The organism is Streptomyces sp. NPDC006602 (assembly GCF_042870385.1).
Taxonomy (GTDB): domain Bacteria; phylum Actinomycetota; class Actinomycetes; order Streptomycetales; family Streptomycetaceae; genus Streptomyces.
In genome coordinates, this window is sequence record NZ_JBIAHG010000043.1 from 1 (window position 1) to 52,914 (window position 52,914).

General features: G+C 68.4%; 39 protein-coding genes and 10 pseudogenes. 34 read left to right on the forward strand and 15 right to left on the reverse strand.

Annotation, left to right across the window (positions count from 1 at the left end; genetic code table 11):
- A pseudogene (locus ACFYO2_RS44150) lies at positions 1-938 on the forward strand (IS200/IS605 family accessory protein TnpB-related protein); the annotation flags it as partial.
- Positions 939-1,258: 320 nt separating this feature from the next.
- Here the strand turns inward: ACFYO2_RS44150 and ACFYO2_RS44155 are convergent.
- Both ACFYO2_RS44155 and ACFYO2_RS44160 read right to left on the reverse strand, forming a co-directional pair.
- Positions 1,259-1,483, reverse strand: a pseudogene (locus ACFYO2_RS44155) (hypothetical protein); the annotation flags it as partial.
- Positions 1,429-2,055 (reverse strand): class I SAM-dependent methyltransferase, encoded by a 627-nt coding sequence (locus ACFYO2_RS44160; protein ID WP_388361650.1) that lies wholly within the window; start codon positions 2,053-2,055, stop codon positions 1,429-1,431. The gene ACFYO2_RS44160 and the pseudogene ACFYO2_RS44155, both read right to left, overlap by 55 nt.
- 345 nt (positions 2,056-2,400) lie before the next feature.
- Here ACFYO2_RS44160 and ACFYO2_RS44165 point away from each other — a divergent pair, with 345 nt between their 5' ends.
- From ACFYO2_RS44165 to ACFYO2_RS44175, 3 genes and pseudogenes are all read left to right on the forward strand, one after another.
- On the forward strand, positions 2,401-2,643 hold the full coding sequence (locus ACFYO2_RS44165; RefSeq protein WP_388361653.1) for a hypothetical protein: 243 nt from the start codon (positions 2,401-2,403) through the stop codon (positions 2,641-2,643).
- A 101-nt stretch (positions 2,644-2,744) separates the two neighbouring features.
- The gene (locus tag ACFYO2_RS44170; protein WP_388361656.1) at positions 2,745-3,098 is read left to right on the forward strand and encodes a hypothetical protein; all 354 of its coding nucleotides are present in this window, start codon (positions 2,745-2,747) and stop codon (positions 3,096-3,098) included.
- Positions 3,099-3,213: 115 nt separating this feature from the next.
- Positions 3,214-4,241: pseudogene (locus tag ACFYO2_RS44175) on the forward strand (IS701 family transposase); the annotation flags it as partial.
- A 312-nt stretch (positions 4,242-4,553) separates the two neighbouring features.
- Here ACFYO2_RS44175 and ACFYO2_RS44180 read toward each other — a convergent pair.
- Entirely contained in the window at positions 4,554-5,285 is a 732-nt protein-coding gene (locus ACFYO2_RS44180) for a DUF4232 domain-containing protein (RefSeq protein ID WP_388361659.1), read from the reverse strand.
- A gap of 129 nt (positions 5,286-5,414) precedes the next feature.
- Here ACFYO2_RS44180 and ACFYO2_RS44185 point away from each other — a divergent pair, with 129 nt between their 5' ends.
- From ACFYO2_RS44185 to ACFYO2_RS44200, 4 genes and pseudogenes are all read left to right on the forward strand, one after another.
- The gene (locus ACFYO2_RS44185) at positions 5,415-7,235 is read left to right on the forward strand and encodes an alkaline phosphatase D family protein (RefSeq protein WP_388361661.1); all 1,821 of its coding nucleotides are present in this window, start codon (positions 5,415-5,417) and stop codon (positions 7,233-7,235) included.
- A gap of 16 nt (positions 7,236-7,251) precedes the next feature.
- Entirely contained in the window at positions 7,252-8,907 is a 1,656-nt protein-coding gene (locus ACFYO2_RS44190) for an FG-GAP repeat domain-containing protein (protein WP_388361663.1), read from the forward strand.
- A gap of 126 nt (positions 8,908-9,033) precedes the next feature.
- Positions 9,034-9,332 (forward strand): annotated as a pseudogene (locus ACFYO2_RS44195) (MerR family transcriptional regulator); the annotation flags it as partial.
- Between the two features lie 107 nt (positions 9,333-9,439).
- Positions 9,440-9,901: an SRPBCC family protein gene (locus ACFYO2_RS44200; protein ID WP_388361666.1), complete on the forward strand. Its 462-nt coding sequence runs from the start codon at positions 9,440-9,442 to the stop codon at positions 9,899-9,901.
- Positions 9,902-10,493: 592 nt separating this feature from the next.
- Here the strand turns inward: ACFYO2_RS44200 and ACFYO2_RS44205 are convergent.
- Complete coding sequence (locus ACFYO2_RS44205) at positions 10,494-10,994, reverse strand: flavin reductase family protein (RefSeq protein WP_388361668.1); 501 nt, start codon at positions 10,992-10,994, stop codon at positions 10,494-10,496.
- Positions 10,991-11,479 carry an NADPH-dependent FMN reductase gene (locus ACFYO2_RS44210; RefSeq protein WP_388361670.1) on the reverse strand — a complete coding sequence of 163 codons (489 nt, stop codon included), beginning with the start codon at positions 11,477-11,479 and terminating at the stop codon, positions 10,991-10,993. Before ACFYO2_RS44210 ends, ACFYO2_RS44205 begins: the two co-directional genes overlap by 4 nt.
- A 247-nt stretch (positions 11,480-11,726) precedes the next feature.
- Here ACFYO2_RS44210 and ACFYO2_RS44215 point away from each other — a divergent pair, with 247 nt between their 5' ends.
- The 11 genes from ACFYO2_RS44215 (at position 11,727) to ACFYO2_RS44265 (ending at position 29,836) form a co-directional block, all read left to right on the forward strand.
- Entirely contained in the window at positions 11,727-13,052 is a 1,326-nt protein-coding gene (locus tag ACFYO2_RS44215; protein WP_388361673.1) for an NtaA/DmoA family FMN-dependent monooxygenase, read from the forward strand.
- 73 nt (positions 13,053-13,125) lie between these two features.
- Positions 13,126-14,328 (forward strand): MFS transporter, encoded by a 1,203-nt coding sequence (locus ACFYO2_RS44220; protein ID WP_388361676.1) that lies wholly within the window; start codon positions 13,126-13,128, stop codon positions 14,326-14,328.
- A complete protein-coding gene (locus tag ACFYO2_RS44225; protein WP_388361679.1) occupies positions 14,325-15,617 on the forward strand; it encodes an MFS transporter in 1,293 nt (430 codons plus the stop codon). The genes ACFYO2_RS44220 and ACFYO2_RS44225 overlap by 4 nt, the downstream gene beginning before the upstream one ends.
- 284 nt (positions 15,618-15,901) lie before the next feature.
- Positions 15,902-17,530 carry an ABC transporter substrate-binding protein gene (locus tag ACFYO2_RS44230; protein ID WP_388361682.1) on the forward strand — a complete coding sequence of 543 codons (1,629 nt, stop codon included), beginning with the start codon at positions 15,902-15,904 and terminating at the stop codon, positions 17,528-17,530.
- A 257-nt stretch (positions 17,531-17,787) separates the two neighbouring features.
- The gene (locus ACFYO2_RS44235; protein ID WP_388361685.1) at positions 17,788-19,770 is read left to right on the forward strand and encodes a dipeptide ABC transporter ATP-binding protein; all 1,983 of its coding nucleotides are present in this window, start codon (positions 17,788-17,790) and stop codon (positions 19,768-19,770) included.
- Positions 19,771-19,974: 204 nt separating this feature from the next.
- Positions 19,975-21,288, forward strand: coding sequence for an NtaA/DmoA family FMN-dependent monooxygenase (locus ACFYO2_RS44240; RefSeq protein ID WP_388361688.1), 1,314 nt, complete (start codon positions 19,975-19,977; stop codon positions 21,286-21,288).
- A gap of 63 nt (positions 21,289-21,351) precedes the next feature.
- Complete coding sequence (locus ACFYO2_RS44245) at positions 21,352-22,668, forward strand: NtaA/DmoA family FMN-dependent monooxygenase (RefSeq protein WP_388361691.1); 1,317 nt, start codon at positions 21,352-21,354, stop codon at positions 22,666-22,668.
- Between the two features lie 12 nt (positions 22,669-22,680).
- On the forward strand, positions 22,681-23,883 hold the full coding sequence (locus ACFYO2_RS44250; RefSeq protein ID WP_388361694.1) for an MFS transporter: 1,203 nt from the start codon (positions 22,681-22,683) through the stop codon (positions 23,881-23,883).
- Between the two features lie 124 nt (positions 23,884-24,007).
- Complete coding sequence (locus ACFYO2_RS44255; RefSeq protein WP_388361697.1) at positions 24,008-24,886, forward strand: ABC transporter permease; 879 nt, start codon at positions 24,008-24,010, stop codon at positions 24,884-24,886.
- A gap of 29 nt (positions 24,887-24,915) precedes the next feature.
- The gene (locus ACFYO2_RS44260) at positions 24,916-25,911 is read left to right on the forward strand and encodes an ABC transporter permease (RefSeq protein ID WP_388361699.1); all 996 of its coding nucleotides are present in this window, start codon (positions 24,916-24,918) and stop codon (positions 25,909-25,911) included.
- 100 nt (positions 25,912-26,011) lie between these two features.
- Complete coding sequence (locus tag ACFYO2_RS44265; RefSeq protein ID WP_388361701.1) at positions 26,012-29,836, forward strand: ABC transporter ATP-binding protein; 3,825 nt, start codon at positions 26,012-26,014, stop codon at positions 29,834-29,836.
- 71 nt (positions 29,837-29,907) lie between these two features.
- Here ACFYO2_RS44265 and ACFYO2_RS44270 read toward each other — a convergent pair whose 3' ends face one another.
- On the reverse strand, positions 29,908-30,681 hold the full coding sequence (locus tag ACFYO2_RS44270; protein WP_388361703.1) for a GntR family transcriptional regulator: 774 nt from the start codon (positions 30,679-30,681) through the stop codon (positions 29,908-29,910).
- A gap of 177 nt (positions 30,682-30,858) precedes the next feature.
- A complete protein-coding gene (locus ACFYO2_RS44275; protein ID WP_388361706.1) occupies positions 30,859-31,365 on the reverse strand; it encodes a riboflavin kinase in 507 nt (168 codons plus the stop codon).
- Between the two features lie 276 nt (positions 31,366-31,641).
- Here ACFYO2_RS44275 and ACFYO2_RS44280 point away from each other — a divergent pair, with 276 nt between their 5' ends.
- The 4 genes from ACFYO2_RS44280 to ACFYO2_RS44295 all read left to right on the forward strand — a co-directional run bounded on the left by ACFYO2_RS44280 (position 31,642) and on the right by ACFYO2_RS44295 (position 37,244).
- Positions 31,642-31,893: a hypothetical protein gene (locus tag ACFYO2_RS44280; protein ID WP_388361708.1), complete on the forward strand. Its 252-nt coding sequence runs from the start codon at positions 31,642-31,644 to the stop codon at positions 31,891-31,893.
- Between the two features lie 430 nt (positions 31,894-32,323).
- Positions 32,324-33,637 carry an NtaA/DmoA family FMN-dependent monooxygenase gene (locus ACFYO2_RS44285; protein ID WP_388361711.1) on the forward strand — a complete coding sequence of 438 codons (1,314 nt, stop codon included), beginning with the start codon at positions 32,324-32,326 and terminating at the stop codon, positions 33,635-33,637.
- A 201-nt stretch (positions 33,638-33,838) separates the two neighbouring features.
- Entirely contained in the window at positions 33,839-35,407 is a 1,569-nt protein-coding gene (locus ACFYO2_RS44290; protein ID WP_388361713.1) for an ABC transporter substrate-binding protein, read from the forward strand.
- A 595-nt stretch (positions 35,408-36,002) separates the two neighbouring features.
- Positions 36,003-37,244: an MFS transporter gene (locus ACFYO2_RS44295; RefSeq protein WP_388361742.1), complete on the forward strand. Its 1,242-nt coding sequence runs from the start codon at positions 36,003-36,005 to the stop codon at positions 37,242-37,244.
- Here ACFYO2_RS44295 and ACFYO2_RS44300 read toward each other — a convergent pair.
- Positions 37,243-37,494: pseudogene (locus tag ACFYO2_RS44300) on the reverse strand (Ku protein); the annotation flags it as partial. The gene ACFYO2_RS44295 and the pseudogene ACFYO2_RS44300 sit on opposite strands and share 2 nt — an antisense overlap.
- A gap of 453 nt (positions 37,495-37,947) precedes the next feature.
- On the opposite strand from ACFYO2_RS44300, the gene ACFYO2_RS44305 reads away from it, so the two are divergent.
- From ACFYO2_RS44305 to ACFYO2_RS44320, 4 genes are read left to right on the forward strand one after another with little or no spacing between them, the layout of a single operon-like run.
- Positions 37,948-39,246, forward strand: a complete 1,299-nt coding sequence (locus tag ACFYO2_RS44305; RefSeq protein WP_388361716.1) for an NtaA/DmoA family FMN-dependent monooxygenase — start codon at positions 37,948-37,950, stop codon at positions 39,244-39,246.
- A 1-nt stretch (position 39,247) separates the two neighbouring features.
- Positions 39,248-40,558 (forward strand): NtaA/DmoA family FMN-dependent monooxygenase, encoded by a 1,311-nt coding sequence (locus ACFYO2_RS44310; RefSeq protein ID WP_388361718.1) that lies wholly within the window; start codon positions 39,248-39,250, stop codon positions 40,556-40,558.
- Position 40,559: 1 nt separating this feature from the next.
- The gene (locus ACFYO2_RS44315; protein WP_388361720.1) at positions 40,560-41,603 is read left to right on the forward strand and encodes an MsnO8 family LLM class oxidoreductase; all 1,044 of its coding nucleotides are present in this window, start codon (positions 40,560-40,562) and stop codon (positions 41,601-41,603) included.
- A gap of 30 nt (positions 41,604-41,633) precedes the next feature.
- Complete coding sequence (locus ACFYO2_RS44320) at positions 41,634-42,962, forward strand: MFS transporter (protein WP_388361723.1); 1,329 nt, start codon at positions 41,634-41,636, stop codon at positions 42,960-42,962.
- A gap of 441 nt (positions 42,963-43,403) precedes the next feature.
- Here the strand turns inward: ACFYO2_RS44320 and ACFYO2_RS44325 are convergent.
- Positions 43,404-43,798, reverse strand: a pseudogene (locus ACFYO2_RS44325) (hypothetical protein); the annotation flags it as partial.
- A 67-nt stretch (positions 43,799-43,865) separates the two neighbouring features.
- On the opposite strand from ACFYO2_RS44325, the gene ACFYO2_RS44330 reads away from it, so the two are divergent.
- Positions 43,866-44,480 (forward strand): GNAT family N-acetyltransferase, encoded by a 615-nt coding sequence (locus tag ACFYO2_RS44330; RefSeq protein WP_388361726.1) that lies wholly within the window; start codon positions 43,866-43,868, stop codon positions 44,478-44,480.
- On the opposite strand, the pseudogene ACFYO2_RS44335 reads toward ACFYO2_RS44330, so the two are convergent.
- Together ACFYO2_RS44335 and ACFYO2_RS44340 are read right to left on the reverse strand one after the other, a co-directional pair.
- Positions 44,458-44,508: pseudogene (locus tag ACFYO2_RS44335) on the reverse strand (hypothetical protein); the annotation flags it as partial. The gene ACFYO2_RS44330 and the pseudogene ACFYO2_RS44335 sit on opposite strands and share 23 nt — an antisense overlap.
- A 92-nt stretch (positions 44,509-44,600) precedes the next feature.
- The gene (locus tag ACFYO2_RS44340) at positions 44,601-46,079 is read right to left on the reverse strand and encodes an oxidoreductase (RefSeq protein WP_388361728.1); all 1,479 of its coding nucleotides are present in this window, start codon (positions 46,077-46,079) and stop codon (positions 44,601-44,603) included.
- Positions 46,080-46,638: 559 nt separating this feature from the next.
- Between ACFYO2_RS44340 and ACFYO2_RS44345 the strand changes: the two genes are divergently transcribed.
- On the forward strand, positions 46,639-47,232 hold the full coding sequence (locus tag ACFYO2_RS44345) for a TetR/AcrR family transcriptional regulator (RefSeq protein ID WP_388361731.1): 594 nt from the start codon (positions 46,639-46,641) through the stop codon (positions 47,230-47,232).
- Between the two features lie 89 nt (positions 47,233-47,321).
- Entirely contained in the window at positions 47,322-48,002 is a 681-nt protein-coding gene (locus tag ACFYO2_RS44350; RefSeq protein ID WP_388361732.1) for a type 1 glutamine amidotransferase domain-containing protein, read from the forward strand.
- Positions 48,003-48,144: 142 nt separating this feature from the next.
- On the opposite strand, the gene ACFYO2_RS44355 is transcribed toward ACFYO2_RS44350, so the two are convergent.
- Positions 48,145-48,450 carry a YbfB/YjiJ family MFS transporter gene (locus ACFYO2_RS44355; RefSeq protein ID WP_388361735.1) on the reverse strand — a complete coding sequence of 102 codons (306 nt, stop codon included), beginning with the start codon at positions 48,448-48,450 and terminating at the stop codon, positions 48,145-48,147.
- Between the two features lie 28 nt (positions 48,451-48,478).
- Positions 48,479-48,697 (reverse strand): annotated as a pseudogene (locus ACFYO2_RS44360) (hypothetical protein); the annotation flags it as partial.
- Here ACFYO2_RS44360 and ACFYO2_RS44365 point away from each other — a divergent pair.
- Together ACFYO2_RS44365 and ACFYO2_RS44370 are read left to right on the forward strand one after the other, a co-directional pair.
- Entirely contained in the window at positions 48,653-49,150 is a 498-nt protein-coding gene (locus tag ACFYO2_RS44365; RefSeq protein ID WP_388361745.1) for a hypothetical protein, read from the forward strand. The pseudogene ACFYO2_RS44360 and the gene ACFYO2_RS44365 overlap by 45 nt on opposite strands.
- Positions 49,151-49,280: 130 nt before the next feature.
- The gene (locus ACFYO2_RS44370; protein WP_388361737.1) at positions 49,281-49,979 is read left to right on the forward strand and encodes a DUF4232 domain-containing protein; all 699 of its coding nucleotides are present in this window, start codon (positions 49,281-49,283) and stop codon (positions 49,977-49,979) included.
- A 241-nt stretch (positions 49,980-50,220) separates the two neighbouring features.
- Here ACFYO2_RS44370 and ACFYO2_RS44375 read toward each other — a convergent pair.
- Both ACFYO2_RS44375 and ACFYO2_RS44380 read right to left on the reverse strand, forming a co-directional pair.
- Positions 50,221-50,466, reverse strand: a pseudogene (locus ACFYO2_RS44375) (transposase family protein); the annotation flags it as partial.
- 172 nt (positions 50,467-50,638) lie between these two features.
- Positions 50,639-50,790: pseudogene (locus ACFYO2_RS44380) on the reverse strand (IS6 family transposase); the annotation flags it as partial.
- Positions 50,791-51,680: 890 nt separating this feature from the next.
- Between ACFYO2_RS44380 and ACFYO2_RS44385 the strand changes: the two are divergent.
- Positions 51,681-51,917: a hypothetical protein gene (locus tag ACFYO2_RS44385; RefSeq protein ID WP_388361740.1), complete on the forward strand. Its 237-nt coding sequence runs from the start codon at positions 51,681-51,683 to the stop codon at positions 51,915-51,917.
- Positions 51,918-52,099: 182 nt separating this feature from the next.
- Positions 52,100-52,687, forward strand: a complete 588-nt coding sequence (locus ACFYO2_RS44390; RefSeq protein WP_388361747.1) for a class F sortase — start codon at positions 52,100-52,102, stop codon at positions 52,685-52,687.
- The last annotated feature ends 227 nt before the right edge of the window (positions 52,688-52,914 follow it).

The window sequence follows — 52,914 nt, forward strand, 5'->3', positions numbered from 1 at the left end:
CCCCGCTGGCCCACCTGGCCAACGCCCCGCACGGCCGCTACCTCCTCGACGCGGTCGTACGGTTCCAGCACCGCGGGCAGGAGTGGCGTGACCGGATCACCGCGAACCGGGCGGTGGCCTACCGCATCCACCACGATGTGCTCCGGGGCCGCTGGTATGTGACCGCGTCCTGGCAGCGCGCCGCCACCCCCGTCCTGCCGCTTCAGGCGGCGCTGGCCCTGGGTGTGGTGGGGGTGGACATGAACGACGACCACCTCGCCGCCTGGCACCTGGACGTGCACGGCAACCCGGTCGGCGAACCCCAGCGGTTCTTCTACGACCTGACCGGCACCACGGAGCACCGGGACGCGCAGATCCGGCACACGCTGACCCGGCTGCTGCACCACACCCGCCGGTGCGGGGCCGCCGCGATCGCCATCGAAGACCTCGACTTCGCGGCGGAGAAGGGCCGCGAGAAACACGGCCGCAACAAACGCTTCCGCCGCCTCATCTCCCGCTTCCCCACCGCGAAACTCAGGGCCCGGCTGGTGTCGATGGCCGCCGAACAGAACATGGCGGTCGTCGCGGTCGACCCCGCCTACACCAGCCGCTGGGGTGCCCAGCACTGGCAAGAGCCCCTGACCACACCGACTCGCAAGATTTCCCGGCACGATGCGGCGAGCATCGCGGTCGGGCGACGCGCCCTCGGACACCCGATCCGGCGACGGACGACACCGCCCCACGACGACCAGAGCGATCGTGGTGGGCATCGGACCGCCCAGGCCCGACCGGACACCCGCAGGCGTGAGGAAACCCGCCCCCACCCGCCCGGACCGCGCACCAGATGCGCGCCGCCCGGTAGTGGAGCGAAAGCGGGCGACCAGCCTGCCCAACACCGTTCGGGACACCCGGCTGAGCAGCAGTCCTGGCAACAGCACTCACTCCCGCTCAGCCTGTAGGAACGGTCGGTGGGCCACCCGATGCTGGAAGGGATCGACTACTGGGAGGAGTTGCGTGAGTCGCCCTCCCAGATGGAGATCTGCATCGCAATCTTCGCCAACGTCCTCGAACTGGATGAGCAGGGAGACCGGTCAACGAGAAGCACGCGGAGCGCCGGGCTGCAGCCTGGCTCTATCGATACTGCACTGGGGAGCTGCCCCCGGGGGAGCCAGACATCGAGCCGTGGGAATGCCAGCTTCATTGACCGTTGACGTGCGATGTCATTCGAGTAGGGCAGGCCCTGCCCTCTACCCAACCCTCGATCCACTGCGCGGTGGGGCTATCCGGCGAGGGCGAGGGCGAGGTTGTGCATACGGGCGATGCCGAGCATGGCGTGGTGGACTCCGTCGCCCTTGAGTCGGCAGTCGCGGAGGATCTTCCAGATCTTCACGCCATGGCCCACGCGTTGGTCACCTACGTGGGGAGGACGGTCGCGGACAGGGCGCGCGCTCACATGGTGGGGCGGGAGTGCACGCTGACGGCATAGCCGCAGCCTTGGTAGTAAGGATCGCCGCTCCAGGTGGCGTAGCGCTGCCGCAGGGTCAGTCCCGCCTGGGTGCACCAGTGGTCGAACTCCGTAAGGGCCACCGTCGGTTCTGGCAGCGGCAGGTGTGCCGCGTCCAGTCCCATACCCGTGACCAGCAGTCCGGCAGGGCGCAGTACAGCGGCCAGCTGCCGGACGACGGCTGATTCGGTGCCGCGGGCCAGCAGGGGGATGACGTTCCCGGCGGCGAGCGCCAGGTCGAAGCCCGGATTCAGGCCGAGGGCATCCAGACGGGCCAGGTCGCCGAGGAGCCACTCCTGCGTGGGGGCGTCGCGGCGGGCGACGGCGAGCATCGAGGGGTCGACGTCCACGCCGGTGCAGTCGTGGCCCAGCTCGGCGAGCCGGATCGCGATCCGACCGGTGCCGCAGCCCGCGTCGAGTATCCGGGCGGCGGGCTTCAGCAGCGCGGCGCAGAAGGTGGCCTCGCCGTGGATGTCGTGACCCGATGCGGCGAGCCGCGCGAAACGCTGGGAGTATGCCTCTCCAGCATGTCCGCCTGTCAGTTCCGCCCAACGGTCGCGTTGCCCGGTCATGTTCAGCGTGCCTTCCGGTCAGCCTCGTAGGTGTAGACCTCGCGGCCTGCTACGAAGGTACACAGAGCGGCATCACACCGCTGCCGCCGGATCAGGAGGAGCCCGCGAAGCCGCCCACGGCCGCCGCCGCGGCGAGCTGTGGCAGCCGCTGGACTGGATCCCCTATGTATCCGAATCCACGTCCGAAACAAGACGTAGATCGCCCTTCTCGCCCGTTGCCCGCCATCGTGTCCGTGCTCGCCGATCTCGCTCTGATTGCGGGCGGCGTCGTCTGGCTCTTCCAAGACGACCCGTTCGTTTGGTGACGCCCGGGCCTGCGAGGGCGGCGGCGCGAAACTGCCTGCGGTGATCTCGGCCGGTGGCGCGACCCTCCCCGTCGACTCCTCGGACATCCACTACGCCGCCCGGAACGGCACCGCCCAGGTGTCCTTCCGCAGCGGCCAGGTCCCCGACTACCTCCACCGCGCCGGCCTCGACCCGGTCGGCAGGCCCTGTTCGACGAGAACGCTCCCCCAGGGCCTGTGCGGCCCTGGGCTCCGGGGCCGGCATGGACGCGCTCCAGGCGCGGCTCGACGGGCCCGGGAGTGAGCCAGGGTGGAACGCTCCCCGATCACGCCCGACCGCCTAATACTCCAGTGCCACTTCGTGATCGCGTCTGTGCCGTCAGTCGTGCCCCATACTGTGGCGGCATGGGCTATGACGTGCACATCACCAGGCGTACGCCGTGGTGGGAGGAAGAGGGCGAGCAGATCACCACGCAGGAGTGGGCGGCGGTGGTCGCTGCCGACTCCGACCTGGAGATGGTTCAGGTGGCCCGGGTTTCTCCGCGCGGCCAGGACGCGGTGTTGGAGTACCGGCACGAGTGGCTGGCACAGATGTCCACCCACCCGCAACGGGACACTCACGGTGCCTGGTTGGACTGGGAAGAGGGGCAGATCGTGGTGAAGAACCCTGATGAGATCCTGCTCAAGAAGATGCGGGAGATCGCGCGGGTACTGGGGTCGCGTGTCCAGGGCGACGACTGTGAGTACTACGACGAGTGAACACTGCCCGCCCGCAGCAGGGACGGCCACCGCGTGATCATCGGGGGTTGTGTGGACTCCTGAAGATCGTGCGGTGGCCGCAGGCCATAGCGTAGACCCTGCCCGCTGGCGGGCGATGTTCGACCAGGTTATGGCCCGGATCGCGGGCCGGTTCAGGCGGGTTGAGCCCCGGGCCGCGGCCCGCTCCTACCTGCTCGGGCTGCTGTCGGGCGTGGAACGGAAGAACTGCTGGCAGCTGGCCGAACAGGCGGGCCATACGCGGCCTGGGCCGATGCAGCGCCTGCTGCGCTGCGCCCGCTGGGACGCCGATGCCGTCCGCGACGATCTGCGTGCCTACGCCGCCGAACACCTCGGCACCGACGGCGGCGTTCTCGTCGTCGACGAGACCGGCTTCCTGAAGAAGGGCCGGTCCTCGGCAGGAGTGCAGCGGCAATACACCGGCACCGCAGGACGCATCGAGAATGCCCAGGTCGGCGTGTTCCTCGCCCTGGCCACCAGCCGGGGACGGGCCCTGATCGATCGACGGCTCTATCTTCCGGAACACTCCTGGTCCACTGATCCCGAACGCCGCAACACGGCCGGGATACCCGAGACGGCGCAGTTCGCCACCAAGCCCCGTCTGGCCGGAGAGATGATCGAGGCCGCGCTGGATGCCGGAATCGGCGCCTCCTGGGTGACCGGCGACGAAGCCTACGGACAGGACCCCCAGCTCCGCGCCGCCCTCGAGGCACGCGGCATCGGCTACGTGATGGCCGTCGCCTGCTCAATGCGGGTGAGGATCAACCACGGCCGCACTCCCGTCCGCGCGGACACCGTCGCCGGCTGCCTGCCCGCCACGGCCTGGCAGCGGCGCAGCGCCGGAAACGGCGCGAAAGGGCCGCGATACTACGACTGGGCCTGGATCCACATCGGCACCGGCAGCCACCGGCACCTGCTCATCCGACGCAACCGGCCACCGAAGTGCCCGTGTCGGAACTGGTCCGCGTCGCTGGTGTCCGCTGGAGCATCGAGGAGTGCTTCCAGGCCGCCAAGAGCCAGGTCGGACTCGACCACTACCAGGTCAGGCACTGGACTTCATGGCACCGGCACATCACGCTCGCCATGCTCGCTCTGGCCTTCCTGACCGCCCTCGCCGCCGACGCGGCCCCCGAACGGCCCGTCGACGCGCACCAGCCCGCCCGCAGCAGCGATCCGATCACGCTGACCGTCCCGGAGATCCGCCACCTACTCACCGCCGTTTTGCACCCACCGGCCGTGACTGTGACCAGGCTGCTGCACTGGTCCAACTGGCGCAGACGGCACCAGGCAACAGCCCGACGCAGCCACTACCGACGACGGACCGCCAGCGAACCCACTGGATAGATCACGAAACCGCACTGGAGTACTAAGCGCTCCGACGAGGGTGGTCGCGATCTTCGACGTGGCTGTCGGCAGAGACTGAGCCGACGGGGTACTTCACCGCTCGGGCGAGAACGCCTTCACTCGTACTCCGGTGTCGCAGATACGTACCGCCTGCTTCTTCCCGCTGGTGTTGGTGAATGCAGGTGTGAGGGGGCGGGACTCGCCGGGAGGGACGATGTCGAGTCCGGTGATCGGGTCGCACTCGTCGAGGCTGGAGAAGGTGAGCGAAGCGGAAGCGGAGTCTCCGGGAGCGAGCGTGAATTTCGCGGCGTCGGCGGCTGATCCGTCCCAGTCCACCGGCAGTTCGGTCCGGCCGGCCTCGCTGGTGAAGAGGAGGGAGGGGAAGCCGCGTACCGTGCAGGAGCCGGCCCCCTTGTTGGTGATCACGACCGAGGCCCGTCCCTGACCGGTGCTGTGTGCCACGGCCTTCAGGTTCTTCGTACGGCAGTGGTCTGCGGCGGGGCTGGGGAGGGAGTCGGCTCCGAAGAGCACCCCGGGCGGGGAGGACGCGCCGCCACTGCCGCCACTGCCGCCCGGGGTTCCGCTTCCGTCGACGCTCAGTGACCCGCCGGTCTGCGAACCGCCGGCCGGCGACCCGCCCCCGTCGGCCGTGCTCGACGAGCCCGAAACCGAACCGGAACCGGAACCGGAACCGGAACCGGAGACAGTACCGGAACCGCTTCCCGAATCGTCCGCAGCACCGGACGACGACGAGCACCCCGCCGTGCCGACGGCAAGGACGACAAACAGGACCGTGCTGCCTGCGGACATCAGTGGTCGGCGCATGTCTCCTGCCGGTTGTTTGAACGAATTGACGGACCCGGGTCCCACAGGTGTGAGGGTATTGCATAGAATCCACGCCGATCACGTTCACCGGCGCTGCGCAGGGCACCGCCTTGGGGGGAAGGCACGGCTGTGCAGCCGAGCGACAACAACATGGACCCGGGAGATATACGCCGCAGGCGATTCCTGGGCGCGGGAGCGGTCACGCTGGGAGCCGCGAGCGCGGTGGCCGCCGGCCAACTGCTGTCGGGCAGCGCCTCGGCCTCCGTGGGCGGAACCACCGCGACGGCCGGTGCCGGTACGTCGGTCAGCGGCACGGTCTTCAAGCTGGGCGTCGCCTCCGGCGACCCGCTGCCCACCGCGATCGTGCTGTGGACCAGGGTGCTGCCCGCGAATCCGGGCAGCTCCGGCATCCTGCCCCCCACCGTCGCGGTGACCTGGGAGCTCGCCTCGGACAGCGGTTTCACCAAGATCGTCAAGAGCGGTACGACGACGGCGAGCAGCAGCCTCGGTTACAGCGTCCACGTGGACGTCACGGGCCTGACCCCGGCCACCGACTACTGGTACCGGTTCAAGGCGCTGAGCCGCACCTCCCGCACCGGCCGCACCCGCACCGCCCCCGCCGCCGGAAGCACCCCCGAGAAGCTGCGGATCGCTCTCGCCTCCTGCCAGAACTGGGCGCATGGCTACTTCACCGCCTACCAGGACATGCGCGACCAGAAGCCGGACCTCGTGCTGTTCGTCGGCGACTACATCTACGAGAGCCCCGCCTACTCCTACCGCGTACGCCGCCACGAGGGCACGGGCTCGCCCGTCACGCTCACCGAGTACCGCGCCCGGCACGAGCAGTACAACACCGACCCGGACCTGCAGGCGATGCGCGCCGCCGCCCCCTTCGTGGTCGTCTTCGACGACCACGAGGTGGAGCAGGACTGGGCCGGTGACGTGGCGAACGACCCGGTGGCCTGGCCCACCGACAAGTTCCTGGCCCGCCGGGCGGCCGCCTTCCAGGCTTTCTACGAGCACATGCCGATCCGTGCCGCGCAGAAGCCCAGCGGCCCCGACGTCCTGATGTACCGCAAGCTCGACTTCGGCACCCTCGCCCGGCTGCACGTCCTGGACACGCGGCAGTACCGTGACGACCAGGCGACCACCGACGAGGGGGCCACGGAGACCGGCCGCGTCATCATGGGCGACACCCAGCGGAACTGGCTGGTGAACAGCGCACGCAGCTCCGGCAGGCAGTGGAACCTGGTCGCCTCCCAGGTGATGATGGCCGAGACCGACTTCCTCGCCGGCGTCGGCAAGGAGTGGGCGTACGACGCCTGGGACGGCTACCAGAAGGAACGGGCCTCCCTGCTCGCGGAGTTCCAAGACGTCCGCAACCCCGTGGTGCTCTCCGGCGACCGGCACCGCACCATCGTCAGCGACCTCAAGCTGGACTTCGACGACGTGAACTCGCCCGTGGTCGGCGCGGAGTTCGTCGGGACGTCCATTTCCAGTGCCGGAGACGAGGACCTGGCGGCCTTCGCCGCCGAGTGGGCGCCCAAGTTGGCGGACAACCCGCACTGGAAGATGATCGACGCCCGGCGCGGCTACCTCCTCTTCGACATCACCGCGGACCGCATCGAGGCACAACTGAGGACGATCTCCACCGTGTCGACGAGGAACGGGACGACCACCCAGGCCGCGACCTTCCGGGTGGAGGACGGTGTGCCGGGCGTGTACCAGGTTGGGGTCCAGACCGCGTCCTCGCCCTCGGCGAGCACGAGCGCGGAGGAGTCCGCGACGCCGACGGACACGGCCACGGCCACCCAGGCCGACACGGGCGAGACGACGGCCTCAGCGGATCAGACGAGTTCGGCCGCGTCGGGAGGGCCGTCGGCCACAGCGACCGAGTCCGCGAGCAACATCTCCACCGCGTCCTCGACGACCCCCTCCACCACCCCCTGACCCTCCGGGAGAGAACGTGTTCACCACCCGACCCCGGCTGCGCGACGGGGGTCACAGACACCGGCGTCCCCTCGCCATGAAGGCATCCGTGCTGGCCGGCACGGCGGCGCTGCTCGCGGTAGGCGTCTTCGCGGTGCTGCCCGGCGACGCGGACGCGAGCGCCCCGGCGCGCGGCGACTTCGACGGCGACGGCACGTCCGACCTGGTCTACCGCAACGTCGCGGGCCAGCTGTACATCAACACCGGCTCGGCCGAGACCATGGTCGTCGACACGGACGTCGCGAAGGTGAAGGACGTACTCACCCCGGGCGACCTCGACTCGGACGGCGTCCAGGACGTGCTGACCCTCAGCTCGAGCGGCGTGCTGTCCTTCCATTCCGGCATCTACGCACGCGTCTCCGGCGGCCTGGGTTCACGCCGTACGGTCGCGACCGGCTGGCAGGCGTACAACAAGATCGCCGCCCCAGGCGACATGAACGCCGACGGCAGGGCCGACCTGCTGGCCCGCACCCCCACCGGCACCCTCTACTACTACCCGGGCAAGGGCACCGGCGACTTCGGCAGCCGCGTGAAGATCGGCACTGGCTGGCAGCAGTACGACGAACTGATCGGCGCCGGCGACCTGAACGGCGACGGCGTCGGCGACCTCCTGGCCCGCACCCCGGCCGGTGCCCTCTATCGCTACCTGGGCAAGAAGGGCGGAACCTTCAGCGCCAAGGTCAAGGACTCGAAGACCGAGTGGGCGTCGTACAACCAGATCGTCGGCGGCGGCGACTGGGACGGCAACGGCAAGACCGACCTGCTGGCCAGAGACTTCTCCGGCAACCTGTGGTTCTACGCGGGCAACGGCAACGGCACCTTTGGCACCCGTTCCGCCCGCAGCAAGGGCTGGGGCAAGGCCACGCAGTTCGCGGGAGCCGGCAACAACCCGCACTTCGGCAAGTTCGGGATCATGGGCCGTACGTCGGCCGGAAACGTCTACAGCTACGAGGTCACCGGCACCGGCACGCTGACCGGCAAGCTCCTGGTCGGCGGCGCGTGGCCGTCCTCCAGCACCCGCCTCGCGTACGCCTCCGCGCTCCGCGAGAACGGCCTCGCCGACCTGGTCGTCCAGTCGGTCAGCAGCGGGAAGCTGACCAACCCTGCCTTCTACGCCCTCGCGGACCCTCTGCTGTCCGCCGGCTCCACCTCGTACAGGCGCATCGTCGGCCCCGGTGACCTGACCGGTGACGGCAAGGGCGACCTCCTCGCCGTGACCAGCACCGGCACGCTCTACCTCTACGCGGGCAACGCCTCCGGCATGTCCGTCGCCGGCCGCGTCCAGCTCGGCACCGGCTGGCAGCAGTACAACGCCCTTGTCGGCGCGGGCGACTTCACGGGCGACGGCCGCCCCGACCTCCTGGCCCGGGACACCTCCGGCACCCTGTGGCGCTACGCGGGCACCGGCTCGGCTTCCGCCCCCTTCTCGGCCCGGGTGAAGATCGGCACCGGCTGGCAGCAATACAGCAAACTCTTCTCGCCCGGCGACGCCAACGGCGACGGCAAGGCCGACCTCATGGCCACGAACTCCTCCGGCGCCCTGTACTTCTACGCGGCCACCGGCACCGGCACCTTCAAACCCCGCGCCGCGAAAGCCACCAGCGGCTGGACGGGCTGGGCAGACCTGCTGTGAGCACAGCTGTCGGCGGCCGCAAGGCCGGCCGGCGCCCTGCTGGTGTCCCCGAGCGAGCGCCGACGGCTATCCCCTGGGGGTGTCTGTGCCGGTCACAGCAATAGCAGGGAAGCTCGAGCTCCGACCGCGACGCTGTGCACATGGGAGCGCGCCGGGTTCACGCACCCACGCCGCGACCCGCAGACCGGCTACCGCATCTACGACGAGGCCGACGCGCGCGATGTCCGCTGGCCCACCAGCTCAGGCGGGGCGGCTACCTGCTGGAGCAGATCGCCCCAGTGATCGCCCAGGTGCCGGCGGCCCGGCGGACTGGAGCCGCTGGAGGCAGCCTGCGCGACTGGCACGGTGGGCTGTCCGCCCGCGGGCGGACGTTGCTGACCGGAGCCGCAGAGCTGGAGGCGTACCTCTTGAAAAACACCTGCTGAAGCAACTAGTAGACGAGTGATCCTCGGGTACTCGTCTCAGCGTGCCGAGGCCGCGCGGCCGGTCGTTGGCGCTGGCTGCGGCCAATCCAGCAGACAGGGAGGTTCAGATGAGCACGGTCAAGGAAGCGGTGGAAGTCGAGGTCCCTGTGCACACCGCCTACAACCAGTGGACCCAGTTCGAGGATTTCCCGCAGTTCATGGAAGGGGTCGAGGAAGTCAGGCAGCTCGATGAGCGCCACAACCACTGGACCACCAAATTCAGCGGGATGAAGCGCGAGTTCGACACCGAGATCGTCGACCAGCTCCCCGACGAGCGCATCACGTGGCGCACCACCACGGGTGACACCAGGCAGAAGGGCACTGTCCGCTTCCACCGCCTGGACGACACGCACACCAGGGTCGAGCTCGTCATGGACGTCGAGCCCACCGGCGTGGCGGAGAAGACCGGCGACATGCTCGGAGTGATCGACCGGCGTGTGAAGGGCGACATGCAGCGTTTCAAGGAGTACATCGAGGGCCGCGGTGGTGAGTCCGGAGCGTGGCGTGGGCGCATCAAGCCCGGCGAGTGACCCCTGTCCCTTAACTGCCACGTAGCGGGGCTGTTCCCGCCCAGGTCAGCTCGTAGAGACGGTAGACGCCGTGCCGGTCACGGTATCGGACGGCCCGAGCGCCGCGTCGGCGCTGTCGGCCGCGCCGCTGCCAGGCCCGCAGCCAACCGGCATCCTCCGCAGCACCGCGGGCCAGCGCCCGCACCCGGCACCGCCGCCGCTCCCCCGGCGTCGCGGAGTAGCGCCGCAGCGGGCTCCCACTGGCCCGTTCCGGCAGCGGCGAGCACGGCGGCCAGCTCCGCGTCGGGGCCGGGAAGCCGCAGCTCCTGCCGGTCCATGGGCACAGGGGCTGCCGCCGACGGCGCGGTTTTGGCCCCTTCCCCGTGCGGAAGTGGAGGATCGTTGCCCGCCAGCCGAGCGGGACGTGCGCCAGTCGGCGCAGCACGCTGTCGCGCTGGTGACGGAGGCGATCACCCCGCATTCCCAGCCACCTCCACGGGCCGGACGAGCGGACGAACCACTCCCAGGGACAAGTCGATGCGTCGTGCCATCCGGCGCGGACGTGAGCACGAGACCGACCGCCGACCCGAGAGTTCGAATCGGCGGCCTGCTCTCATGCGCTCGAAGCGAGCTCGTGGAAGCCGCTGCGGTGGAAGACCATCGGGGGGACGTCGGGATAGATGTCGAGCGCCTCGATCTTCAGCAGCACGATCGCGTGATCGCCTGCCACGACGACCTCGTAGATGGAGCACTCGAGCCACAGCGTGGCGCCGTGCACGAGGACCGCTCCGGTCTCGGTGGCGACCCAGTCGACGCCGGCGAAGCGTTGACCGTTCTTCGACGCGAGCGAACGCGCCACCGAACCGTGCTCGCCGGCCAGCACACTCACCCCCAGGCGACTTGCCTCAGCCAGTCGCGGCCAGGTGGAGGACGTGTTCGCCACGCAGACGGACACCAGGGCCGGATCCAGCGAGACGGAGGTGAACGAGCTGGCGGCCATCCCCTCCGGGACGCCGTCCACCATCGCGCAGAAGGCGGTCACGCCACTGGGGAAGCAGCCGAACGCCTGCCGGAGCAGGCCGTCGTCGAACCGTATGTCGGATGCCCGGATCATGGCGTCACCACCGCCGGGACGTACTTCCTGGCCGACTCGAGCCAGATGGCCAGGTCCGGCGAGGTCTCGTACTCCGAGTCGATCAGGTACAGGCTGGGCGCGGGGCAGCTGGCTCCGATCTCGACCAGCACCGGACGCAGGGTCAGTTCGGGTGCGAGCGCGTGCTGGAGGCCGGCCCCGAGCATCACGGGGAACGTCGGGGTCCCGCCCAGCTCGCCTTGTCCGAACTGGTCGAGGAACAGCTTGAGCAGACCCGTGTACGTGGCCTTGAACGTCGGTGACGCCACCACGAGCGAGTCGGCACCCAGCACCGTGGCCTTGGCCTCGGCCACCTTGGGGTCACCCCAGCCGAGCAGGCCGGCCCCGAGATCCACCACGTCGATCACCGCGGACGGCGCGCTCCCGCTGAGTTCCCGAGCGATCAGCTCGGCGGCAGCCCGGGTACGCGACATCGGCTTGGGGTTACCAACGACAACGACCGTCATATGAGTCCTCCATAGCAGCGGACGAATGCTGACCTCGTCAGTGAAGGAGCGGCGGATTTCCCGGTCAGGTGTGGGCAGTAAACCTTCCATTGCGCCGCTGCCACGTCGTCGGCAGAAGTGCCTGGTCGGCGCAATCGCCTCGGAACGGTCGTGATCTGTCGGTGTCACGCCGCCTGGCTAGTTTCCAGCACGAAGGCCGACGGCAGGACCGTACGCCGTGGTCGCAGGAAGAGAGCGGGAGGCCGGGTTGCAAGCCAAAAAGTTCCACCTGGGCTGGTTCATGAACGGCTACCGCGTGCACGGCTGGCGGGACCAGTGGATCGGCACGCACAAGTCCGAGGGGATGCTCCCGGACTTCTACGTCGACATGGCGCGCTCGCTGGAGCGCGCATGCTTCGACTACTTCATCCTCGAGGACTCGTCGTTCGTGCCCGACGCCTGGCAGGGCAAGCACGACTTCTACCTGGAGAACGCGTACGCGGTCCCCAAGTTCGACCCGTCGGTCCTGGCCTCGATCCTCACCCAGAACACCTCGCGTCTGGGGATCGTCGCGACGCTGGCGATCACGGAGTACCCCCCGTATCTGCTCGCACGGCTCGTCTCAACGATGGACCATGTCTCCCGGGGACGGGCCGGGTGGAACATGGTCACCGCGAGCTCGGACCGTGCGGCGCAGAACTACGGGCACGACGCCCAGCCTGATCACGACGTCCGCTACGACATGGCCGAGGAGTTCGCCGAGCTGGTCGTCAAGCTCTGGGAGTCCTGGGAGCCGGGTTCCATGGTGGTCGACCAGGACGGCGTCTTCGCGGACCCGTCCAAGGTCCACCCGGTGGACTTCCAGGGGACGTTCTACAAGTCGCGGGGCCCCATCAACTCGGCCCGCTCCCCGCAGGGCAGGTCGGTCATCGTCCAGGCGGGCGGATCGCCCAAGGGCCGCGCCTTCGCCTCGAAGTACGCCGACTCGATCATCGCCTCGGCGACCACGGTCGAGATGATGAAGGAGTACCGCGACGATGTCCGGGCCCGTGCAGAGGCGCACGGTCGCGACCCGGACTCCGTGAAGGTGCTGTTCCTGGTGTCACCGGTCCTGGGCGAGACCCATCAGGCGGCCGTGGACCGCCGGCAGCAGGCCCAGGAGGAGGCGGCCGCCAACCCGGTGACACGCCTTGCCGGGATGGGCTACGCGACGGACATCGACTTCTCCGTGTTCGACCTGGACACCCCGATCAAGGATCTGGCGTCCCAGCTGGTGACCAACGGCCACCAGAGCTCGCTGCAGCAGTTCGTCGCCCACAACGGGGACCGCACTCTGCGTGAGGTCGCCGCGCAGTCGTCCACCAGCGCCGGACAGCGCGTCGAGCTGCTGGGGACGCCGTCCGAGGTCGCCGACCAGATGGGTGACGTCATGGCCGCAGTGGGCGGCGACGGGTTCCTGCTCACCCAGGACGTCCTCACGCGGCGCTCCATCAGCGAGGTCTGCGACGGGCTGGTGCCCGAGTTGCAGAAGCGCGGGCTGACCCGGACCTCGTACTCCTATGAGATGTTCCGCGACAACCTGCTCGAGTTCTGACGTGGCTTCCCCGTCCTGGGGGATGTCCCGAACTGCGGTCGAGCGCGCGGAGATCCAACGGAGGAGCTTGCGCGTGCTCACCCTGGGACAGGTGGTGGGCGCCGGTGCGCTCGGTGCGGCCGTGACGATCGGCGGCTTCGTGGTCGAGGACATCGTCGGCGTCGCCACACCGTGGGTGGGTCTGTCGACCGCGGCCGTCACCGCGGGCTCGGGAGTCATGGCGCAGGTGCTCGCCCGGGTCATGGCGCTGCGCGGGCGGCGGGTCGGCATGCAGCTGGGCTACGCACTCGCCGCCTCGGGAGGTCTTGTCGCGTGTGCGGGCGTGCAGCTCTCGTCCCTCGCGCTCTTCCTGTGCGGCCTCCTGCTGTACGGCGCCGGCTCCGCCACCAACCTGCTCGCCCGGTACGCGGCGACCGACTTGGCCGAGCCGGACCAGCGAAGCCGGGCGATGGGCCGGATCCTCTTCGCGGCCACCTTCGGAGCGATCTTCGGCCCGACTCTCGTCGGACCCGCCGAGGCGCTCGGCCATTCGGTGTTCGGGCTCGACAAGTACGCCGGCCCCTGGCTCCTGAGCTCGTTCTTCTTCGTCTGCGCGATGGTCAACGTGGGCGTACGGCTACGCCCCGACCCCTTGGCGGTCTGGGCGGAGGGCAATGTCGCGACCGTCGCCGCCCGGTCGATCCGCGTCACCGGCTCACTCCGAGTGATCGCCACCACACCCGCGGCCCGGCTGGCTCTGCTCTCCATGGTTGTCGCCCAGGCCGTGATGGTCGGCGTGATGGCCATGTCACCGATCGAGATGAAGACGCACCACCACGAGGTGATCATCCCTTTCGTGGTCTCCGCCCACATGGCGGGGATGTTCGCCTTCAGCCCGCTCGTCGGCCGCTTCGCCGACCGCTTCGGGCGGCTCGTGACGATGCGGAACGGCGCGTTCGTGCTCGTTCTCGCCGGCTGCGCCGGGACGGTGGCGGACAACGTCACCATGATGTTCGTCTCGATGTTCACCGTGGGGCTCGGTTGGGCGCTCGTCTTCATCGGCGCCTCGACGCTTCTGGTGGACACCGTCACCTCCGGTGATCGGGTGCAGGTCCAGGGCGCGGCGGACTTCGTCACCGCCGTCTCCGGCGGAGTCGCCGGGGTCCTGTGCGGGTTCCTGCTCAGCTGGATCGGGTTCTCCGCGCTCGCCCTGGGCTCCGCGTGCCTGAGCCTGCTGATCCTCCTCGGGGTGTCCGGTCTGCGGCGGCGGGAGAAGGCAGCGGTGGACGCCGGATGACCACGGACGAAGCACGATCCACGGCACACCCCGCCGACCCGGCGCCGTCGTACTCGTTGCGGGCGCTGTTCCAGGTCCCCGGCTACCGCTACCTCTGCGTGAGTTCCTTCGTCTGGCACACCACGCGGTGGGGCAGCCTCTTCACCACGAGCTACCTGCTGGCCCAGATGTCCGGGTCGCCCATCCTCAACCAGGTGGTCGGCGCGCTCGTCTTCCTCCCGATGCTCATCGGTGGCTTCGTGGCCGGGGTGATCAGCGACCGACTTGACCGCCGCAAGCTCGTCCGTCGCGTCCAGTTGATGCTGATCCCGGTCCAGTTCGCGATGTTCGGACTCGTCCAGTCCGGACGGGTCGAGGTCTGGATGACCCTTCCCTTCATGTTCGCGCTGGGAACCGGGGGCCTGGTGAACATGACCGCGCAGCGCCCCCTCATCTACGAGACCGTCGGTCCGCGTTTCGCCGGGCAGGCGATGACGATCGAGTCCACCGCGCAGGCGGGGTCGGCCATGTTCGGCACGCTCGGCGGTGGTGCGCTCATCGACCACGTGGGCATGGGAGCGGGATTCGCCGGGATGGGCGTGCTGCTCTGCGTTTCGGCGGCCTTGCTGCGGCTGGTCCCCAGTCCCCGCTACGCCACCCCGCGCGACCCCGGTGTGCGCGTGTCGATCGCCGCGCAGGCCGCCGCCAGCATCAGGCTCGCCCGGCGCAGCAGGCGCCTGATGGCCACTTTGGGTGTGACCGTGGCGATGAACCTGTTCATGTTCGGCTACATTCCGCTGGTACCTCTCGTGGCCGATGAGTTCTCCGCCGACGCCGTGCTCGCCGGCGCCCTGGGCGCCGCTGCGGGGGGCGGCCAGATCCTCTGCGGAATCGTCCTGAGCACGCGGCCCCTCCTGAGGCGCGGACTGGTCTTCGCGGTCGGCTCGATGGTTGCTCTGCTCGGCCTGTTCTGCTTCTCCACCGCACCCGTGTTCGAACTCGCGTTCGTCGCGTTGTTCGTGGCCGGGATGGGACAGGCCGCGTTCGGGTCCATGCAGAGTCTCCTCGCGATCGAATCCGCACACGACACCGAACGCGGCATCGCCCTGGGGGTGCTCAGTACCGCGATCGGCGCGATGCCGATCGGAATGGTGGTGATCGGAGCCGGTGCCGAACTGCTCGGCACCAGGAACGCCCTGATGCTGTCGTCCCTGGTCGGGATGGCCGCGGTACTGACGGTCGTCCTGCGCCTGCGCGACCTGCTGTCAGCCGCCCCGGAGACCGCTCTCCGCCCCGCTCCCGGGGCCTGAGCACCGATGTCGCAGCGGCTGCCTGCCGGTGCGGACGGCGTACCGATCCCGCGTGGTGACGCGCACCCCTGGCCTTCCGAACACCCTCATGACATCGGTCGGTCTGTGAGCAAAACCCTATCTGTTACTAACCAGGCGCAATAGGAAAGCCACGATGACGACGCTGCGGTGTCACACACCGCCGCTTTTATCTGGTCGAACAGCGTGGAGACGAGCCGAACGCCTCGCCTTTCCCTCACCGCACTGTCCAGTTGCTCCGTGAGACCCCGCCGTAGGAGGCGTCCGTGCCCACCGAGATCGAAACCCAGCACAGACCGGAACCGCGCACCCAGCTGAGCCGTCGCAGCATGCTCAAGGCCGCCGGCATCACGCTCGGCAGCGTCAGCCTGATGAGCCTGCTCCAGGCGTGTGGCGCCGACGAGGCCGGCGAGGACGGCGAGGGCAACCTCACCCTGCGCATGCCGTTCCTACAGGACATGCAGGTCCCGGACCCGGACATCATGTACGAGGGCGAGGGCGTGCAGGTCATGCAAGCGTGCTACGACGGCCTCGTCACCTACAAGTCCGGTACGTCCGAGATAATCCCGCAGCTGGCGGACTCCTGGACGGTCTCCGACGACCAGCTGACCTACACCTTCAAGCTGAAGCCGGACGTCACGTTCCACGACGGGACACCCGCCGACGCCGAGGCGTGGGTGAAGAGCTTCAAGCGCCGGGCCGCGGTCGAACAGGGACCTGCCTACATGGTGACAGGGATGGAGAAGGCCGAGGCGAAGGATGCGACCACCCTCGTCATCAAGCTCAAGGAACCCAACAACGCCTTCCTCCACTACGCGGCCTGTCCCTGGAAGATGCTCGTGACCAGCCCGACGGCGGTCAACAAGAACGCGGTGGGCGGCGACCTGGCCCAGACGTGGCTCAAGACGCACGACGCGGGCACCGGCCCTTACGTCATGAAGGAGTTCGTGCCGGGCAGCCACTACGTCCTGGAGAGATTCGACGGCTACTGGGGCGAGCAGCCCTATTTCAAGACGATCCGGATCCAGATCACCCCCGAGATCGCGACCCAGAAACTCCAGTTGGACCAGGGCGCCTTCCATCTGGTCAGCCATGGGTTCGCCATCGCCGACGTACTCAGCTACAAGAAGGACAAGAAGTTCTCGGTCGCCACGAACCTCGGCGCGTCGATGATGTCGCTCTACATGAACCCTGGCGCGGGCATGTTCAAGGACAAGTCCCTGCGCCAGGCGATGATGACCGCGATCGACCGCGCCACGGCCGTCGAGACGTCCTTCCAGGGGCTCACCACGGTCCAGGAGAACTTCTGGCCGGAGAACATGTTCCCCAAGGGGCTCGCGCCCTTCGACCCGAAGGTGGACCTCGGTCCGCTGACCGAGAAGGTCGCCAGGCTGTCGAACAAGAAGATCGACTTCGCCTGGGTGTCGTCCAACGGCGCACCGGCCCAGCAGATGGCCGAGCTGATCCAGACGCAGCTCGCGCCGACCGGCCTGGAGATCACCATCCGGGCGATGCCCTCCGCGGAGTGGTTCGACCTGTGCAACCAGCCGGCCGACAAGCGGCCGGACCTGCTCCTGGCGTCGATGGGGGGTGACGCGCTGCACCTGGACACCGCGCTGCGGATCTTCCTGCGCACCGGCGCGAAGCCCCTGAACGCCTTCCAGTACGGCAATCCCAAGGTGGACGCGCTCATGGACGAGGCGATCACCAAGGGCACCGAGGACAAGACCAACGACGTCTACCTCCAGATCACCGACATCATCGCGGACGAAGCCCTGTGGGTCCCGTTGTGCCGTATCCCGCAGAACTTCGTCACCCACTCCGCCATCAGCGGGATCGAGCTCGATTCCTACCTCCCCTACATTTTCAACCCGGCCAAGATCAAACGGGTCTGAGCCGGTGGCGGGATGCCCGTGGGCAACGCCTGTCGCGACCCCTAACTCAGGCCCGGGCAGGCTGAGTTGGACCTGTTCCCAGGCCCGAGGAGACCGACGGGGCCCATGAGAAATGAGCGAGGTCCTGCTCGACGAAGCGCCGGATCCCGTTCTGCCCACGACCGGCAAGTCATCTTGCGCACGTACCTGGAGGGGCTGGAGCAGAACTCCTACCTCACCGACATCGTCACCACCACCAGGCTGAGGAGGGCACCACCATGACCAGCACCAGCACTCCCGGGAACAGCGCCGCGGCACTCGCCGAACCACCGACCGCGTCACGCGCTCGGGTGAAGGACCTCACGGTCACATTCAGCCGTCGAGGGGTGCCCGTCCACTCCCTGCGCGGCGTCACCCTGGACATCGCCCCCGGCGAGATCCTCGCCGTCGTCGGTGAGTCCGGCTCGGGCAAGAGCGTGATGGCGCTGGCCCTCCTCGGGCTGCTCGCGGGCGACCCGATGCCCGTCGTCACCGGAAAGGCCGAGGTGTGCGGCGTCGACATGGTGTCCGCGTCGGACGAGGAGCGGCGCCGCATGCGCAAGCTGCACCTCGGCGCGGTGTTCCAAGACCCCATGACCTCGCTCAACCCCACGATGCGCATCGGTCGCCAGGTGGTGGAGGCGGCCGGGTCCGAGGAGGAGGCGCTGCGGCTTCTCGACCTGGTCGGCGTCCCGGACCCCAAGCGGCGCATGAAGGCGTTCCCCCATGAGCTGTCGGGTGGGCTCAGGCAGCGCGTGATGATCGCCATGGCGGTCGCCGGCAAGCCCGACCTGGTGATCGCCGACGAGCCGACCACGGCACTCGACGTGACGGTCCAGGCCCAGGTCCTCGCACTCATCCGCGACCTCTGCGACAAGCTCGGCACCTCCTTCATCCTGGTCACGCACGACATCGGCGTGGCCTCGCAGGTGGCGGACCGGATCGCGGTCATGTACGGCGGTCGGGTGGCCGAGATCGGGAAGACGGAGGAGGTCCTGCGAGCACCGTCACATCCCTACACCGTGGGCCTACTGAACGCCCGGCTGGATCTCGACCTGCCGACCGGCCGGCCGATCCCGGCGCTCCCGGGTGAACCTCCGGACCCTCGGGCACACCCACAGGGCTGTGCCTTCGCGCCCAGGTGTTCGGCGGCGATCCACGACTGCGCCGTAACGCTGCCGGTGCCGACCCCCGCAGCCACGCACTCGGGTGTGGCGGCCTGCATCGTCCCCGGAGCGACGAGCCAAGAGGCGGTACTCGCCGCCGCACCGTCGTTCCGGCCCATGGCCGAGGTCGACGACACCGCTCCCGCGCTGCGGATCAACGGCGTCGACAAGCACTTCACGGTCAGACGCGGGATGCTCAAGAAGGACGAGCTCCACGCGTTGCGCAACGTGATTCTCGAGATCGCTCCCGGCGAGTCGATGGCCGTCGTGGGCGAGTCCGGGTCAGGGAAGTCGACGCTGCTCCGCGTCGTCGCGGGGCTGATGGAGCCCGACGGCGGGGATATCGAGCGACTCGGCGGCCGGCCTCAAATGGTGTTCCAGGACGCCGGTGCCTCGCTCACGCCCTGGCTGACCGTGGGCGAGATCGTGGGCGAGCGGCTGCTCAAGGAGAACAACAGGGCAGACCGCCGGGAGCTGGTCGACCGGGCGCTGCGCCAGGTGGGGCTTCCCCCGGACGTGGCCGGCATCAAGGCGGGCCTGCTCTCGGGCGGTCAGCGCCAGCGGGTGGCGTTCGCCAGGGCCGTCATCGTTCCTCCGAAGCTGCTGCTGTGCGACGAGCCCACCTCCGCTCTGGACGCCTCCTTGGCCGCCTCCGTGCTCAACCTGCTTCAGGACCTGCGGCGCGAGCTCGGGATGGCCGTCATGTTCGTCACCCATGATCTGGCCGCCGCGCGCTTCATCTCCGACCGCACCGCGGTGATGTACCTCGGGCAGATCGTCGAGCTGGGGCCGACCGAGGAGGTCATCAGCTCCCCCAAGCACCCGTACACCAAGGCCTTGCTCGCCGCGATCCCCACGCCTGGGGCCGCGCCCGTGCGACTCCCGGGCGAGCCGGCGAGCCCGCTCTCCGTGCCATCGGGTTGCTCGTTCCACCCGCGCTGCCGCGAGCGGATCGACCGATGCTCCACCGAGGCGCCGTTCCTCTACTCCATCGACGGCGTCGGGGGCCGGGAGGCCTCGTGTCATCTCGTCAGCGTCCCCGCGAACCAGGGATGACCAGGCGTGGTTCACCCCGTCCACCGAGGGGCGGACCACGGTCGCAGCGGCGCAATGCGAGTGCTATGACGGTGCATTCGTCATGACACCGGCGCTGGATGTCATGGGTTCACCACGGATCAGGACACGCAATGGAGCGGTGCCGACCTGCCCGGCGATCTCGTTCGCGGCAGCGGAGGCAGCAGGAGAGGCAGGAAGAGGCACATGACGAAGTTCCACCTGGGTTGGTTCATGAACTTCACGCCGCCGGACTGGCAGTCCGAGTGGGCTTCCCCGGACGTGAGGAACTGGGCCAACGGCAAGTTCCACGTCGACATGGCCCAGTCGATGGAACGGGCCTGCTTCGACTTCATGATGATCGAGGACACCGTCATGGTCGCCGACGCCTACGGCGGCACCATGGAAGGCTCCCTCAAGAACGCCGTCTTCGCGCCCAAGCAGGACCCCATACCGCTGGCCGTCATGGTCGCCGCCAACACCACCAAAATGGGCGTCGTCGCGACGATGTCCACATCCTTCTACCCGCCGTACCTGCTGGCCCGCGCCTGCTCCACCGTCGACTCCATCGCCGAGGGCCGCTTCGGCTGGAACATCGTCTCCTCCGCCGAAGACCGCGCCGCCCAGAACTTCGGCCTCGAAGGCCTGCCCGAACACGACGAGCGCTACAACGTCGCCGAAGAGTACTTCGACGTCGTCAACCAGCTATGGGACTCCTGGGAACCCGACGCCGTCGTCATGGACCGCGACACCAACACCTTCGCCGACTACCGCAAGGTCCGCACCATCGACTTCGACGGCAAATACTTCAAGTCCCGCGGCCCGCTCAACACCGTCCCCTCACCCCAGCACCGGCCCACGTTTCTCCAGGCAGGGGCCTCTCCTCGGGGCCGCGCGTTCGCCGCAGGCGCCGCCGACGCCATCGTCGCGGTCGGCACCGGCACCGCCGGCATGAAGGAATACCGCGACGACATCCGCGCCCGCGCCGAAGCAGCCGGCCGCAACCCCGACGACATCAAACTCCTCTTCTGCGTCTGCCCCACCATCGCCGCCACCGAAGCAGAGGCCCGCGCCGAGGTGGAACGGCTGACCTCGTCCGACGCCTACATCGAGAAGACCCTGGTGAGCATCTCGGCCAACACCGAGATCGACTTCAAGCAGTTCGACCTGGACGAGCCGCTCCCCGAGGGCCTGACCACCAACGGCGAGCGCGGATCCCTGGAGCACTTCATGCGGGGCGACGGCACCCCCGGCCCCAAGACCCTTCGCCAGCTCGCGATCGACTGGGCCAAGACAGGCGTCGAGTTCGTGGGGACCGCGAAGCAGGTTGCCCAGCAGATGGGCGAGGCGATGGAGGAGATCGGCGGCGACGGCTTCCTCATCATGAAGCCCGGCTGGGATCTGAATCGGAAGTACATCCATTCGATCACCGACGGCCTGGTCCCCGAGCTCCAGCGCCTGGGCCTCACCCGTACCGAGTACACCAAGTCCACCCTGCGCGAGACGCTCCGCGAGTTCTGAGCCCGCCGCAGACATCCCCGGACTTCCACCACAGCACCGCGCCACGACCGCGTAGGAGACATCATGCCGAAGAAGTTCCATATGGGCTGGTTCATGAACTTCATCCCGCCGGAGTGGGACAGTGAGTGGGCTTCCCCGGACGTGAAGAACTGGGCCAACGGCAGGTTCTACGTCGACATGGCCCAGTCGATGGAACGGGCCTGCTTCGACCTGATCATGATCGAGGACACCGTCATGGTGGCCGACGCGTACGGCGGCACCATGGAAGGCGCGTTGAAGCACTCGGCGTTCGCGCCCAAGCAGGACCCGATCCCGCTTGCCGTTCTGCTCGCCGCCAAAACAGCCAAGATGGGCGTGGTGGCGACGATGTCGACGTCGTTCTACCCGCCGTACCTGCTGGCCCGCGCCTGCTCCACCGTCGACTCCATCGCCGGGGGCCGCTTCGGCTGGAACATCGTCTCCTCCGCCGAGGACCGCGCCGCCCAGAACTTCGGTCTCGAAGGCCTGCCCGAACACGACGAGCGCTACAACGTCGCCGAAGAGTACTTCGACGTCGTCAACCAGCTGTGGGATTCGTGGGAGCCCGACGCGGTCGTCATGGACCGCGACACCAACACGTTCGCCGACTACCGCAAGGTCCGCACCATCGACTTCGACGGCAAGTACTTCAAGTCCCGCGGGCCTCTCAACACCGTGCCCTCACCCCAGCACCGCCCCGCGTTTCTCCAGGCCGGAGCCTCTCCCCGGGGTCGCGCGTTCGCCGCAGGTGCCGCCGACGCGATCATCGCGGTCGGTACCGGCATCGCCGGCATGAAGGAGTACCGCGACGACATCCGCGCCCGCGCCGAAGCGGCCGGCCGCAACCCCGACGACATCAAGCTCCTCTTCGTCGTCTCTCCCACCGTCGCCGCCACCGAAGCCGAAGCCCGCGCCGAGGTCGAGCGGCTTCACAACCACCCGTCGTACATCGAGAAGTCGCTGGTGAACATCTCCTCCAACACCGAGATCGACTTCAAGCAGTTCGACCTGGACGAACCGCTCCCCGAGGACCTGACCACCAACGGCGAACGCGGATCCCTTGAGTACTTCATGCGGGGCGACGGGAGTCCCGGCCGCAAGACGCTGCGCGAGTTGGTGCTGCACCGTGCCAAGCGGGGGCTGGAGCTGGTGGGCACGGCGGAGCAGGTCGCCAAGAAGATGGGCGAGGCGATGGAGGAGGTCGGCGGCGACGGCTTCCTGATCAGCAAGCCCGGCTGGGACCTGTCCCGCAACTACATCAACGCCATCTGCGACGGCCTGATGCCCGCGCTCCAGCGCCAGGGCCTCACCCGCACCGCGTACACCAAGTCCACCCTGCGCGAGACCCTCCGTGAGTTCTGATCGTGTGCGGGTGTGAGCGCACCGCACACCTCCCACGCCAGCCCGCCGGCCCGGTTCCGGCAGTCGGCCGGGCATCAGCTGACGATGGTCCTGGTCGGATTCGTGATGGCCATGACCGCGCCGATCGAGCTGCTCTACGCGATCAAGCTGGGACTCAGCCCGGTCCTCGTCACCGTGTTCATCGTGAGTTCCGCGGCCGGGCTCATGCTGGTCGACGTCCTGGGAACGCGGGTCGTCACCCGGATCGACGCTCGCTCGACGGCTGTCGTCGGGATGGTGCTTTTCGCAGTCAGCGAGGCCTGTTACGGGCTGGCTGACCGCGCGCCTGAGCTGATCGCCGCCCGGGTCCTCCAGGGGCTGGCCAGCGCGGTGGTCGCCGGCGCGGCGTTGCAGGTGACGGTGCGGATGCGCGCTCGCCCGCATCGCGCTCTCGGCTCGAACGCGAGCCTGCAGATGCTCGGCGGCTCCGTCGGCGCTCCGGTCGGCGGCCTCTTGGCCACCCAGTCCGCGGGGATCGACGGCTACCGGCTCGCCTTCGCGGTCTGCTGCGGAGCGGGACTGGCGGCGGGCGCGCTGGTGGTCCTGCTGCTACCGCGTCTTCCCGCCCCGTACGAACTCGGCCGACCCCGTGTCGGTCTGCCCCGACTCGCTGTCGGCCGGGCCGTCCGCGTCGCGCTCGCGCTGGGGCTCATCGGCAACTACCTGCGGAGTGGGATCGAGAACACCGCTTTCCCGCTGATCGGGGACGCGGCGAGTCTCACCCCCGCGGGCATCGGAATCTCTCTGGGCGTGCTCTCCATGGTGGAGATCGTGGTGCTCGGCACCTCGGGCACGCTGTTCGAGAAGGTCCGTCCCGCTCACGCGCTCGTGTGGGCACTCGCGCTCGGTGTGATCGCCTTGGGTGCCCTTCTGGTCGCACATTCGCTCAGTGGCTTCCTCACCGCGGCTGTGCTGTTCGGCCTCGTCGACGGAGTCGCTCTGGCGGCACCACCGGTGCTGGTCGTCGCCACCAGCCCGGACCCGTCGATCGCCGTGGCCAACTACCGGATCGCCTGCGGCGTGGGCTCGTTCAGCGGCTCGGGCAGCGTCAATCTGCTCTTCGGGGCGCTGGGAACGACGGGGTGCGTGATCGGTGGGGGGCTCGTCCTGCTGTCCGCGGCTGTGCTGGCCGGGTCGAGACCCCTGCGGGAAACGCACGCCGCACGCGCGCAATGAACCAGCAACTTGAGTGAACTTTCAATGATACCACCGGGAGATGGACTTGCCTCCCGACGGACCCATCACAAGCCCGTGAACCGCAGGGTCGAGGACGAGCGGGCCGTTCAGTCACGGAGGAGCCATGGCCATTGCTGAGCCCTACGTCGCCAAGGATCTGGTCCCGGTCGGGACCAGATTCGGTCAAGGCCTCAGACAGTATTTCCAGGGCACACCGGTTGCCGGCTGGGTCGCCTTCACCGCGCTGGCAGCGATGTTCCTCATCGCGGCCTTCGCCGAGGCCATCGCGCCCTATGACCCCCTGGTGCCGGCCGGGGCACCGATGTCCGCGCCCGGATCCGGCTATCTCCTCGGGACCGACACGGTGGGACGTGACGTACTCAGTCGCGTTCTCGTCGGCATGTCCACCAGCTGGTGGGGCGCCCTGGCGGTCGTCGCCTCCGGTGTCTTCTTCGGTGGGCTGGTCGGTCTCGTCGCCGGGGCTGCCGGCGGCATCGTCGACAGCGTCCTGATGCGGATCACCGACGTGTTCCTGGCCCTGCCCGGGCCGATCCTGGCGGTCGCGGTGGTGGCGGCCCTCGGCCCGTCCTACTTCCACACACTCGTCGGCGTCTCGATCGTGTGGTGGCCGTTGTACACGCGCATCATCCGCGCGGAAGTACGCAAGCTGCGGGCCTCTCCGCACATGGAGGCGGCCAGGATCTCGGGAGCCGGACCGGTGCGCCGGCTCACCAGGCACCTGCTGCCCGGCGCCGTCCCCACCACCATCATCACCGCGAGTCTGGACGTGTCGGCGCTGGTGCTGATGCTCTCGAGCCTGTCGTTCCTCGGTCTGGGTGCGCCGCAGCCCGCGCCCGAGCTGGGAGCGATGAGCGCACAAGGCATGACCAACATCTTCAGCGCGTGGTGGATCCCCGTGTTCCCCGCCGCGGCCGTCGCACTGATCGCCATCGTGAGCAACTTCGCCGGCGACGCACTCAGGGACCGCATCCGTGACCGCTGACCGGTACAGACGAACGTGGAGGTGACATCATGCTGCTGATCTTGGGTCGTCGGCTCCTCGGAGCGCTTCCTGTCCTGATCGCGCTGGTCCTGGTGGTCTTCGTCCTGCAGCAGGTGGCGCCGGTCGACCCCGTCGTCGCCCTGGTCGGGGAGAAGGCACCCCCGGAGGTGTACGAGGCCGCCCGCCAACAACTGGGACTCGACAAGCCGTTGCCGGTGCAGTTCTTCCACTACCTGGCAAGTGCGGTCCAGGGTGACCTCGGGACCTCCTCGGTGACGCGCACGCTGGTCGCGTCGGACATCGTGAAGTTCCTGCCGGTCACGCTGGAGCTCGTGTTCATGTCTCTCGTGCTGATCGCCGTGATCGGGTTCTTCCTGGGGCTGGCCACGGCGCAGCGGTGGCCCGGATCGGGGGTGCTGCGGGTGGTGATGATCTCCGGCGCGTCGGTGCCCGTGTTCCTGGCCTGCCTGATCGCGATGCTGGTCTTCTACCGCTGGATCGACGTCCTGCCCGTCACCGGCCAGACATCGGCGTACGACGCACCATCGGGCCCGACCGGCTTCCTCCTGGTCGACAGCCTGGCGGCGGGCCGGCCGAGCCTGTTCTTCGACGACCTGAAACATCTCATCCTCCCGGCGTTGTGCATCGCGATCGGACCCGCGGTGGCCGTCGGCCGCGTTCTGAGAAGCAGCCTGGAGGGCACCCTCCGAGCGGAGTACGCCCGTACTGCCAGGGCCAAGGGCCTGAGCGGGACCGAGGTCCTCGTCAAGCACGCACTCCGCAACGCCCTCGGCCCCGTGCTCGCGCTGATGGGACTGCAACTCGCCGGAATGATCGGGAACAGCATCCTGGTCGAGGCGATCTTCGCCAGACCCGGGATCGGTCTGTACATCTCCCAGTCGATCAGCAAGGGAGACTTCAACACCATCGCCGGAATCACGCTGGTCGTCGGCCTTCTCTACGTCGTGGCCAACATCGTCGTCGACGTCCTCCAAGCCGCGGCCGATCCGCGGATCGCCGTCTAGAGGGGGCCAGGGGCGCAATCGGCCGGCAACGCATGGGAAGGGGCGCGGAAATCCGCGCCCCTTCTCCTGTGCCCATGACCACGACCACTCTCATACGCCCGTGACCGCTCCACTCGACATGCGCGAAGCAGACTCCCCCGAGCCCGACCTGGAGGTGGAGGCGGAGGTGGAGGTGGAGAACCAGCGTCGTCCGGTGTACGCGCGCGGGACCCTCCAACTGCTGGCACCCGTGCTCGACCGGCGGGCCTGCTTCCGCATCTGGCTCGGCGTCGGATTCGCCGTCGCCGCGATGGGCCTGATGGGCCTCGTACCGCTGATCCAGCAGGTCATCCTCGACGACACGATCCTCTCCGAGAAGCGTTCCAGAACCGTGTGGATCATGCTCCTGCTCGTCACCGGACTTGTCAGCTTCGTGGCGAACTACCTGCGCCGCACGATCGGCGGGCGAGCCGCCGTGCACGTCCAGCGGGACCTCCAGATCAAGCTGCACCGGCACATGCAGTACCTGGACGCCTCGCGGCGCGACGAGATGCGTGCCGGGGACGTGATGTCCCGCGCGACATCGGACCTCACCCTGATCCAGATGTTCCTCCAGCAACTGGGCCTGGCCTACGGCAACGTCACCCTGCTCGTCGTGTCGCTGGCCGTGATGGTCGCCCTCTCCCCGCTGCTGGCAGCGGTGATGGTGGTGGCCGTACCCATGTTCCTCGCCGTGGCCATGACGTTCCGCAGCCGGTCGTTTCCCGCGAGCTGGATGGACCAGCGGTTCCAGGGCAGCGTGGCCGGGGTCGTGGAGGAGGCGGTCACCGGAGTACGGGTCGTCAAGGCTTTCGGGCAGGAGGAGCAGGAGCAGGCATCGCTCAACGGCGAGGCGCGCAAGCTTTTCCAGTCCCGGCTCCGCACCGCGAGGATCACCGCGGTGTTCGGCGCCGGCATGGACGCCATCCCCGGTCTCACCCAGCTGGCCATCCTCGGCTTCGGGGGCTGGCTCGTCATGGAGGGCCAGGTCTCACTCGGCGTGTTCCTCGCCTTCTCCAGCTACGTCCTTCAGCTGGTCGCCCCGGTGCGCTTCCTGTCCGGTCTGATGGCCACCAGCCAGCAGGCGCGCGCCGGCGCCCAGCGGGTCGTCGAGCTGCTGTCGACGCAGGCCCGCGTGCAGGAGCGTCCCCACGCCGTCCGGCTGGAGGACCCCGCAGGCCTGGTCGAGCTCCAGCATGTCGACTTCCATTACCCCGGCGGCGAACGCGTGTTGCACGACATCTCGCTGCGGGTGAACCCGGGAGAGCGGATCGCCATCGTGGGCGCCTCGGGTTCCGGGAAGTCCACCCTGGCCCACCTCATCGCACGGTTCCACGACCCCACGTCGGGAGTGGTGCGCATCGACGGCCGCGACATCCGCGAGTACACCCTGACCTCGCTGCGCGCCGCTGTCGGGATCGTGTTCGAGGAAGGCTTCCTCTTCTCGACGACGATCCGCGACAACATCGCGTTCGGCAGACCGACGGCCACCGTCGACGAGGTGGAGCACGCGGCCGTCGCGGCAGGCGCGCACGGCTTCATCTCGGGACTCCCCGACGGCTACCACACCGCCGTGGGCGAACGCGGCTTCACCCTGTCCGGCGGGCAACGGCAGCGACTCGCACTCGCCCGGGCGGCACTGACCAACCCCCAGGTGCTGATCCTCGACGACGCCACGTCCGCCATCGACGCACGGACGGAACACGCCATCCACCGCTCGCTGGGGGAAGTCCTCGCCCATCGGACGACCGTGCTGATCGCCCACCGGCACTCGACCCTGCGTCTGGCGGACCGGGTCATCGTCCTCGACCGCGGCCGGATCGTCGACGTCGGAACCACCGAAGAGCTGCTCGCTGGCTCCCCGCTCTTCCGTGAGCTGCTGACCGGACCCGACGCGGACTTCGAGGAAGAACCTGAGGAACCGGTCACCGAGCTGGACCGACCCGCCTGGCCCGAGGACGTGTCACGGCTGGGCGCGCCCAAGATCAGCAGCCACACCAGCGAGGCCGCCACGCGGGCGGCGTCCGGCTCGCACGGCCCCGGCATGAGCGGCGACACCTCGACCCTCGCTGGCCTGGCCACCGTGTCGCCCACGCTGCTCAAGGCCGTGGAACGCCTTCCCGAACTGCGCGGCGAGCCCGACATCGACCTCGCGGAGGCAGTCGCGCCGCACGACCGGTTCACCATGGGGAGCGTCTTCCGGTCCTTCACCAAGCCGCTGCTGCTGGCCTCGGTCATGGTGGTCGTCGACGCCGTCTCGTGGATCTCGACGCCGGTGCTGATCAGACTGGGCATCGACCACGGCGTCCTGCATCACTCCCAACGGACGCTGGCCTGGATCTGCGTGGCCCTCCTGGCCATCCAGGGCGTCATCTGGGTCAACAGCAGGGTGATGATCTACTTCGCCCAGCTCATCGCCGAACGCATGCTGTTCGGGCTGCGGGTGCGCACGTTCGCGCACCTGCAACGACTGTCGCTCAACTACTACGAGCAGCACATGGCCGGCAAGATCATGACCCGGATGACCTCCGACGTCGAGGCCTTCGCCCAGCTGTTGCAGCAGGGACTGCTGACCGCGATGGTGAGTCTGTTGGCGTGTGCCGGCATCGCCGTCGGACTCGTCGTCTTCGACGCCCAACTCGCCCTCGCGGTCTCGGCGGTACTGCCGGTCCTGCTGGTCTCGACGCTGTGGTTCCGCTCCGCCTCGGGGAGGACGTACCTGATCGCGCGCGACCGGGTGTCGATGCTCTACGCCGACATGCAGGAGAGCCTCGCCGGCGTCGCGGTCAGCCAGGCCTACTCCCAGCAGCAGGCGAACGAACAGCGGTTCGCGGTGCTGGCAGACTCCTACTGCGAGGCCCGGATTCGCTCGGCCGAGCTGATGGCCCGGTTCTTCCCGCTGCTCCAGTTGCTGAGCACCGTCGCCAAGGCCATCGCGCTCGTGGTCGCCGCTCCGCGTGTCATTGCGGGTGACCTGTCCTACGGGCTGTTGATCGCCTTCCTGCTCTACCTCGACCAGTTCTTCACGCCGATCCAGCAGCTGTCCTTCGTCTTCGACCAATGGCTGCAGGCGAAGGTCGCGGTCGTCCAGCTGCGAGAGCTCCTGCAGACGCCGACGGGTACCCCGCTCGCCGAGGACGCCGTCGCCCCGAAGCGCCTGTCCGGACGGATCTCCCTGGACCACGCGACGTTCGCCTACGAGAGCACCGGCCTGGTCGCGATGGACGACGTGAGCCTCGAGATCCCGCCCGGGCAGGTCGTCGCCCTGGTCGGCACCACCGGTGCGGGCAAGTCGACCCTGGTCAAGTTGGTGGCCCGGTTCTACGACACGTCTGCGGGCACGGTGAGCCTCGACGGCATCCCGATCAAGCAGCTCGACCTGGCGGCCTACCGCCACCAGCTCGGGTTCGTCCCCCAGGAACCCTTCCTGTTCTCGGGAACGATCCGTTCCAACATCGCCTACGGGAACCCCGAGGCGCCGGACCTCCTCGTGGAACAGACCGCCCGCGCGGTGGGCGCGCATGCCTTCATCGCCGAACTGCCGCTCGGCTACCACACCCCGGTGAGCGAGCAGGGCCGGTCACTGTCGGCCGGCCAACGCCAGCTGCTGAGCCTGGCCCGGGCACTCCTCGTCGACCCCGCGATCCTGCTGCTCGACGAGGCGACGGCCAACCTGGACCTCGCCACGGAGGCACGCGTCCAGCGAGCGATGGGACTGGTGGCGCGGGGGCGTACGACGCTGCTGATCGCGCATCGGCTCCAGACGGCACGAGCCTCCCAGCGCATCCTGGTCGTGGACAACGGGCTGATCGTCGAGGACGGCTCCCACGACGAACTCCTCAAACTCGCAGGCCAGTACGCGGCGCTGTGGGCGGCGATGGTGACGAGTGCCGCCCGCAGCGAGTGAGGACAGCCCACGACCCCATCCGCCAGGCGGGTGGGGTCGTGGGCTGTCCTCGGCAGGCTGATCGGCGGGTGTCAGCCCGTTCGAACGGCGTGGGTCTGGAAGGCGATCAAGTCGCTCCGCAGCCGGAACTGCGACAGCGCCCTGGCCTGGCCGTGCTCGTCCTCCAGGACGTCTTCCAGGAAGAGCATGGGCGCTCCGATGTCCACACCCACCAGCCGCGCGGACTGCGCGTCGGCCGCGGTCGCACCGATCGTCGTCGACTTGGTTCCGCGGATCCTGATGTCGAAGTGCTTCTCCAGGAACAAGATCGCGTCCGGTTCGTCGACGACGACGTCCCGGGACTGCTCGGGGCTCAGCGCGACGTAGCTCACCAGGATGCCCAGCACCAGTTCGTGCCGCAGGACGAGCGACTCCATCATGAGCACGGTCCAGTCCCCCACGAGCTGCAGTCGCTCACGCACCAGGCCCGGACAGCCCAGGATCTGGTAATCCAGGGCACGGAGCTGGGTGTGGACGGCCCGCTCGCCGCCGAAAGCCTCGACGGGGGCGATCTGGTTGATCCGCAAGGTCGTCACGTGGGCAGAGCGCGTCCCGCGCTTCGGGCTGCGCGTGACCAGACCGTCCTTCGCCAGGAGCTGCAGGACCGCACGCACGGTGTTGCGGCTGGCCGACAAGGACTCGGTCAGCTCACTCTCGACCAAGTACAGGCTCTCGGGACTGCTTTGCAGGGAGGAACGCAGCAGGTCGTAGGCCCTGCGCATGGAGTTGTTCAGCCGGTCCGGAGTCTGTCGGTGCCGTTGGTACACCGTCTCGGGGCGCACCGGCCCGACAGGGTGGGTCGACACCGTTGGCGGCCTCGGTTGTGCGCCCTGACGGGGCAACAGGTCATCTGCCACGAGGAAACCCCCTTCGAAGAGGCGTTCGTCCAGCCTGGCCATGGAAGCAGTGGAGTGTTGCCTGAATCGTCCTCGAATGCGACGTACGTATTGCGCTCCGGTGACCCTCGGACAACAGAGCGCCACTCAGGGCAAGTCGGCGATGCCGCCGGATACTTGCGGGCGCGCGTTCGCGTGCAGCCAGAGCCGGGCATCGGCGATGTCCTGATGCATCTGTGTCACCAGCGCATCGACGTCGGAGAAACGGCGCTGCGGTCGGATCCTGTGATCGAGCCCTACGCGCAGCCACTGACCGTAGAGGTCGCCGGAGAAGTCCAGCAGGTGTGCTTCGAGGACACGGATCCCGTCGCGACCGTAAAAGGTGGCCCGCCGGCCGACCGACACGGCCGCCCCGTACGTGGCGCCGTCGGGCAGGTGCACCAGCCCGGCCCACACTCCGTCGCTCACGTTCTCGTCGTCCAGCACGAGGTTGGCGGTGGGGAAGCCGAGTTCGCGGCCCCGCCGGTCGCCGTGCTCGACCCGTCCCGCGATGAGCCCCGCCTGCTTGGTCGTTGACCTCTCCGAGTTCCGGCGAAGCTTCGGTAGCACACCGAACGGCACGCGGGGGACGATGCTGCCCAAGATCGAGTCCATCTTTGTCTGCTCCTTCGGCACAGGGGGGGACGGAGTGGTCGAGGATTGTCCAGGACCAGTGCGACGGACCGCCATTGCGGGCGGACGAGTCGGCGGTGACATATGGATTACGCCGTCTGTGGCGCTGTGACGCGCACCCTGCCGACGCGCCTTCGGACGTCGGCAAAGGGCCACAGCACGCCGCCCTTCTCCCTCGAAGCTCCGCCGGGCCCGGCGCAAAGGGCCCGCAACCGGAGAGTGACTCTCGAGCAACAGCGGCGCGCTTGACTCCCCGGCATGAAGGTTGAAGACACCAGGTACGGGCGCTGGCACGGCGCTCGCCGCAAAAGGCCGCGTGACCATCGCGTCATCGCATCCGACCGGGCCACTCGCCGCATCCGGCTGCTGATCGATGCCGCCCGGCAGGCCGGCCCCAGCGAGCTCAACCACGAGTGGCTGGCCGACCGAACAGGGGTCCCCCTCGGCTACCTCGTCTGGCGGTATCCCACCACCGCCGACCTGTCCGCCCTCCGATCGCTGTCCACCTGACCCGCGCTCCGGTCCGGAGGCACGCCTACCGGCCGGCAACCCGCGGCCACCGGCCAACCGGTGGCCGGAGCGGTGAGGGCGGGTCCCCGCCAAGGGATGTCCCGAGGCCGGGACGGGCGCTGCCGAGCATGGCGTAGTGGTGCCGGTACGCGGCGACCGGCAGCCCTGTGTCCTCCAGAGCCAAGCTCCACGGACGGCCTTTGACGCCGTGATCACACCGGCCACGACGAGATGCCACCTCTCCATCAACGGTCAGACCTCGCCCACAAGGTCGAGGTCTCCACGAGTCGTGAACGATCGAGGTTCAGTTCCCGGAACTGTGCCAGGGCAGCCCTTGCCTCTTGCCTGGTGACAGGACACGCCGGCAGCGCAATGCGGGCGCAACTGCATGACTCGGTGCGCGGAAACATCGGAGAGCCAGGTTGGGGTCATGTTTCATTTGGGCTGGTTCATGGGCAGTGGCTTCAGCGTTCAGACCTGGGCGATGGACCCGTGGGCGGGTAATACCGGCCACGACTGGATGACGGGCGACCTGTTCGTCGACCTGGCAGCGGCGCTGGAGCGGGCTCGCTTCGACTACCTGCTGGTCGAGGACACGAGCATGGTCGAGGACGCCTACGGCCGCTCGATGGAGACGACGCTCAAGTACGGGCTGCTGGCCCCGAAGAGCGACCCCGTCCCGCTGATCCCGCTGCTGGCGCAGCGGACGAAGCACATCGGCATCGCGGTGACCTTGTCGACGAGCTTCTACCACCCCTTCATGGCGGCCAGGACGATGACCACCCTCGACCACCTCACCGAGGGGCGGGTCGGGTTGAACGTGGTCACCGGGAGCTCGTCGCGCGCGGCGCAGCAGTACGGGTACGACACGCTGATGCAGCACAGCGAGCGGTACGAGATGGCCAAGGAATGGATGGAAGCCGTCGGGGCGTTGTGGGACTCGTGGGAGGAGGGTGCCGTCCTCGTCGACCAGGAGACGCCGCGCTACGCCGACCACACGAAGGTGCACCCGGTCGATTTCGAGGGGAAGTACTTCAAGACCCGCGGGCCGCTCAACACCATCCCCGGGCCGCAGCGCCGACCGGTCATCGTGCAGGCCGGGGCCTCGCCCGCGGGCCGTGACCTGGCCGCCAAGTACGCCGAGTCGATGCTCGCGCACGGCACCAGCATCGAGCAGATGAAGGCGTTCCGGCAGGACATGCACCGCCGTATGAAGGAGTACGGTCGCGATCCGAGCACGCTGAAGATCCTCTTCCTCATCGACCCGGTGCTCGGTGACAGCGATCGCGTCGCGCAGGCGCGCGTGGAGGACATGAAGGCCGCCCGCTGGAGCGACCAGGCGATCGAACGGGGGCTGTGGGGGCTGAGCTACACCTCCGGCGGAGAATTCGATTTCTCCACGTTCGACCTCGACAAGGAGGTCCCGGACGTCTGGGGCAACGGCGAGACGAGCACCCTGCGTACGTTCATCGAAGGCGCCCGCGGCAAGACGCTGCGCGAGGCCATCGCCACCGTCGACACCCACGCCGGCCTCGCGTTCGTCGGCTCGCCCGACACCGTGGCGTCGAAGATGGGCGAGGCGATGGAGGAGATCGGCGGCGACGGATTCCTGTTGTCGCCAACCGTCACACGGCGCAACATCGCCGAGATCGCGGACGGCCTGGCGCCCGCCCTGCGCAAGCGCGGCCTCATCAGGGACGGCTACAACCACAGCACGTTCCGCGAGAACCTCCTCGATTTCTGACGGCGCAATAGGAGAGGTACTGATGCGACGCGACTGCGTCACCTGACGCAGTTCTACTGCTCGGAAAAGTGGAGGCACGCCAGCGCATGCCGTGCTTTCAGGTCGGCAGTGGAAGCAGAGCAGGAGTCATTGGTGGATATAACGGCACGCCAACAGCAGAGATCGCCGGACTTTCCGGCTGGATTGGACCGCCGCGGATTCTTGAAGGCCGGCGGTCTCGCTATCGGCGGTATCAGCCTCGCGTCGCTGATCGCCGCATGCGGCCCCGACGGCAGCGGCGGCGGGGGGTCGGGCGGTTCGAAGCTCACCCTGCGGATTCCGTTCCTGGCCGATATGCAGGTTCCCGACCCGGACATCATGTACGAGGGCGAAGGCGTCCAGGTCATGGAATCCGCCTACGAGGGACTTGTCCGCTACAAGCCAGGCAGCTCGGAGTTCCTCCCGGGGCTGGCGAAGTCATGGACGCTCTCGCCGGACCAGCTGACGTACACCTTCAAGTTGCAGCCGAACGTGAAGTTCCACGACGGCACGCCCGCGGACGCGGAGGCGTGGCGGAAGACCTTCGCGCGGCGCGCCAAGGTCGCCCAGGGGCCCGCCTACATGGTCGCGGGAGTGGCCAAGACCGCGGCGCCCGACCCCACCACGTTCGTCGTGACGCTCAAGTCGCCGAACAACGCGTTCCTGCACTACATGGCCTGCCCATGGCAACCACTGGCGACGAGTCCGACCGCGGTGACCAAACACGCCGTCGGCGGCGATCTCGCAAAGGGGTGGCTGAAGACGCATGACGCGGGCACCGGGCCGTACATCATCAAGGAGTTCGTGGCGGGCAGCCACTACACGCTTGAGGCGTTCCCGGACTACTGGGGCCAGAAGCCCGCGTTCAAGACCGTCCGTATCGCGATCACCCCGAGCATCGCGACGCAGAAGCTGCAGCTCGACGCGGGCGCGTTCGACATGGTGACCAAGGGCTTCGCGGTCCGGGACGTGCTGCAGTACCAGAAGAACTCGCAGTTCAGAGTCGTCAATTCCTTCGGCGGCGTGGGCGAGGCGATCTGGCTGAACCCGACGGCCGGCGTCTTCGCCGATAAGGCGCTTCGCAGGGCCATGCTCACCGCCCTGGACCGCAAGCCGATCGTCGACACGGCGTGGAGCGGCCTCGCCACGGTCCAGAAGGGGCTGTTTCCGGAGCGCACGCTCTCCTCGAGGCTGGCACCGTTCCCGGCTGAGGTGGACACCGCTCCGCTGAAGGCGTTGGCGCCAAGCCTGAAGGGGAAGAAAATCGATCTGGCCTGGGGCGCCGACGGCGGCGCGCCGCGGCAGCAGATGGCCGAACTCATCCAGACCCAACTGGCTGCGCTGGGCCTCGACGTCACCGTCCGCGAGATGCCGACGTCGGAGGAGTTCGACCTGCCCAACCAGCCGCCCTCCAAGCGGCCGGACATCCTGGTCTCCTTCCTCGGCGGGGACGCGCTGCACCTCGACACCACGCTGCGGATCCTGCTGCGCACCGGTGCCAAGCCGCTGAACTTCTTCCAGTATTCGAACCCGAAGCTCGACAAACTGATGGACGTGGCGATCAAGCAGCCGACGACCGCGAAGATGGAGGCGGTTTACGCGACCTGCAGCAAGATCATCCTCGGCGACGCCATCTGGATCCCGCTGTGTATCACGCCGAACTCCACGATCGCGCACACGTACGTGAGCGGGATCGAGGACAACTCCTTCTACCCGACCATCTTCTGGCCGCAGGCCTTGAAGAGGGCCTGATCAAGCCCTGGTCAGGCCTGGGTCAGGGCCTGACCAGGAGCTCTGGCGCCGGGTCCCCGGCTGAAGGGACCCGGCGCGCATCGTTGAAGGCGGTCGACGGTATCAGCGTCGCGTCGCTGATCGCCGCGTGCGACGCCGACGGGCTGCGGCGGCGCGGTCGGGACGTCGGGACGTCGGGGCGTCGGGGCGTCGGGGCGTCGGGGCGTCGGGCGGTTGGACGCTCATCCTGCGGCGGCGGGGTCGGGGCCACGGGCGGTTGGACGCTCATCCTGCGGCGCCTGGGTGAGAAGCGGATCCTGATCATGCCCGCGCCGCGCAACTCGTGGAGCTGACTTTCGCCCGTCAGGGCATCGGGCTGTTCGCCGCGCAGGCGATCGACGTCGGGGACATCAAGGCGATCGCCGGTGGCGACGCTGGGCGATGGTCGCGCTCCATGTGATCACGGACATCAGCCTCGACCCCGTGCAATCGGTCGCCGACCCGCGCGTCGCCGTCTGAGCGAGCGCCACCCCGAACACCAGCGCAATCGGCCGGGCATCGGGCGGACTCTTCCAGGTGACGGCAGTGTCCTTCGGTGGGCCGTGTGGACATGGCTATGCGTGGAGACCGGCGTGGATCCCTCCCGAAGGTGTTGATCAGCTCGTGGCTGTGGCATCTGACGCGCTGGGACGGGCTTTTCCTCGGGACATACCTGGTGACTCACCTGGGCGGGCGCCCGATCGACAACCAGCTCGCCGGATTCGCCATGTTCTCGCCCATGCTGCTGGGTGCCTACGTCGCCTCCAGGACGCGACGCGACGTGGAGCCCCGCCGACTGGTTCTCTTCACCGAACTCGCGCTGCTGCCGATCTCGGCGGTGATGATCGCGGTCGTGAGCACCGGTGCCGTCCAGACCTGGATGGTGTACCTGTTCGAGCTCGCGTACGGGTTCGGCGGCCTGGTGAACATGACCGCGCAGCGCGAGCTGCTGTTCCGCATCGCCGGGCCTGAGCACTCGCATCGTGCACTCAGCGCCGAGATGGCGGGCCTGGCGAGCGCGACGATGCTCGGCCCGCTGATCGGCGGCGTCACCATCGGAATGTTCGGCCTCGGCGCCGCGTTCGCTGTTCCCACGGTGCTGCTCGGCTGCTCCACCGTCCTGCTGTGGCGCGCGACCCGCGGGATGCCGGCCGACGCGCCCGCGACCGCCGGGCCGGACTCCACGTCCACGGCCGCGCCTGGCCCGACGGGTTGGCAGTTGCTGCGGCGCTCGCCGGCGCTCAGGGTGGTCCTCTTGGTGACGGTGATCTGCAACCTCTCCTACTTCGCGTTCATGCCCCTCGTCCCGGTCATCGCGAACGGCCTGGGCGCCGGGGCGGCGATGGCCGGGGTGATCGGCTCCGCCGCCGGCACAGTGCAACTGGTGACGGCGGCGGCGCTGGTCATCTGGCCGGCCCGGCGGCCGGGCGCTTCCTACGCGTTCGCGGTAGCGCTCTGCCTGTGCTGCCTGGGCGTGTTGTCCTACGCCCCGGCAGTGGCGGTGGCTCTGCTCGCACTCGGCGTGGCAGGGATCGGTCAGGCTTACTTCGGCACGATGCAGGCCACCCTGTCGGTGGACGCCGTCCACCCCCACGAACGCACTGCCGCCCTCGGCCTGCTGAGCACCACGATCGGCCTCGCGCTGCCGTCCGGCATGGTGATCCTTGGCGTTACGGCCGGCCTGCTCGGTACCCGGCTGGCGATGCTCGTGTCGGCCGTGGTGGGGCTGGTCGCGCTGATGGCAACGCTGCTGGGCAGCCCACAGCTGATGCGGTCACCCACGACGGTAAGCCGGGAGACGGTAAGTCCAGACGCTTGACCGGTTGCTCCCGCAGGTCGGCAGTACTGACGGCGACGATCCGGTCCTTCGACCACTCATAGCCCTTGCCGATCTCGGACTGAAAGACCTCGCGCTCCTCCAACTCGCACACCTTCCGCACCCGTACCCGACCCATGTCCTCCAGGTGGTACCGGCGGAACCGCACAGAGTGGTTCTCGGTGGCACCGACCACGCGGATCAGGACCGTGACCAGGCCGAAGGAGATGGCACCGCAGAGCTCGCAGAACACCTGAGCGGGTTCTCCCCTCACGCTGATCTTCGATCTGGTAGAGCGGCAGTCGCATTCCCGGATGCCGGGAGTTCGGTGGCCTGCTGCCGCCCGGGAGCGGGGGGGGGACGAACTCCGGGTCTTTCGAGCGCGTCCAGGATTGAGTGCGGCGCCAGCGCACGCCTTCGACAAGCAGGATGCGCCGGACCTGTGAGCGGCCCACCTCGATCCCCTCGGCCCGCGCCACTGCGGCCAGGGCATCCAGGGTCCACTCGGCCGGTCTCGATTCGTCGCACGGGAGATGACCGGACCCCCAGCGCCTTGACGCGCGGACCGAGTAGCTGTGAGCAGCGTGTCCAGGCTTGAGTTCTATCGGCGGTCCCGGCAGCGCAATGCCGGGGGTACCGGGCAGACATTGCGAGGTAACGGCCCGCTGGTCCTCTCGATATGAGCGCATGGAGAGGAAGGCAAGGCATGGCAGGTAAGTTTCATCTGGGATGGTTTCTGAACTTCGTCGCGGACGAATGGAACGGGAACTGGGGCGACGGCGGACGGGACTTCACCGGTGACTTCTACGTCGAGATGGCCAGGGATCTGGAGCGGGCCAAATTCGATTATGTGCTGATCGAGGACAAGCTGATGGTGTCGACAGCTTTCGGCGGCACGATGGAGCACGACCTCAAGCACGGGGTGAACCCCAAGCACGACCCGGTTCCGCTCGCCCTGCTGATGGGCAATGCCACGAGCCGGCTGGGCATCATCCCGACGATGTCGACCAGCTTCTATCCCCCGTTCCTGCTGGCCCGGCTGTCCAGCACCATCGACCACATCACCAAGGGACGGTTCGGCTGGAACGTCGTGACGTCGGGCGAGGACCGGGCGGCGCAGAACTTCGGTCTCGACAAGCTCTACGAGCACGACGAGCGCTACGTCCGTGCCAGCGAGTACCTGGAGCTTGTCAGCAGGCTCTGGGAGTCGTGGGAGCCGGACGCGATCGTGCGCGACTACGCGACCGGTACGTACGCCGACCACACGAAGGTCCACACGATCGACTTCGAAGGCAAGTACTTCAGGTCCCGAGGGCCGCTGAACACCGCGCCGTCCCCGCAACACCGCCCCTCGATCGCCCAGGCCGGCGCGTCACCTCCGGGGCGCGAGCTCGCGGCGCAGCACGCCGACACGATCGTCGCCCCGTCGGACGGTGTCGAGGCGATGAAGGCTTACCGCGACGACATCCACGCCCGGATGCGCGCCCATGGCCGCGACCCCGCGCACTGCAAGGTGCTCTACATCGTCGCCCCGATCGTCGCCGACACGAGGGAGGAGGCACTGGCCAAGCGGGAGCGGTGGTTCAACGACCCTCGCTACATCGAGTACATGCTCGCCGAGATCTCATCCATCACCGAGATCGACTTCGCCCAGTTCGACCTCGACAAGCCCCTGCCGGAAGTGTGGACGAACGGCGAACGCGGCGCGCTGAACAGCTTCATCTCCCGCGGCAAGGACAAGACGCTGCGCGAGCTGGTCACCGGCAGCGGCCTGAGCGGCAACGTCCAGTTCACCGGCACGCCCGAGGAGGTCGCCGCGGAGATGGCCGCGGTGATGGACGAGGTCGGCGGCGATGGGTTCCTCATCACCAGCCCGGTGATGCGGCTCAACCGCCGCTACGTCACCGAGATCACCGACGGCCTGATACCCGCGTTGCAGAAAATGGGCCGCACCCGGCAGGAGTACACCACCACCATGCTGCGCGATCACCTGCGGGAGTTCTGACATGGCCGGCAAGCAGTTCCACATGGGCTGGTTCATGAACTTCACGACGAACGAGTGGAACACCCCGTTCGGCAACGACGGCATGCCCTGGAACGGGAAGTTCTACATCGAGATGGCCCAGGCGATGGAGCGGGCCTGCTTCGACTACATCATGATCGAGGACACCCTCATGGTGTCCGAGGCCTACGGCGGCACCTCCGAGGCGTACCTGAAGTACGCCAGCATGGCGCCCAAGGGCGACCCGGCGCCTCTGGCCGCGATCATGGCGGCGGCCACCAGCAAGATGGGCGTGGTCGCGACGATGTCGACGACCTTCTACCCGCCCTTCATGCTCGCCCGGCTCTGCTCCACGCTGGACAGCATCGCCGAGGGGCGCTTCGGCTGGAACATCGTCACCTCGGGCGAGGACGGCTCGGCGCAGAACTTCGGAATGGACAAGCTCACCGAGCACGACCTGCGCTACGACAAGGCGGATGAGTACGTCGACCTGGTGTGCAAGCTGTGGGACTCGTGGGAGCCGGACGCGGTGGTCCGCGACCGGGAGACCAACACGTACGCGGACTTCAAGAAGGTCCGCCCCATCAATTTCTCCGGCACGTACTACAAGTCCCGCGGCCCGCTGAACACGGTGCGCTCGCCGCAGGGCCGTCCTGTCTTCGTCCAGGCGGGCGGGTCGCCGCGCGGCAGGCAGTTCGCCGCCAAGTCCGCCGACTCGATCATCGCCGTGGCCAACGGGGTGGAGGGGATGAAGGCCTACCGGGATGACGTAAGGGCCCGGGCCGCGGCACAGGGCCGCAACCCCGACGACATCAAGGTGCTGTTCGTGATCGGCCCTGTCCTCGGCGCCACCGAGGAGGAAGCGCATGCGAAGAAGCAGCGCATGGACTCCGATCCCGACGCGATCATGCAGTCGCTGGCCGGCCTGTCGTCCGTCACCGACATCGACTTCTCCCAGTTCGACCTCGACAAGCCGCTCCCCCGTCTGGAGACCAACGGTGAGCGGGGCTCATTGGACAAGTTCGCCCAGTGGGGCAGCAACAAGACGCTGCGTCAGCTCGTCCTCGACAACGGCGGGACATCGGACTCCATCGAACTGGTCGGCACGCCCGATCAGGTCGCCGAAAGGATGGAAGAGGCCAACGAAGCGATGGGCGGCGGAGACGGCTTCCTGATCAGCGCCCCGTACATGCGAGTCAGCAAGCAGTACATCACCGAGATCTGCGAAGGGCTCGTCCCCGCCCTGCAGCGTCGCGGGCTGACCCGCACGCAGTACACGACGTCGCACCTGCGCGACACATTGCGCGAGTTCTGATTTGCGTTACTCGGTCCTGGACATCTCGCCCGTCCCGCCCGGCGGGACGGGCACGGATGCCTTCCGGCAGAGCGCGGAGCTGATCTCGGTCGCGGAGCGAGCGGGGTACGAACGGTACTGGGTCGCCGAGCACCACGGCATCGGCCACCGCAACGCGGGGTCGGCACCCGAGGTGCTGATAGCGCACCTGGCCACGCTGACCTCGCGGATCCGCGTCGGCTCGGGGGCGGTGCTGATCGACAAGTACCGTCCGTACAAAGTGGCCGATACTTTCCGCGTACTGCACGCCCTGTTCCCCGGCCGCATCGACCTGGGCGTGGGGCGGGGCAGCAGCCCACCGCCGGTGGAGGCGGCCCTGGGTGGCGCGGATGACTACGACGACGACCCCATGTTCGCCGCGCTGGCCGCGGCGACCGCGCTGATGGGATATCGGGAGCAGTTGGCCGAACTGCTGGCGTGGCTCTCGCACGACTTCCCGCCGGAGCACCCTTATGCCGCGTATCCGCTCTCCCCGGGCGTCGCGGGCGGGCCACAGCCATGGCTGCTCGGGTCCAGTGCCGAGAGCGCCGTCCTGGCCGGCCAACTCGGCATGCGGTACTGCTTCGCCGCGTACCTCAATCCGCGGGACGCGCCGTCGGTGCTGTCGATCTACCGCTCGGCGTTCCGCCCGTCTTCCGGCGGGGCGGTGCCGTACGCGATGCTCGCCGTCAGCGCGGTCTGCGCCCCGACCGACGACGAGGCCGACCGGTTGCGCGCGGGCGCCGAGCTGCACGCCCGCCGTGTCGCGGAGCGCGACCCCGCCGTCGATCTGCCACTGCCGACCCCGGCGCGGGCGCTCGCCGAACTCGGCCACGTTCCGGCACCGGTGACCGTCAAACCCGGTCACTGGCCACGCCACCTGTCCGGGTCACCGGAGCGGATGCGCGAGCAGCTCGCGCTGATCGGCGCCGAGAGCGGAGCTCAGGAGCTGATGATCTGCGACCTCGTGGGCGATCACACCGCCCGCCTGCGGTCCTACGAACTGCTCGCCCAGCGGCCTGTCTAGCGCCGGTGTCGGGCTGGCGCCTGTGGCGACGTGCCCGCGCAATACATCCAGAACCGTAAGGAATCGTCGGGGTCATGTCGGCGGGGTCTCCTGGCGCAGGCGGATCTCTGGGGCGTCGAACCGTCGGTGCTCCCACTGCCCAGCGTCGGGAGGTGGCCGGTGGGACTGTCGGTCGAGTACGCCGAACGTGGTGCGGTATGGACGCGTCGGGTGCGGTGGTTCCTGCCCTTGATGGCGGCCGCCGGAGTGACGATGAGCTTCACCGCTCCGCTGGAGGTGCTGTTCGGCCGCGAGCTCTCGCGAAGCAGCGTGTACATCGGCATCTTCATGCTGACCTCGGCAGTGGGCGTCATCCTCATCGACGTGTTCGGCACCAGGCTCGTCCCTGGCCTGGACGCCAGGGTCGCCCTCACCATCGGGCTGTCCCTGTTCGGCTTGTCGTCCATCGGGATGGGACTGGCACACGACAACGTGCTGCTGATGGCGTCCCGGGTCGTGCAGGGCTTCGGCGGCGGGATGATGCTCGGCGCCGGCCTGCAGGCGGCCGTGCGGGTGCGCCCGGCAGCCGGGGATACCGCCCGCGCCCTGGGGCGGTTCAACGCCGCCTTCCTCTTCGGCGGTGCGGTCGGGTCGCCCGGCGGGTTGCTGCTCGCCGGAATGATCAGCGGCGAAGCGGGCTATCGGATCGCGCTCGTCGTCACCGGTGTCTGCGCGCTGGTAGTCGCCGCCGCGCTCGCCGCCGCGCTGCCGAACCTGGCGCCGCCGCCCGGCCTGCCGCGACCGCGGCTCGGCCTGCCTCGATTCGGCAAGTCGACCGGCGGCGGCGCCGCTCTCGTGCTGGCGATGTGCGGCGAATTCCTCCGCGGCGGCGTGCTGTTCACCGCTCTTCCGCTCGCGGGCGCGGCACGCCAGTACCCCACCGTCACGATCGCCCTCGCGATCGCGCTCATGTCCGCTTTCGAGATTGCCGTCCTCACCGTGGCGTACCGCCTCATCCGGCGCGTCGGAGTCGTCGCCGTGCTCCTCACCGCGTTCGCGCTGGGAACGGTATGCGCGACCGTGCTCGCCCTCACCTCCGATCTGACGGTCTACCTGGCGATGTCGGTTCTGTTCGGCGTCAGCCTCGCCGGGGCGACCGCGAGCCTCCCCGTGCTGGTGGTCGCGCAGGTCGGCGACTCCTCGGCCGGCCTGGCGAAATTCCGCATCTCGGCCGGCATCGGCGTCCTCGCCGGGACCGTCGGCTGCGCCGTGCTGGGCACTCAGATCGGGATGACCGCGCTCTTCGGGCTCATCGCCATCGTCCTGCTGGGTAGCGTGCAGCTCACCCACTTCGTCGGGCGTCGCACGGCAATCACGTAGCCGCCGGTCCGCGAGGGGCTGGTCACCCGCGGACCCGAGACGGAACCCGCGCGGCGGGCGCTTTGCTGCGGCGCGTCGACGAGCTCGGCCCGGTGGCCCGGTTCGGCGACGAGTCGTCCCGCCGGATCGAGGCGCGCGCCGACCAGTGCTCGCCCCTCCACTACGCCCAGGTGGCCGCCGCTGACCCGCACGGCCCGGAGACCGGGGCCGTGAGGGTCCTGCGCGGCGCCTCGTACATGTCACGACTACTACCGCGACCGCTACGGGGTCGCCTCCCGCCTCGCCAACGGCCCGGAGTCCTCCTCCGGAAGGCTCGGCTTCCGCTGCGCCAGTGACCTCGCCGCGGCGGCCGGTCAGTCGAGTACGGCACGTCCCTCGGCAATGCTGGCCGCGAGTTCCTCAACCTCCGCTCCGTGAGGGCGTCAGCGGCGGCCGGACCGGCCGCCAGGATCAGCCGGCCGCCGCGGACGCGGAACCCGCTGGTGGTGTACTGCGCCGTCTTCCGCGACTTCTTCCGCGACTTGAAACGCGGGTACTTCGCCCGCTTGGCGAAGAAGTGGGTGCACGCACTCTGCAGGTGCCGCAGCGTCTGCCGCAGCGGCACCGACGACACGTCGCCCAGGAAGGCCAGTTCCTCGGTCTTCTTCCACGCCGTCAGCATGGCGGAGGTCTGGTTGTAGTTGACCGTTCCTGCCACACCCTTCCTGCCACACCCACGCCTGCGTGCGGGCGACGAGCGTCAGGTTGAAGACCTTCCGCACGCACCCGAACGTGCACGACGATGGCGTCCCGCCGGGTGGTGTAGGCCCTGAGAATCTCCGCAGCGGGCCTGGCATTGGCGAGGACCGCACGGCTCGATATAAGCGATCGCCACGCGGATCCTGATCGCGTTAGCTGTGGGGCATGCCTGAACTGCGCACCGATCGTCTCCTGCTTCGCCGGTGGCGGGAGTCCGACCTTGAGCCGTGGGCGGCGATGAACGCCGATCCCGAAGTCCGAGAGCACCTGGGGGAACTGCTGACGCGGGAGCAAAGCGATGCCACGGTGGCAGTCATGCAGGCCGAGTTCGACAACCGAGGCTTTGGGTGGTGGGCGCTGGAAGCAAGAAGGACAGGTGAGTTCATCGGCCGCGTCGGCTTGGACGAGGTCAGCGAGGACATGCCCTTCACGGGGGTGGATATCGGATGGCGGTTGATGCGTTCGGCGTGGGGTCACGGTTACGCCACCGAGGCCGCCCTGGCCTGCCTGGCCTTCGGCTTCGAGGCCCTCGGGCTGCCGGAGGTGGTTGCGTCCACGACCGTCAACAACCTTCCTTCCCAGGCGGTGATGCGCCGGATCGGCATGATGCGAAACCCGGCCGACGACTTCGAGGATCCGAGCGTGCCCGAAGGGCCGCTACGGCAGTGTGTGCTGTACCGGACCCCCGCAGAGATGCTCACGGCCTACACCGCGCGGCGGGAGACCATCTGCGCGACAGCTCGCCTGCCTGCGCATCCGTCGGATAGAAGCGGTACCTGAACGCCCGCTTCACATGGGCCACGGCCACGCCCAAAAACGAGCCAGACCCGTAGATCAAGATCAAACCTGCCGTGATCTACGGGTGTCGCTCGCCGTCGACTGCACAGGCCGCGAGGGTGGTCAGTTCCGGTTCAGGGTGCGGGTGATCCCGGCGAGGACTGCCGTTGTCAGGATCCATCCCGCGGCCATGAGCGCGTAGGCCAGCCAGGCCGTGGCTCCCGCCTGCCAATACCAGGATGTGCGTTGGCCGAGACCGCCGATGGGGATCAACAGGTCGAGCGTGTAGACGAATGCGTTGAAGGGCGGCACCTGACCGGGGTCGGTCGACCGGGGCGAGTGCGCCCCGAAGACCGCGGTGCCGAACAGGATGAGCGCCGCGAGCCACACGCCCGCGCGCCAGGGTCGGTAGCCGTATCCGACCGTCCAGTCGAGGAGGTGTCCCCACAGCCGGGCGGGCAGCCCCAGAGCTTTCCTGCGATGGCGCTGTTTGGCCAGTAGTACACGGCGGGCGTCGTCGTCGTGCCCTATCTGCCGGTACCAGACAGCCAGTTGCTCGTAAGGCTGGGCGGCGTATCCCGGGTGGCGCCGTATCCATGCCACGCGCTGCTCGACCGAGGCCGCATGGACGTCGCCGCTCTCATGGAGGGATCCGTAGGTGAAGCCCTGTAGACGTACGGTGTCGGGCCAGGCGTCTGCTCGGTCGTGAACGGCCGCCGCTCGGGCGTCCTGCAGGTCCACCAGGCCGGACGGCGGCTCGCCCGGGGTGAAGACGAGGACTCCGGCCTGCATGCGGGAGCAGTCCAGTGCGGCTCCACGGGCCCGGAGGACGGCGCCGTCAAACGTCAACTGGTCTGCTATCTGCGCGCCGCGCAGACTGATCGTCCCCTCGGCGCTGAACCCTTCGGACAGCGCCAGACTGCTCACCACCGCGTGGTCGGCCAGGAGTGCGACACCCTCGGCATGCCGTAGCCGCGCCCGCTCCATGTGCAGGCCGCCCGGCAGCTGCGCCCCTAGCAGACGTATTCCGCCGTCCACGGCAGTTCTACGGCAGAACAGTCCGCCTTCCATGACGAGTCCGCCGGCGAAGACAGCCCAGTCGCCAGGGGAGGAAATGACTGCGTCGCTGAGTGTCAACTCACCCCCTACGCGCGCGTTCAACAGCTTCAGCCTGCCGTTGATGACGGTACGCCGAAGGACCACGCTGCCCTCGACCCGCGCCATCGTGAGATCGAGTCCGGGAAGTCTGCTGCCCTTGATCTCGACCGTCCGGGTCGCGGCTCCGTAGAGTCCCACGCCCTGCTCGAACCAGCACTCCTCGAACCACATGCCGTGCACGATCTCGGCTCCGCTCAGATCGAGAACGCCGCTGATCCGGGCCCCGGCAAGTCGCAGCGCCGGAACGCTCCCCGGCTGCCCAGGGTTACGTCCAAGGAGCAGGGCGCTGACGACACTGGCCCTGACCGTCCGCTCTCCGCCCCAGCTGTCCCCGTTCCCGGGGTCATCCTCTGGGCGACCCGTGCGGAAATCCACCGGATGGCCAGTGGGGTAGCCGTCCCACAACTGGCGTTCTGCTGGGGTGAGTTCCTCGTACGTGTGCACCGGGGAAGACTACTGAGGTTATCGTCCTAGGGTGACGGTGATCTCGCGGGTGGGTGTATCCGTGGAGGATGCGGTATCCCGATGGGGGTGGCCTGACCGCGAAGCAGCGGGCCCGGCGGGAGCAAGTGCGGTTCGAGGCTGCCGAGTTATTCGCGCGACGTCCCGGTCAGGGCGCCGACCGGTCGGAGGGGGCCTCTGCGTCGGACGCGACAACGACTCCCGCTACGACCCTCGACGCCTGATCGCTCTCCTCCTCCAGGGACTTCAGCGACCTCACGCGCCCTGATGCCGACGAGCGGCATCGCGACCTGGTCGCTCTGCGCGATCTGAGCGACTGCCTCTCAACAGCCGGAGACGCCGGCGGGTAACAGCGCCACCGAGCCGGTGCTGTCACTTATCGCGAACTTCGAACACGACACCATCAGAACGCCGCTCAACGTCATGAACATCCGGCACCACGGCCAAGGCGAAATTGACCGACATCACGTGATGAAGCCGAACAAAGCCCTCTGCCGCGACCTGGTAGACGACTGGTCTACTCGGATGTTACGGTCCACTCATGCCGGTCACCACGCGCACCACGGACACTCGTCGGATCATCCTCGAGACCGCCCAGCGGATCATGGCCCGCAAGGGTTACTCCGCCGTCGGCATCAATGAGGTGCTCGCGGAGGCCGGCGTGCCGAAGGGGTCCTTCTATCACTACTTCGCCTCGAAGGACGCCTTCGGTGAAGCGATCCTGAAGAACTACTTCGCGGACTACCTCACGGACATGGACGGCATTCTCGCCCGGCCCGGTCAGCCGGCAGCCGAGCGGCTGATGGCCTACTGGCAGCAGTGGCGGGAGACACAGAGCATCGAGGAGTGCCAGGGCAAGTGCCTGGCCGTGAAACTCGGCGCCGAGGTCGCGGACTTGTCCGAGTCGATGCGCCTGGCCCTGAAGGAAGGCACCGGTGCAATCGTCGACCGCATCGAGCGCACGATCAACAGCGGCCTGGAGGACGGCTCCCTCTCGGTCGACGGCGAGGCCCGCGACGTCGCACAGGCCCTGTACGACATGTGGCTCGGCGCAAGCGTCATGGCCAAGATCCATCGCAGTCTGGAGCCGCTCGACACCGTCGCAGCGGTGACCCGCAGATTGCTGCACCTGTAGAAGGTGCGAGCCCCATGCCCGCCCCGGTTATGGGGCTCCCTCTTCACCTCAAATAGTAGACTGGTCTACTGACTCACAAGGAGCGTGTCATGAAGGTTCTGATCGTTCTCACCTCGCACGATGAGCTGGGCAACACCGGCCTTAAGACCGGGTTCTGGCTGGAGGAGCTGGCGGCGCCGTACTACCGCTTCAGGGAGGCCGGCGCGCAGATCGTGCTCGCCTCGCCCAAGGGCGGACAGCCGCCGCTGGACCCCAAGAGCAACGAACCCGACTTCCAGACCGACGACACCCGGCGCTTCGAGGCCGACCCGGAGGCGACCGAGGCGCTGGCGAACACCGTGCGCCTGGACTCGGTGTCGGCCGGCGACTTCGATGCGGTCTTCTACCCCGGCGGGCACGGACCACTGTGGGACCTGGCCGAGGACACCGTCTCCGTGCGGCTGATCGAGTCGACACTGCGCTCGGGTAAGCCGGTGGCATTGGTGTGCCATGCACCCGGCGTATTGCGGCACACCGTCAACGAGGACGGCACCCCGCTGGTCTCGGGCAAGAAGGTCACCGGATTCGCCAACTCCGAGGAGGAGGCTGTCCAGCTCACCGACGTAGTGCCCTTCCTGGTCGAGGACGAACTCACCAAGCTCGGAGGCGTCTACTCCCAGACCGGCGACTGGCAGCCCTACGTCCTCCAGGACGGTCTGCTGATCACCGGGCAGAACCCGGCCTCCTCCGCTCCGGCGGCCGACGCCCTGATCGAGCTGCTCAACAACTGACGACGCCGTGCCGCTGACCCCGGTCGGCGCCCGCCGCGGCTTCGGCCCGTCCCAAGACCGCCGTGGGGAGCCGACCGGCCAACGAGCAGGCCCTCCGCCACACAGGCGACGTCGTGATCCGGATGCCGGGACACCCCGGCTGTCAAACCTCGCTGAGGCTACCCATGGGCCGCGAAGGGTTTCGGCGGCCTGACCAGAGCGCGACGTCCTGCGTGAATGGCATCAGAGCGAGAGAGGCAGCCATCGCGATCATCGAGGCACGCATCACCAGGCGGGAGCGGACCAGCTGGGGCGCGAAGCTGCCGGTCAGCGCGCCGGCCAGGTAGCCGACATAGTTGGCTCTCGCCAGGTTCGCCCCGCTCGTGGCCGAGAGGCCGACCTGGTCGTGCATCAGCGGCAGGATCGGGGTGTAAACGAAGCGGCCGATGCCGTTGCTTGCGGCCAGCAATGCGGCTGCCTGGACCGCTGTAACCCACGGTGGCGGCCCAGGCGGCAAGAAGCTGCGGGCTGGTGCTCGGGTGTGCCGGGGGCGGCGCTGTAAGCGGTGAGGGTCAGGCCGGGCTGGCGGGCAGTTCCACGGCGTCGAAGTCGAGGGTGAGAACGCCGACGGCCGGGTGTCGGAAGGACTTGCGACCAGTGTGGGTAGGCGCATGTTGTGCCCTGGCCCAAGGGACGCGGAACTCCTCCCTGCGGGTGCCAGGGGGAGCAAGTGCGGTTCGAGGCTGCAGAGTCATTCACGCAAGGGGCGGCGCCGCCACCGCTCAGCGGCGGTTACGGATCTCTCGGAAGTCCGCCCATGCCTGGTATGCCCGCTGGCGGGAGGGCGGTGTGGAGGCGCGGCGGTCCAAGCCTATCCGTCATTGCGTTCGCGTCGCACGTCCGCATTGGTGCGTCGCTCCGACCCCGAGCTGTACCACCTGGCCCTGACCCTGAGAGGCCGGCAGGGCATCTCCCACGGCAGGCGTGATGCGTCGGTGGGGGTTGGGGACCTGTTGCTGTACGACACGTCGCACCCGTGCGACGCCTCGGCCTTTCCGGACGACGGGAGTGCGGTCGAGGGGATCGTCGTGAACGTGCCCCGTGCGGCGTTTCCCATCCCTGCGGCGAAGGTGGACCGCCTCCTTGGAGTGCCGTTGATCAGGGCCTGACCCCGGCCAGGACGGGACCGTCACCGTCATGTACGAGAGCCGTAACAGTCCTTGCGGGAGGCGTGATTCCAGAGCCAGGGCGAGCATCCTGTCAAGACCAATCCCAGTACGTCAGCAGCCACGGGGGCTCATGATGCGCACTTTCCGCAAGACCACCCACGCCCGGACGCTTGGCGCCCTTGGCCTCGCCGCCGCCGCACTCCTGGCCGCCACGGCCTGCGAGCCGAGCGGCGACAAGGCCGGCGCCACCCCGCCGCCGAAGGCCTCCACCTCCCCTTCCGTCTCCGCGTCCACGCAGGCTTCCACCTCGACCTCCGCGCCGTCCTCTGCCAAGCCTTCCGCGCCGGGCCGTCCGGGCGAGGCCGCGGGCGACCCGAAGGGCATCGACGGCAACTGTCCCGACGCCTACACCGACGTCAAGGTGGAGTGGGCCGCGCCTCCCACGAAGGACGATTCGAAGCTCCTGCTGATCGTCACCAACACCAGCACCAAGCCGTGCAAGCTGCGGACCTATCCGGTACTCCGGCTCGATGACGGCCACGGCCAGCTCGTGGGGGTCTTCGAGAACTCCAAGCCGCAGACGGAAGTGACCCTTACCCCCGGCGAGGGGGCGTACGCGGGTCTGCTCCTGCGCCAGAGCAACAAGGACGTCAGCACCCTCGTGAAGAACATGGCGCTCGCGCCGCACGGTCAGAGCCCCGACACCAACACGGGCGAGGGCGTACTCCTGGAGATGCCGAAGGGCGGCGTGCGCGTGGACGACAAGGCCCGCGTGACGTATTGGAACAGTAGTTCGGAGGCCGCCGTGTCGCCGCTGTTCGCCCACTGACGGGCCGCCAGACGCTGGCCGCCCCGCGGCCCCCCACCGCGCTCCAGGGGCCCGGAAATTCCGGGGCTCGTCTCAAGTCACCGAGGTTTTCCCAACGGTGCTCACTTCCAGATTCCGTTGAGGACGAGGGCGGCGCGGGCGATGTCTCCGATTCGGCTGGGGTTGAGCGTGACGTGCTCGAGGGCGCGCCATGGCTGCTTGAACTCTGCGGCGGTGCGCTCGCCCGGGCGTGGACGTGCCGCACCAGGGTGTTGAACATGCGGGTGTCGACGTGAAGTACCTGTCCGGACTTGCCCTTTGGGCGGCGGACGGGGATGACGATGCCAATGCCGGCGCCGATGTGGCCCTTGTCCGCGAGGGTCGGCAGGCTGCGGGCCGCCGCCTTGTATCGCGCGTGGATGCGGGCGGCGGTGATGTCGGGGGTGGAGCCGGGTTCGCCGTCGCAGACCCACAGCGGGGCGCCGTCCGGGGCGGACAGGATCTGGATGTCACCGCCGAACGGCTTGTGCTACTGGCTGAACCACAGGTCATGGCCGTTGCCGCGGACGCCCGCGAGGCGGTCCGACTCGATCAGCGTGCCGTCGAGGATCACGTGCGTCACGCCCTCGTGTCGGCACCAGCCCAGGACTTCGTGCAGGTCGGGGGCCGCGCTCGCGCTACCGGGTGGGCTGGTGGCTGTTCTCGGCCGGGTTGTTGAGGCCTTTGTGGGAACGGTGCTCCACGGAGGCTGGACCTCCCGGTGGGCGGTGCCGTGGGAACGGAACCATTCCATGACCATCACGCGCGGCACTGTGCCCGTCTTCTTGAGCAGAGGAAGAGGAGCCTACGCCTGCCGCGACGAAACCCGGTGAAACTTCCAGGAGAGCGTTCCAGAAAGGCCCCGGGTGGCGGACACTCACAGCTGACGGGCTCATGCCACTTCCAAGTGCGCCTGGTTATCGGCTACTTCAGAGGAGTACGCCTGTCAGCGTCAGCATCGGGATCCGGATCGAAGGTGGTGGGGGTGCACTGCTCGTCGCAGGTGACGGCATCGTCGGCCGAGTCGTCGACCGTCAGGGCCGCGCCGGTCGTGTCGTCGTAGGTCGTGATGGCGGTGGCGTCGCGGATGCCGCCGGACGACAGGTCGGTGCGGGTGTGTGGACCGCGTGGGCGCGTGTGCAGTCGGAGTCGCGCGTGCCGTCCGCGCCTGCCTTTTCAAGATCATCTCGAAGATGGACGCTGGGCCGTTGGTCGCCTGTCCGGGGCATTCTTCCAATCTCGCCGTCGGGGGCGCTCACCTGCGTAAATGATCATAGGAGTGCAGTCGCTGGGCCTGGCCGGATGACCCATCCGTCCGTATGTCGTGTTGCAGCCCTGACGGTCTGTCGGTTCCCTCATGAGCGGAGCAGTAAAAGGTGCCGCGCATTCCGGCCGGCCCCTGCTCCGCGGAGGAACTTCATGCGTATCAAGTGTGTAGGCGTCGGCATCGGTCTGGTTCTCGGTGCCGTCGGCCTGTCAAGCCCGGCCGCAGCAGCCGCGAGCGACCCCACCGGTGAAGCAAGTATCCACATCAGCCCGAGACACGCCGCCCCAGGCTCTACCGTCACCGTCAGCACCACAGCCTGCGGCTCGGAGACCTACGGGAAGGGCGAGTCTGAGGCAGGAGGCAAGTTTCATCTCTTCTCAGGCGACCGTGAGGGCGTACTGACCGGCGAATTCGAGGTGCCGGATGGAACCGAGGCCGGTGAATACGCCGTCACTCTCAAGTGCCCGCCCCGAGTCAAGATCACGGGCGCGTACCGGGTCGGCGCCGGCAACCCGAGCGGCGCGATCGACGCTGGTTTCGGGGCGGCGAACGACAAGGGCGCGCAGCTTGCCCTCGGGACGGCGCTGCTCGCCGTAGCCGCCGCCGGAGGCGCGATCAAGATGCGGCGCCGCCCGGCCGGTGCCCGCACCTGACGCTCTGCTCTGCCACAGCCCCCGAGCCCGTGTCGGTCCGGGGGCTCAGGATCACCCTGCCTTCAATCATTTCGGCCCGAAGCGGAGGCTCCCCAACGATGGAACCCGGGGACAAGCCCGTCGATCCTTCTCCCACGTTCACCGCCTCCACCAAGTTTCTCGCCTGCGCTCTGGTGACGGGCATGATGCTGGTGAGCACGGCGCTCCGGGATGAACAGCCTCCGCAACCTTCGACCGCACAGTCCTTCTCCCCCTCCGTACGACCCGGTCCCAGCAGCACCGTCTCGGCCCGGTACCCCTCTGTGCCGGCACTGCCCCAGTCGGATCCGGTCCGGCTGCGGGTCCCCGCCATCGGTGTGAATGCTCCAATGACGGAACTGACCCTCGATGAGACAGGGGCACTGCGCCCGCCATCGGCCGGTATGCCAGGCTTTGCCGGGTGGTACGGCGACGGCACGACTCCCGGCTCAGTGGGGACGGCCGTCACGACGGGACATGTCGACACTCCGGAAGGCCCCGGGGTCTTCTACCGCCTCGGGGCGCTGGCCAAGGGCGACACCATCGAGATCACCCGAGCAGACCAGCGAACAGCCGTCTTCACCGTCGACGCTGTGGAGCTCTACGACAAGGAGGCGTTTCCAGACGAGAAGGTCTACGGCACTTCACACCTGCCAGAACTGCGGGTGATCACCTGTGGGGGTGAATACGCCGAAGAGACCGGCTACCAAGGCAATGTCGTGGTCTACGCGACGCTGACCTCGGTGACGTAACAACACCGCTGTCGGTGGCGGGGTGGGGCTGGCTGGCTGGCCGGGTCAGCGCACAGCATCGAGACGAACCAACGTCCGGCCACCGGCTCCTCGGCCGGGCAGTTCCTCCCCGAGGTCGCCTTCCGGTACCTGTTCAGCGGATTCTTGCGAGGAACCCCAGGGCTTCAGCCCTGGGAGGAATCGCATCCTCGTGGTCGCGGCGCGGAGCGCCGCGATATCACTTGTGC

Bases quoted from the DNA above. Each gene is read 5' to 3' on its own strand.
- ACFYO2_RS44160 (WP_388361650.1), bottom strand. From the start codon at position 2,055: ATGACCGGGCAACGCGACCGTTGGGCGGAACTGACAGGCGGACATGCT.
- ACFYO2_RS44170 (WP_388361656.1), top strand. From the start codon at position 2,745: ATGGGCTATGACGTGCACATCACCAGGCGTACGCCGTGGTGGGAGGAA.
- ACFYO2_RS44180 (WP_388361659.1), bottom strand. From the start codon at position 5,285: ATGCGCCGACCACTGATGTCCGCAGGCAGCACGGTCCTGTTTGTCGTC.
- ACFYO2_RS44200 (WP_388361666.1), top strand. From the start codon at position 9,440: ATGAGCACGGTCAAGGAAGCGGTGGAAGTCGAGGTCCCTGTGCACACC.
- ACFYO2_RS44205 (WP_388361668.1), bottom strand. From the start codon at position 10,994: ATGATCCGGGCATCCGACATACGGTTCGACGACGGCCTGCTCCGGCAG.
- ACFYO2_RS44210 (WP_388361670.1), bottom strand. From the start codon at position 11,479: ATGACGGTCGTTGTCGTTGGTAACCCCAAGCCGATGTCGCGTACCCGG.
- ACFYO2_RS44225 (WP_388361679.1), top strand. From the start codon at position 14,325: ATGACCACGGACGAAGCACGATCCACGGCACACCCCGCCGACCCGGCG.
- ACFYO2_RS44235 (WP_388361685.1), top strand. From the start codon at position 17,788: ATGACCAGCACCAGCACTCCCGGGAACAGCGCCGCGGCACTCGCCGAA.
- ACFYO2_RS44240 (WP_388361688.1), top strand. From the start codon at position 19,975: ATGACGAAGTTCCACCTGGGTTGGTTCATGAACTTCACGCCGCCGGAC.
- ACFYO2_RS44245 (WP_388361691.1), top strand. From the start codon at position 21,352: ATGCCGAAGAAGTTCCATATGGGCTGGTTCATGAACTTCATCCCGCCG.
- ACFYO2_RS44255 (WP_388361697.1), top strand. From the start codon at position 24,008: ATGGCCATTGCTGAGCCCTACGTCGCCAAGGATCTGGTCCCGGTCGGG.
- ACFYO2_RS44260 (WP_388361699.1), top strand. From the start codon at position 24,916: ATGCTGCTGATCTTGGGTCGTCGGCTCCTCGGAGCGCTTCCTGTCCTG.
- ACFYO2_RS44275 (WP_388361706.1), bottom strand. From the start codon at position 31,365: ATGGACTCGATCTTGGGCAGCATCGTCCCCCGCGTGCCGTTCGGTGTG.
- ACFYO2_RS44280 (WP_388361708.1), top strand. From the start codon at position 31,642: ATGAAGGTTGAAGACACCAGGTACGGGCGCTGGCACGGCGCTCGCCGC.
- ACFYO2_RS44285 (WP_388361711.1), top strand. From the start codon at position 32,324: ATGTTTCATTTGGGCTGGTTCATGGGCAGTGGCTTCAGCGTTCAGACC.
- ACFYO2_RS44295 (WP_388361742.1), top strand. From the start codon at position 36,003: ATGCGTGGAGACCGGCGTGGATCCCTCCCGAAGGTGTTGATCAGCTCG.
- ACFYO2_RS44305 (WP_388361716.1), top strand. From the start codon at position 37,948: ATGGCAGGTAAGTTTCATCTGGGATGGTTTCTGAACTTCGTCGCGGAC.
- ACFYO2_RS44310 (WP_388361718.1), top strand. From the start codon at position 39,248: ATGGCCGGCAAGCAGTTCCACATGGGCTGGTTCATGAACTTCACGACG.
- ACFYO2_RS44330 (WP_388361726.1), top strand. From the start codon at position 43,866: ATGCCTGAACTGCGCACCGATCGTCTCCTGCTTCGCCGGTGGCGGGAG.
- ACFYO2_RS44345 (WP_388361731.1), top strand. From the start codon at position 46,639: ATGCCGGTCACCACGCGCACCACGGACACTCGTCGGATCATCCTCGAG.
- ACFYO2_RS44350 (WP_388361732.1), top strand. From the start codon at position 47,322: ATGAAGGTTCTGATCGTTCTCACCTCGCACGATGAGCTGGGCAACACC.
- ACFYO2_RS44365 (WP_388361745.1), top strand. From the start codon at position 48,653: ATGTTGTGCCCTGGCCCAAGGGACGCGGAACTCCTCCCTGCGGGTGCC.
- ACFYO2_RS44370 (WP_388361737.1), top strand. From the start codon at position 49,281: ATGATGCGCACTTTCCGCAAGACCACCCACGCCCGGACGCTTGGCGCC.
- ACFYO2_RS44390 (WP_388361747.1), top strand. From the start codon at position 52,100: ATGATGCTGGTGAGCACGGCGCTCCGGGATGAACAGCCTCCGCAACCT.